This window comes from Streptomyces sp. NPDC088733, assembly GCF_044751185.1.
Classification (GTDB): domain Bacteria; phylum Actinomycetota; class Actinomycetes; order Streptomycetales; family Streptomycetaceae; genus Actinacidiphila.
In genome coordinates, this window is sequence record NZ_JBIVLH010000002.1 from 339,979 (window position 1) to 397,649 (window position 57,671).

Here is a 57,671-nt window from a genome sequence, read left to right on the forward strand (position 1 = left end):
CCCGGTCGGGGCGCCGCACCGCCGATGCCTCACGGGCACCTGCTGTCACCATCTCCCCGCCTGTCCTGTCTTGGGTTCGTGTCCCCACTCCCCTTCTTCCGGAAGGGGGCACGTCCCCGCTCAACTGCCAGGAAGGGCAACCATGTTCCGTATGAGCGACGACGCCCCCCGCGTCCGCGTGGCCGTCATGTCCCTGACCGCGGAAGCCGAGTTCCTCGAAGTGCGCGTCCGCCATCTGCGCGAGGAGATCTCCGCCATCGACACGCGGCTCGACGCGATCAGTGCCGCGCTTCGCGGCCTGCCGGCCCCGGCCCGCCCGTACGCCGGCCCCGGCACCGGTTCCCGGACCACGCATCGCCGCTGAGCCCCGGTGGTGAGGTCATGACACACCTTGGGGAACGTGTGAAATCTCTCCCCCGGAAACCGCTGTGCGCTGTCACGGACGGGCGTGCCGCCCGGTCTACCCAATAGAACGACAAACCAGACAATCCAGGCGCGTTCGGAGGGGAGTTCACCACCCCGGCGCGGCCGCCGGAATCGAGATCGAGAAGGGAGCTGAGCGGCCATGCTGCTCGAGATGACCGGACGCGATTCCCGGGAGTCCGCCACGGACAGCCCCGGCACCGGGACAGGCCCTCACGCCCCGCGCCACGCCCCCGACCACCAACGCCGCTCCCCCGCGCCACGCCCCCGACCACCAACGCCGCTCCCCCGCGGACCGCACCACGACCCACGCACCCGCCCCCGGTCAGGACAAGTGGCTCGTGGGCCTGGAGGCCCGGACCGCGAGCGGCCGCAGACTCTGGCTGTTCTACGTCGTCAACCAGGCATGCGATGCCGGCCACGCCGTGCACCAGGCGCTGGTCCGCGCCAACAGCGCGCCGGAGCTCGCCGCCCGGGACGGGGCGCTCATCAAGAGCGGCCGCGCGGAAGTGCACCAGATACACCGGGACCGACTGGGGCGGCTCTCCCTGGTGCGGCACATCTGACCCCGCCCGCCGACACCCGTCCACAGCCCCCGGCACCCAGCGGCCCCCGCGCCGCCGAGTGCCGGGGGCTGCCGTACTCCCGGCCCCACCGCACGCCATCACCGACAACTACATCCTCCTTGACAATTATTTTTGTCGGTCGCATCCTGGAACAGCCCCCGGGCCCCGCCCCGCACCCGTCCACGACACGGAGGAAGACCTCACATGCGCACCCTCATCAGCTCCGCCTTCATCTCGCTCGACGGCGTCGTCGAGGCCCCGGGCGGCGAACCCGGCTACCGGAACTCCGGATGGGTCTTCAAGGGCGTCGAGTTCTCCCTCGAGGCGGTCGAGCTCAAGGGCAGGGAGCAGGAGGAGGCCACCGCCGTCCTGCTGGGCCGGGTCAGCTACGAGGCGTTCAGCCCCGTGTGGCCGGGCATGGCGGAGTTCGCGCGCTACAACGCGCTGCCGAAGTACGTCGTCTCCACGACCCTGGCCGAGGACAGGCTCGCCACCGACTGGGGCGAGACCACGATCCTGCGCTCCCTGGACGAGGTCGCCGCGCTCAAGGAGACCGACGGCGGCCCGATCATCGTCCACGGCAGCGCCTCGCTGAACCACGGCCTCTCGGACGCGGGCCTGATCGACCGCTACCACCTGCTCGTCTTCCCGCTGCTCCTCGGCGCCGGCAAGCGCCTGTTCAGCACCGCGGACATGGACACGCGCAAGCTGAAGCCGGTCGAGCACGAGGTCTACGGCAACGGCGTGCAGAAGCAGGTCTTCGACGTCGTCCGCTGACGGCGGCCCCGGTCCCCGCGGTGTGGTGGCCGTCACGGGACAGTCCGTCCCTGGTTGCCGCTCACGCGCCCCTGTTCCCTGGGGCATATGAACGACTCGACCCCACCCCCCTTCCCCGCCCCCGCCCACTGGATCGACGGACGTGCCGTGCCCGCGGACGGCCCGTACCTCGACGTGGTCAACCCCGCCACCGGCACCGTCGTCGCGAAGGTCCCGCAGGGCACCCCCGAGGACGTCGACCGCGCGGTGGAGGCGGCCGCGGCGGCCTTCCCCGGCTGGGCGGCCACGGCGCCCGCGGAACGCGCCGCCGTGCTCAAGCGCGTGGCGGAGGGCATGCAGGCGCGCACGGAGGAGATCGCCACGACGATCACGGCCGAGATCGGCGTGCCGATCTCGTTCTCGCGCATGGCGCAGGCCGCGTTCCCGGTCCTCTCGACCACCGCGAGCATCTCCGTGGCAGAGGACTTCGCGTGGACGGAGGAGGTCGCCAACTCCCTGATCGTGCGCGAGCCGATCGGTGTCGTGGGCGCCATCACCCCCTGGAACTTCCCGCTCCAGCAACTGGTCACCAAGGTGGTCCCCGCGCTGCTGGCGGGCAACAGCGTGGTGCTCAAACCCTCCGAGATCGCGCCGCTGACGGCCATGGTCTTCGCGGAGATCGCCGCCGGGTCCGGCCTTCCGCCGGGTGTGCTGAACGTCGTGCACGGCACGGGACCGGTCGTCGGTGAGGCCATCGCCGCGCACAGCGATGTCGACATGGTGTCCTTCACCGGCTCGACGGCCGCCGGCAAGCGCGTGTCGGCCGTCGCCTCCGGAACCGTCAAGCGCGTCGCCCTGGAACTCGGCGGCAAGTCCGCCCACATCATCCTCCGGGACGCCGACGTCGAGGCCGCCGTCCTGCGCGGCCTCGGCTACGCCTGGAGCAACGCCGGGCAGGCGTGCGGCGCCTGGACGCGCATGCTGGTACCGGCCGAACGGCACGACGAGGTGGCCGGCATGCTGCGCGAGGCCGCCGCCGCGTACACCGTGGGCGACCCCGCCGACGAGGCGACCCGGATCGGCCCGCTGGCCTCCGAACGCCAGCGGCAGCGCGTGGACGCCTACATCAAGCGGGGCATCGCCGACGGCGCCACGCTGGTGTACGGCGGCCCGGGGCGCCCGGAGGGCCTGACGACCGGTGCGTACGTCCGGCCGACCGTCTTCGGGAACGTCGACCCGGACTCGGTCGTCGCGCAGGAGGAGATCTTCGGCCCGGTCCTCGTCCTCATCCCGTACACCGACGACGACCACGCCGTGGCGATCGCGAACGGCACCGTCTACGGCCTCAACGCCTCGGTCGCGGGCGAGCCCGGGCACGCCCTGGCCGTCGCCCGCCGGCTCCGCGCGGGCCAGGTCGACGTCAACGGGGCCCAGCACAACTTCCTGGCGCCCTTCGGCGGTTACAAGCAGTCGGGCAACGGCCGGGAGATGGGCCGGGCCGGACTGGAGGAGTTCCTGGAGACCAAGGCCATCACCCGCTGACCGCCGAGCGGTTCCCGCCCCGCACCGCGCTGCCGCACATCGCGGTGCGGGGCCGTCCTCGTTCGGTACGCGGGGGTGATGGGCCCGGCAGGGAACTTAGGCTAGCCTTCCCTCATGGCGAAGATCCCGCGGCTCCCACCGAAGAACCCCCGGCTGTTCCGCGCCGCGGTGGTCCGCACCGAGCGGGTCTCCCCCTCCATCCACCGCGTGACCGCCACCGGTCCGGACCTCGCCGAGTTCCCGTGGCTGGGCTACGACCACTGGTTCCGCCTCTTCATCACACTGCCCCACCAATCCGCCCTGCGGCTGCCGGAGTTCACCGGCGCCCGGTGGTGGTTCCCCTACCTGGCCATCCCCGAGGCCGAACGGCCGCACTGCGCCAACTACACCGTGGCCGGCCACCGCCCCGAGGCCGCCGAGATGGACATCGACTTCGTCGTCCACCGCCTCCCGACCGGCGAGATCGAGGGCCGTGCCGCGATATGGGCCTGCGCGGCCCGTCCCGGCGACGAACTGGCCGTGCTGGACCAGGGGATCACGTTCGACTGCCCGCCCGACGCCTCTGAAGTCATCGTGGTGGCCGACGAGAGCGGCCTGCCCGCCGTCACCGGGATCCTGCGCTCGCTCCCCCGTGACACCGTCGGCCGGCTCATCCAGGAAATCCCCACCGAAGCCGACCGCCGCGACCTCGACGCCCCCGCCGCCATGACCCTCACCTGGGTCGTCCGCGACGCAGGCGCCGTCCCCGGTCAGGCCGCGCTCGGCGAACTCCGCCGGCACACCACCGTCGACACCCACGCCTACGCCTTCGTCGTCGGCGAATCCGGCCTCTCCACCAAGGGCCGCAGGCACCTCCACCGCGCCGGCCTCCCCAAGGACCGCATCACCTTCACCGGCTTCTGGAAGCACGAGGCGCCCCGCCCCGCCTGACGGCCCGCCGAACGTCACGTCGCCGCACGCCAGTTGGCCCATCGTTCACAAGGCACACGTCTGCCGGTCCCCACCCGTTCGGTCCCCGTCGGAAGTCTCACTCCGCCCTGTCAGAACGACCCCAGGACGGACTTCGTGATCGCATCACGTACGCCCCGGCGACGCCGCGACCTGCGCCGCCTCCTCGTTGCCCTCGCCGGCCCGGCGATGGTGGCCGGGACACTGGTCGCCTCCCCGGCCCACGCGGCCGCGGCCGACGACATCCGGATCAACGAAGTCGTGACCACCGGAGACGTGAACGACTCGATCGAGCTGTACAACAAGGGCACCGGCACCGTCGACATCTCGGGCTGGATCCTCAAGGACGACAACAAGAGCTCGAAGTACAAGATCGCGTCCGGGACCATGCTGGCCCCCGGCGGGTTCCGGGCCTTCGACGTGCACGACGCGTTCGGCCTGGGCTCCGACGACCAGGCGCGCCTCTACCTCGCCGACGGCAGCACCCTGGTCGACAGCTTCAGCTGGGACGACCACTCCGATCCGTCCTGGTCGCGCTGCCCCGACGGCACCGGCGCCTTCGGCGAGGCCGAACTGACCCTCGGCGCCGCGAACGACTGCGGCACCGGCGGGGGCGGCGGCACCTCCCCGGTGGCCTGGCCCGGCAGCGGCACGGTCGCGACCGCCGACGCCTCGAACGTCTTCGGTTCGGACCTCAGCGGCCTCTACCAGGAGGGGGGCGTGATGTGGGGAGCCCAGAACTCCGGGAAGCTGTGGCGGCTGCTCCCGAACGGCTCCGGCGGCTGGAAGCCCGACACCGCGAACGGCTGGACCTCCGGCAAGACGCTCCGCTTCCCGGGCGGCTCCGGCAGCCCCGACAGCGAGGGTGTCACGGTCACCGGCGCGGGCTCCGCGGGCGGCGTGTTCGTCGCGAGCGAGCGCAACGGCGACTCCTCCGGCACGAGCCGGCTGTCCGTCCTCCGGTACGACGTCAGCGGCACCGCCACCACGCTGACCGCCACCAAGGAGTGGAACCTCACCTCCGGTCTGCCCTCCGTCGGCTCCAACCTCGGCTTCGAGGCGGTCACCTGGGTCCCGGACGCGACGTTGACCGCGGCCGGCTTCAAGGACGAGTCGACCGGCGCGGCCTACGACCCGAACCACTACGCCGCGCACTCGGGCGGCGTGTTCTTCGTCGGCGTCGAGGGCACCGGCATGATCTACGGCTACGTCCTCCAGGACGCGGGCACCTTCACCCGCGTGGCGTCCGTCAGCAGCGGGATGGCCGGCGTCATGGACCTGCAGTGGGAGCCGCAGGCCTCCCGCCTGTGGGTCGTCTGCGACGACACCTGCTCCGGCCAGCACCGGACCATGCGCGTGAACACGTCCGGGGTCCTCGCCACCACGGCGGTCTACAACCGGCCCAGCGGCATGGCCGACATCAACAACGAGGGCTTCTCGGTGGCCCCGGCCGGTGAGTGCGTCTCCGGTTCCAAGCCCGTCTACTGGGCCGACGACAGCAACACCAGCGGTCACGCCCTCCGCAGGGGCACCATCACCTGCTGACGGCCGCTCAACACAGCGCAGGATCGCGGGCCCTGTCCACCCCGGACGGGGCCCGCCCGCCCCGCGTCGCGCGCGGGTACGTCACGGGCAGCCGCGGGCCCGGAGATCGGCCGAGCGGGTTCACCTGCCCAGTGAGGCCACATACGCGGCCAGTTTGGCCGGGGTCACCACCCACAGGACGCGTTCGATGCCCTGCACGGACACATCGGCGGTCACCAGGGCCACCACAGCTCCATCCGTCGAGACAAGGGCGGCCGGCCGGCCGTTCGCCTCGACCCAGCGGATGTCGGTACCGGGCCAGAACCGCGGGGCATACGCGACAAAGGTCTTGGCAACGTGCTGACGTCCGACGATCGGAATCCTGGATGCGCCCCGCGCCCCGCTGCCGTCGGCGTAGCTGACCACATCGGCCGCGAGAACCTCCTCGAGCGCGGCCATGTCGCCACTCCGCGCGGCCGTGATGAACGCCTTGAGCAGTCGCTGGTGAGCACCGGAACTGACCGGTTCCCTGCGTTCCGCCGTCAGATACTTCCTGGAGCGGCTGACCAGTTGGCGTGCATTGCTTTCGCTCGTCTCCAGGATGCCTGCGATCTCCTTGTAGGGATAATCGAAGGCTTCCCTCAGGACGTAGGCAGCCCTTTCCACGGGGTTCAGCTTCTCCAGGAGGAAGAGAACCGCCAGATCGAGCACCTCGGCCCGTTCGGCACCCAACTGCGGATCCGAACTGGTGTCAACAGGCTCGGGAAGCCAAGGCCCCACGTATGACTCACGCCGCATCCTCGCGGACTGGGCCGCGTTGATCGCCAGGCGCGTGGTGACCGTGGTGAGGAACGCCGCCGGATTCTGGATATCGGCGTGATCGACGGTCTGCCAGCGCAGCCAGGAGTCCTGGACAATGTCTTCAGCCTCCACGCAACTGCCGAGCACGCGGTACGCGATTCCGAACAGCTGGGGACGCAACGCCTCGAATTCCTTGGTCGCCCGTTCAGTCGCCTGTTCAAGGGGGTTTGCGTCACTACCGGCACACATCGGTGGCCTCCACCTTCGAATCACCCTGCTCCTGACCGTCACCGCCGTACGCGCGCCCGTGATGTGCGGAGCGCCCGCCCCCCACCTTTCAAGCATCTCCGTCCGGGCCTTTTCGTCGACCGCGCAGCCCGCCGATTTGTGACATCGGGAGCAGACGAGAACTCTCAGCGAGCGTGGAGCGACACAGCGCGCCTGGACGTGTCATGTGGGTGGCAGGATGCTTGCGACAGAGGTCATTCGCGTCGCGGAGCGGGCGGGTGCCGCTCCGGGACGGGAACCGTCGCAGGAGGCCCGATGAGCCGCAGGAACCACCACGTCGCCGTGCTCGTGCTCGACGGGGCGAAGCCACTGGACGTCGGCATCCCCGCGCAGGTGTTCTCCAACCGGCCGAGCATGCCGTACGAGGTGCGGGTGTGCGGCGCGGCGCCGGGGCCGGTGACCGGCGGGGACGGGCTGTCGTACCACGTGGCCGAGGGCCTCGACGCGTTGCGGCACGCCGACACCGTCTTCATCCCGGGCTACCGGGAGCCCGCGACCACCCGGCCGCCGGCGGCGGTCGTCGAAGCGCTCACGGCCGCCCACGAACGGGGAACGCGGCTCGCGGCCATCTCGACGGGGGCCTTCGCCCTGGCGGCCACGGGCCTGCTCGACGGCAAGCGGGCCACGACGCACTGGCACTACACGAAGGCCCTCGCGCAACGGCATCCGCGGGTGCTGGTCGACGAGAACGTGCTGTTCGTGGACGAGGGCGACGTGCTCACGTCGGCGGGCGCTGCGTCCGGCATCGACCTGTGCCTGCACCTGGTGCGGCGCGACCACGGTGTCGCCCTGTCCAACCATGTGGCCCGGCGGCTGGTGGCGGCGCCCTACCGGAGCGGTGGGCAGGCGCAGTACGTTCCCCGGAGTGTGCCCGAGCCGCTGGGCGACCTCTTCGCTGGCACGCGGGAGTGGGCCCTCGGGCATCTCGCGGAACCACTGACCATCGAGACGCTCGCCCGCAACGCGCGGGTGTCGGCGCGCACCTTCTCGCGCCGGTTCGTGGAGGACACCGGCTACACGCCGATGCAGTGGGTGCTCCGGGCGCGCGTCGACCTGGCACGCGAACTGCTGGAACGCACCGATCTGGGCGTGGAGCAGATCGCCGGCCGGGTGGGGCTGGGCACCGGGGCGAACCTGCGGCTGCACTTCCAGCGCATTCTGGGCACCTCCCCGACGGAGTACCGGCACACCTTCTCGGCCTGACCCTCCCCGGGTCGCGCACGCCTCTCGGGCATGTGGCGAGATCCTTGCGCACGGTGTCATTCGGGCCACTGTCGGCGCGGCATCCGGTTGCCGAGGATGGACGCGACAGGACGACACGAAAGGCACCTTCATGACCCGCATCGCCGTCAACGGCTTCGGCCGCATCGGACGCAACACCCTCCGCGCGCTGCTGGAGCGCGGGACCGACCTCGAGGTCGTCGCCATCAACGACCTCACCGCCCCCGACACACTCGCGCACCTGCTCGCGTTCGACAGCTCGCTCGGCCGCTTCGGCCGCTCGGTCGAGGTCGACGGGACCGACCTCGTGGTCGACGGCCGCCGCATCAAGGTGCTCGCCGAGCGCGAGCCCGTCAAGCTGCCGTGGGCCGAACTCGGCGTGGACATCGTGCTCGAGGCCACGGGCCGCTTCACCGCGGCGGACGCCGCCCGCGCCCACATCGACGCGGGGGCGAAGCGCGTGCTGGTGAGCGCCCCCTCCGACGGCGCCGACGTCACGCTCGCGTACGGCGTGAACACCGATGTCTACGACCCCGCCGCCCACGTGATCGTCTCGAACGCCTCATGCACGACCAACGCGCTGGCTCCGCTGGCCTCCGTGCTGGACGACCTGGCCGGCATCGAGCACGGCTTCATGACCACGGTGCACGCCTACACCCAGGAGCAGAACCTCCAGGACGGCCCCCACCGCGACCTGCGCCGCTCCCGCGCCGCCGGCGTGAACATCGTGCCCACCACCACCGGGGCCGCGAAGGCCATCGGCCTGGTGCTGCCGAACCTCGCGGGCAAGCTGTCGGGCGACTCGATCCGCGTGCCGGTCCCGGTCGGGTCGATCGTGGAGCTGAACACCACGGTCTCGCGCGAGGTCAGCCGCGACGAGGTGCTCGCGGCCTACCGCGAGGCCGCCGACGGCAGGCTCAAGGGCATCCTCGACTACACCGACAAGCCGCTGGTCTCCAGCGACATCACCGGCCAGCCGGCGTCGGCGATCTTCGACTCCGCCCTCACGCGCGTGGACGGCAGGCACGTCAAGGTGGTGGCCTGGTACGACAACGAGTGGGGATTCTCCAACCGTGTCGTCGACACGCTCGAACTGCTCGCCCGCGGCTGAGCACACCCTAACGGGCTGTCAGGGGCTGTTCGTCCCCTGGCAGCCCGCCGTCCGGCGTCCTACTGCTGCGGCGGCGCCGACACGGCGGGGGCCAGGGAGCCCGAGCCCTGCGGGTTGACGATGAGCGTGGGCTCGCCCGGGGCGGGCGAGGGGGCCACAGTGTCCGCCGGATTGATGGTCGGGCTGGCGGTCGTCTGGTCCACGACCTGCGGGAAGTTCACCAGTCCGGTCTTCTCCATCACCGTGATGTGGTCGAGCACCGTGTTGTTGGCCTGGTCGGCCAGTTGACGGACCAGGCTGTTCATGGTGGTCGAGCGGACCTTGGCGATCGTGTTGAAGATCTGGCCGTGGGTCAGGCGCAGCAGATTGGCGAACGTCGAGTCGAACGCGGTCCCGTTGGCGCCCGAGAGCGTGGCGAGGAATCCCTGCTGCTGCGGGGTGGGCTGGTTCGGGAGCACGATGCCGAGTTGGGTGGCGACGGTACGGTCGGCGCTGTCCAGTGCGGTGTGGCCGTCTATCAGGTGCTGACCTGCCGTCTTGACCGCCTGCGTCGTGCCCTTCTGGAGCGCTATCTGACCGGCCGGGAACTCCCAGAGGCCCGCCAGGCGCACCTTGACGACGAACTCCCGGTCGAGCGCGGTCATGGGCCCGTAGGGAGTGGAAACCGCACCCGCGTACGGCGAGGACGCCGCCGCGTTCACCCCGGACATCGCCGGGTAGACGAGCGCGGCAGCGGTGCAGACCAGCGCTCCGGCGACCAGAGCGGTGCCGGCCGTGAACCGGTTGGGGAACATGACGCCTCCTGTGCGGAATCTCGTACGCGCATCCGGACGTTAACGCTCCTTGCCGTGGGAACCGCGGGATTGGAGGGGCCCGAGCGATTCCCGGGACACCGCACCATCAGTGTTGGTAGCGTGCAAAATTTCCTCTGTGCAAAGATCGCGCGGCCTCGGCGGCTCTCCGGAAAGGTCGGCGCCGACCGCGACCTGGGGAACGGTCGGCGCCACAACAGTGCCGGGCGGTACAAATGACCCATGGCCGCCCGCATCCCCGCCGACGACTCCGACGCCGAAGCGATGGTCGGCGCCCTGCTGACCGCGTCGCGCCTCCTCGTGGCCGTCTCCGCCCGCTCGCTCGCCGCGGTCGAGGAGGCCCTGACCCTGCCCCAGTTCCGGATGCTGGTCGTCCTCGACACCCGCGGACCGCTGAGCCTGTCCCGACTCGCCGCGGAACTGGGCGTGCAGCCGTCGACCGCCATGCGGATGCTGGACCGGCTGGAGTCCGCCGGCACGGTGACCCGGGCCCCGTCCTCCACCGACCGGCGCGTCAGTGTCGTCTCGCTCACCGCGCCGGGGCGACGGACGGTGCGTGACGTCACCGAGCGCCGCAGGGCCGAGATCACGGGCATCGTCGCGTCCATGACGCCCGGTCACCGCCGCGGTCTCGTCCAGGCCCTGCAGGCCTTCACCGAGGCCGGGGGCGAGCCCGCCGTCGGCGAGGAGACGCCGCTGCACATGGGCTGGTGAGGGCCGTCCCCGAGCACGTCATGCCCGCGGCGGATACGCCGCATGAGTGCGGTCTTGTGCTGTGTTCGCGGGACACGAGGCGATCCGCGGTGGTGGTGAGCCCCGCGACCGGCCGCCGTGATCTATGTGTGGGGCAGCGTGATCGAGGCCGCCCTTTCCTGCCAGGGCGCGGCCCGGAGGCGGAGGAGACGGTCGGATGAGCGGTGACGGACGGGCCCCGGCCCCCGGTCCGGCCAAGGGGACGCGGCCTTCCAAGCGCCGCGTACGGCGCGCGTGGCGGCGCCTTCGGCGGGTCGTCGCCGAGGTGGGCGCCGGTGCCCGGGCGACGGCACGGCGGGTGCGGGAGTCACCCCCGCCCCCGGGGCCGTTCCGGCCGGGCTTCTGGCGCAGCCCGATCCGCGGGCCGTGGCTGACGTCGGTGTTCGGCCTGGTGCTGCTGTTCGGCATCCCCGTGCTGTTCGTCACCGGCGCCCTGTCCTACGCCGCGTACAACCCGGACCTGGGCCCGCTCAACGACCAGACCCCCGACAAGGGCCTGCTCGGCTTCTACCTGTTCGACTGGCCCACTCGGCCCTACTGGCTCTACCGGCTGACCCAGGGCGTCCACGTCACCCTCGGGGTGGTCCTGCTGCCCGTCCTGCTGGCCAAACTGTGGTCGGTCATCCCCAGGCTTTTCTCGTGGCCGCCCTTGCGGTCCCCCGCGCAAGGGCTCGAACGGCTGTCGCTGCTCCTTCTGGTGGGCGGGGCCGTCTTCGAGTTCGTCACCGGGATCTTCAACGTCCAGCTCTTCTACATCTTTCCCGGCTCCTTCTACACCCTGCACTTCTACGGCGCGTGGGTGTTCATCGCCGCGTTCGCCGTCCATGTGTGCCTGAAGCTCGGCCGCATGAGACGTGCGCTGCGCTCCCGCGGACTGCTCGCGGAACTGCGCACCGACCGGGCCCGCACCCGTCCCGAGCCGCCCGACGCCGACGGCCTGGTGCCGGTCGCCCCGGCGGCCCCCACCATGTCACGGCGCGGGGCCGTGGGGATGGTGGGCGCCGGGTCGCTGGCCCTGCTCGTGGTCACCGCCGGCCAGAGCATCGGCGGCGCGCTGCGCAACACCGCCCTGCTGGCGCCGCACAACCGCAATCCCGGAAGCGGTCCGAACGGCTTCCAGATCAACAAGACGGCCGCCTCCGTCGGTGTCACCCCCGCCCTGACCGGCCCCGCCTGGCGGCTGGAGGTCCACGGCAGGGGACCGGCCCTGGCCCTCACCCGTGGACAGCTCCTCGCCATGGACCAACGCACGGCCGCCCTGCCGATCGCCTGCGTCGAGGGCTGGTCCACCGAGGACCAGTACTGGAGCGGCCTGCGGCTCGCCGAGCTGGCCGCCATGGCGGGCCTTCCCCACGCGGGGAGCGTGCTGGTGGAGTCCGTGCAACCGCCGGGCCCCTACAGCTCGGTCATGTTGCGCGGCAACCAGATCCACGACCCGCGTGCCCTGCTCGCCCTGCGCGTCAACGGAGCCGACCTCTCGCTCGACCACGGCTACCCGGCGCGCATCATCGTCCCGGCCAACCCCGGTGTGAACAACACCAAGTGGGTGCACCGGCTCACCTTCAGGACATGACCATGGCACGCGCCCCGCGCTGGTACGGCGCCAATCCCCTGCACCTGCTGGTGCTGCTCTGCTCCTTCGCGCTCAGCGCGTACGCCTGCCTGCGGCTGTTCGCGGTGCGGCCGGTCGAAGTGGCGGTCTGGTTCATGGGAGCGGCGGTCCTGCACGACCTGATCCTGCTGCCCCTGTACTCCCTCGCCGACCTGTCGGCCCTCGCGGTCCTGCGGCACCGCGAGCACGTGGTTCCGAAGGCGCCGTGGATCAACCACCTGCGCGTACCGGCCTTCCTGTCAGGTCTGCTGCTCCTGGTGTGGTTCCCCCTGATCCTCGGCATCTCGCGCCCCTACCCGGCAGCCACCGCGCTCAGCATCCACGTCTACCTTCCCCGCTGGCTGTTCGTCACCGCCGTCCTGTTCGGCGTCTCGGCACTGGCCTACGCGCTCAGGCTGCGTCGCATCCGCAAGGCCGAACGCGCCGAAAAGCGGGTCGCCGGTTCGGGGAGGTGATCGCTACCGTGTGGGCCGAACAGGTGCGCACACGCACATGACGGCTCGAACGGAGGCGCCGTGCCCCCGCACATGAGGCTGACGGCGGTCACACTCGACTGCGCGGATCCCCAGGCCCTGGCCGCGTTCTACCAGCGGGCCACCGGGCTCGCGCTCCACCCGGATTCCGACGGCGACTTCGCCGGACTCACCCGCGAGGACGGCTTCTTCCTCGGGTTCCAGCGGGTCGACGGCTACCGGGCGCCGGACTGGCCCGGCCAAGCCGTCCCCCAGCAGGCCCACTTCGACTTCGCGGTCGACGACCTGGACGAAGCCGAGGCCCTGCTCGTGGAGTCGGGCGCGACCAAGCCGCGAGAGCAGCCGGGCGGGGACAAGTGGCGGGTCCTTCTCGACCCGGCCGGGCATCCCTTCTGCCTGGCCAGGAGCTGACGGGCCGAGGACGGCCGCAGCCGCGCCCGCGCGGGGACGGACGGGTCCCCGCGCAGGCGGACGGCATCAGGCGTCGGCGATCGGGCCGGTGCCCAGGCGGACGTTGTCGATCGCCCAGAACCAGTTGTTGCCGGCGTTGAAGATCCGGAAGTTCACCTTGACCGACGTCGCCCCCGACGGGACGGCGACGGGCAGGTCGACCAGGCGGTTCTGCTGGTCCTGGCCGCGGTTGGTGTTCCCGGAGGTGGCGCTGGAGTAGTACAGCACGCGGGACTTCTCGCCGGTGTCGAACTCGACGGTGACCTCGGCCTCCTGCGGGCTCTCCTGGCGGTAGTGCGAGTCGAAGCCGAGGTGCAGCGTCGACGTGCCCGCCGGGACGGCGACCGCGGGGGTCGTCAGCGTCGAGTCGAAGCGCCCCCGGGAGGACGGACTGCCAGTGTCGTCCCAGTCGTCCGGGTCGGCGACAGCGACGATTCCCAGGCCGCGGGTGAAGTTCGTGCGGTCCTGCGCGGCGGGGAACCAGAACTGCTTGGACAGGAACGACCAGCCCTGGAGCTCCCGCGTGCCCTGGGGCATGCCCGTCGCATTGGTGATCGTCCAGCCCGCCGGCGTGGTCCGCGTCCAGCCCACCAGGCCGGGCCGGCTGAGGTCGGCGGCCGGAGCCAGGGCGGGGGCGACGGACTCGAAGTCCTCGGCCAGCAGCAGACCGGTCATGACGGGACCGACCTTGGCGGGCAGCGACGCGGTCTGCTCCTTGGTGCGGCCGGCCAGGACGGCCGTGACGGTCGCCTGAAGGGTGGCGGAGGACCGCGCCGCCGCGGCCGGGGCCACGACGTCCCAGGTGAGGGCGACCGACGAGCGGGCCGGCACCGAGGCCGGCGTGCCCGCCGCCGCGGTGGCCTTCCAGCCGGCGGGCAGCGCGAGCGAGGCCGCCAGGGCGGTCAGCGGGGCGCTGCCGGCGTTGGTGACGGTCGCGGTGACGGTCAGCGGCCTGTCCGGGGACAGCACGGTGCCGTCGGTCTTCGGCGACGTGGCGGGAGCGGTCAGGGCCACGCTCATCGCGGGCGCGACCTTGGTCCGCACCCGCGCGTCGGCGACCTTCAGCAGCCCCTTGCCGTCGGCATGCGCGGCGACGGCGAGGCTGCCCGCCGTGGCGTCCGCGGCCGGGGTGACGGTGAAGCGGACCTCGGCGGACGCTCCCGGAGCGAGCGACTTCGGCGCGGAGCCGGCCTGTTCGAGCGTCCAGTCGGTGGGCGCGAGCAGGGACGCCGCCAGGGCGACCAGCGTGTCCGTGCCCTGGTTCGTCACGGTGACGACGACCTCGGCCGGGCTGCCCTGCGCGAGCGGGGCGTCCAGGGAGGGCAGCGGTGCGGGGAGGGTGATCGCCGCGCTCAGTGCCGGGACCGTTCCGGTGGCCGGGTCGGTGACACCTTCCTTGCCGTCTGCCTGACGGCCGGTCATGCGGCGCAGGAAGCGCGGGTCGTCCAGGTCGACGACCACGATGTCGTACCAGCCGTGGTGCGAGGGGTGGATGGAGACCGTCCGCGTCTGGCCGGGCGCGAGGGTGACGGTGCTGATCTCGTCGTTGGCGTTGCGCGGGTAGACCGACTCGCCCACGAGCAGTGTGCGCGTCGTGGAGGAGGGGTTGCTGCACTGGATGCGGACCGGGCCGGTGCCGCTCTCGTCGACGAGGAAGGCCTCGGCGCCCGCACCCGCGCCGCGCAGCTCCCACAGGGCCCAGCCGGGGCCGCGCACCTGGAGGTCGTAGCCGTCGGTGCCGTAGGCGACCGTGCCGGTGGCCGTCGCGCCGCTGCCCACGGTCCAGGTCTGCGGGGCCGTTCCGTCACCGGAGTACGCGGTGATCGTGGCGGCCCTGCTGCCGGTGTTCCCCAGGGTCAGCCGGACGCCGTCCGCCGGGGACCCGGCGACCTCGGCGCGCAGCGACAGGCGGTACGGCGACGGACGGGTGGGCCGGGTGCCCTCCTCCTGCTCCGGGAGCGCCTGCTCCTTCGGCGGGACGGGGTTCCAGCGGCCGATCGGCGCCGGCACCGGGCCGGGCTGCTCCACGTCGGGCTGGTTGCGTCCGTGGCTGAAGTCGAAGGCGGAGGTGAGGTCGCCGAAGACGCTGCGGCGCCAGGCGCTGATGTTGGGCTCCTGCACCCCCGTCCAGCGCTCCAGGAAGCGGATCACGGAGGTGTGGTCGAACGCCTCGGAGCAGACGAAGCCGCCCGTCGTCCACGGCGAGACGACGGTCATCGGCACGCGCGGGCCGGGGCCGACCGGTCGGCCGCCGAACCAGTCGTCGCTGTTGCCGGACTCCGGCTTCGGCGCGACCGGCGCGGGCACGTGGTCGAAGTAGCCGTCGTTCTCGTCGAAGTTGATGAACACCGCCGTCTTCGACCAGGTCTCGCGGTCGCTGGCGATGGCGTCGAGCAGGTCGTATACGAGGTTGGCGCTGCCGACCGGGGTGGAGGAGCCGGGGTGCTCGGAGAGCGCCGCCGTGGGCACGATCCAGCTCACCTTGGGCAGCGTGCCGTTGCGGATGTCCTGCTTCATCCGGGTGATCAGGGTGTCCGGCTCGGAGCGGTAGGCGCCGCGCAGGAAGAGCCCGCGCTCGGCCTCGTCCAGCGCGTCGACGCCCTGCTGGAACTGGGCGAGCGCCGCCCGGCGGTCCGCTTCGGTCCGGTCCCAGAGGCTGTCGTAGAACTGCTCGGTGGTGGCGAACTGACCGCTCACCTTGGAGAGGATCTTGCGGCCGATCTCCTTCCAGGGGCGGAAGTACTCGACAGCGTTGTCAGTGAAGTTGTCCCACTCCTGGTAGATCTGCCAGGAGATCCCGGCCGCCTCCAGGCGCTCGGGGTAGGTCGTCCAGTTGTAGCCGCCGTGGTTGTAGTCGTAGGCGGCGTTGGTGACGGCCCTGTTGACTCCGTCCGGCTCGTAGCCCGTGGTGCCGGTCCACAGGTAGTTGCGGTTGGGGTTGGTCGAGCCGTACACGGAGCAGAAGTAGGAGTCGCAGATGGTGAACCGGTCGGCCAGCTCGTACTGGAGGGGGATGTCCCGCCGGTCGTAGTGGGCCATGGTGCTCTGGCCCTTGGCGGCCACCCAGTCGTTCCACCAGCCGTTCGCCCGGGCCTGGTTGGCGTCGGAGAAGCCGTGCGGGAGCGAGCCCAGGTACTGGATGTCGCTCTCGGGGCGGCCGGCGTCGCGCGCGGCCTGCCGGGCGGAGAAGGGCAGCACGGCGCCGCCGGCGGCCCGCGGCTGCTCGAAGACCGTCGCGCCGTCGGGCAGCCGCAGCGGCGTACGGTCGCCGAAGCCGCGAACACCCTTGAGGGCGCCGTAGTAATTGTCGAAGGAACGGTTCTCCTGCATCAGCACGATCACGTGCTCGATCGCGTCCATGCCACCGGGCGCCATCGGCGCGGCCATGGCCTGGAGGAGCGACGGGGGAAGGAAGGAGAGCGCGGTACCACCGGCGAGAGCGCCGAGAAGCTTGCGGCGGGAGATGTCGGACATAGTGGGGAGGCTAAGTTGCGGGCCGAGCAGTGGGTAACCCTCCGCGACAGAGCTTCGTCCGCCGTTCACGAGGGAGCGCCGGGCGTTCAACTGTTGGCGTCACACGGGGGCGTGGCACACGGTGTTGTCCGACGTGACGTCAATTCCCGCAACGGCGATGGCCCGGTTCACCGCAACTCCCCTGCCATTGCCCGGAGTCGGGAGGCCCGGGCCTCCCCTTCTCAGGCGGAGACCGTCGCGGGCGTCTCGCTGTCGGCCGACTCGTCGGCGGTCTTCGTCCGCGGGCCGCGCCCCACGAAGGCGTAGGCCGCGCCCACGAGCAGACCACCGCCGACGAGATTGCCCAGGCCCACCAGTAGGAGGTTGCGTCCGAAGGCGGCCGCGTTCGCGCCGGGTATGTGCTCGAACATGCCCAGCGTGTAGTAGGTCATGTTCGCCACGACGTGCTCGAACCCCGAGCCGACGAACGCCAGCAGGCACCAGAAGATCACGGTCAGCTTGGCACCCTCGGACCGGGTCCGCGCCGCCATCCACACCGCCAGGCAGACCAGGAAGTTGCAGAGCACCCCGCGGAAGAACAGCGCGGCCCCCGACTCGGCCGCCTTCGCCTTCACCAGGCTCGCCAGCAGGGCGAGCGCCGGCGCGGTGTGCCCCGGAGCCCCACCGGAGGTGATCACACCGCTGCCGTGCACGAGCCAGGCGAAGGCGACCGACCCGACGAGGTTTCCGAGGAACGATCCGACGATCAGCGCCCCCGCGTCGGCCGCGGTGATGCGCCGGAGGATCGCCCCTTGCACCGCGGTCATCATGTTTCCGGTGGACAGTTCGGCGCCGGCGAACACGGCCAGCGTGAGCCCGACGCCGAAGACCAGGCCCTCGACGAGTTTCGTGTACGGCGACGAGGCGACCAGCAGCGGCCCCGCGACCGCGAGCAGCAGGACCGCCGCAACCCCGATGAACGCCCCGGCCAGCATGGAACCGACCAGGAACCGGCCCGGCCTGCGGAGGCCTGCGGCCTTGTCGGCGGCCACCTGCCCCTGGTCTTCGAGGGCCTGCGAAACGGGGATGGGCATGCTGTCACCTCATAGGTCGCACGACGGACATACAGGGAATACAGGTAATGCAGGGAATAACCCCGCACTTTTCTCGATGCTAGGCCGAAAAGGACGGCCCGAAGGAAAAGGAGTCCTACGTCACACCGCCGGAGAGAGGGATGCGACATGAACGCCAATACCGGAACAAATCGCGGTCATGACTCATTCCGGTATCGGTAAAATCGCGGTATATGCCCCGCCGCGGGTCAGTCGCCGGTGAAGAACGTGCGCCCCGCCCCGACCCCCAGCCCCGATGCCGCCGCCAGCTCCCGGCCCGTCCCGGCCAGCGTGACCAGACGGTCGAGGCGCAGCACCTCCCAGTGCTCCAGGGCGACGGCCGGCAGCGGCTGCGCCGGGGTCCACCCGAGCAGGGCCGTCGCAAGGCCCGCGGCGTCGCCGAAAGCCTTGGACGCCGCCACCGAGGTGTGGGGGCGGACCGTGCCCGCCGCGTCGCCGATGAGCGCCGCGTGGTCGGCCACCATGCGCCACGGGGGCACGTCCAGCACCGGCTGCGCGAAGGGGTCCGACAGCCGCACCAGCTCGGCGAGGGCCGGCGGAAGCGACGCCTCTGCCTCGCGCACCACCCGCTCGGCGGTCTCCGGCGGCACGTCGCCGGGCGGCAGGAAGGACGCGGAACGCCGCGCGGAGCGGCCCGGCAGGAGCGCCGGCAGATCCCGCTCGGCCACATTGACGTACCAGACCCAGTTGACGCGCCGCGCACCCTTCTCCAGCTCGCCGCCGGGTCCCGGGACCAAGGAGCAGAGCATCTGCATGCCGTCGGAGGTGAAGTGCGTGAGACGACCGGAGAGAAGCTCCCGCAGGTCACCGGGAAGCCGGGATTCGGGTTCCAGTCCGCGCCATCCGACGTACCCCGCGTACGCGGGGCGGAAGGACGGGTCGAGGAGTCTGCGCGTCGCCGAACCGATGCCGTCCGCGCCCACGAGGAAATTGCCGTGCGCCGTGTACCCGTCCGAGAACTCGGCGGTGACCTCGTGGCCCTCCACCCGCACGCGCCGCAGCGCGCCGTCCAGGCGGTGGCACACATCGGCGAGGGGTTCCCGCAGCACCCGGTGGAGGACGTCCCAGGCCGTCATCCACTGCGGCGCCTCCTCGCGCACGGCCCTGCCGTCCACGTCGAGTCGCCGGCTCTCGTACAGCTCGACGGCCACCGCCTCGACCGGCACGCCCAGGCGGTGCAGCAGCGCCTCGATGTCCGGCCGCACGACGATGCCGGCGCCGTGTGCCGGCGTCCGCGGCGCCGACCGCTCGTGGACGGCGACATCGGCCCCGGCAGCCCGTAGTTCGTGCGCGGCCGCCAGACCGCCGAGCGATCCGCCGACCACCATCGCCGCGAAGCCGTTCGTCTCCGGAATGGCGCACCTCCACTGCCGCGCGGTCGCTCCCGCACGTCATCCGTTCGGCGAGGGAGCCTAAACACACCCTCCGGACCCCCGCAACACCCGCGTGTGCGCCGGGATTCACCGTGTCAGCCGTTCGCGGCAGCCAGGTTGCGGGGCCATTCCCGGCCAATTAGCGTGACGTGCGGTCGCACCGTTCAGGCGATGAATACCGAGCGCTTTTCCGCCGGTTGCGGGCCCGTCCGGTCAGGCGTTCCCAGGGCCGCCGCAGGAATCGCAGGGAATCACCCCCAAGGAGATCCGCCGTGCCCGAGTTCCCTCATTGGCATTCCCGCCGGAAGGTGCTCCTCACCTCGGCCGCCGCCATGACCGCGGCCACCACGGGGGCCTTCGGCCTGCTCTCCCGGAAACCGGTCGCGGCGAAGGCGGGCACGGCCGTCCGCCCCTTCCGTATCGACATTCCGCAGGGGGATCTCGACGAGCTGCACCGGCGCATCGTGGCAACGCGGTGGCCCGACCGGGAAACGGTGCCCGACCAGTCCCAGGGCGTGCAGCTGGCGACGATGCGGGAACTCTCGCTCTACTGGGCGACGTCCTACAACTGGCGGAGGATCGAGGCGAAGCTCAATTCCCTGCCCCAGTTCATGACCGAGATCGACGGGCTCGACATCCACTTCCTGCACATCCGCTCCCGCCACGCGAACGCGCTGCCGATGATCCTGACCCACGGCTGGCCGGGATCCATCCTGGAATTCCTCAAGGTGATCGACCCGCTCACCAACCCGACGGCGCACGGGGGAAGCGCGGACGACGCCTTCCATCTCGTCATCCCCTCCATGCCCGGATACGGCTTCTCGGAGAAGCCGACCACCACGGGATGGGGGCCCGACCGCATCGGCCGGGCCTGGGCCGTGCTGATGGAGCGCCTGGGATACGAGCACTACGTGTCCCAGGGCGGCGACTGGGGAGCGGTGATCTCGGACCGGATGGCGATGCAGCGTGTCCCGGGACTGCTCGGCATCCATGTGAACTTCCCGGCCACGGTGCCGCCGGACATCGCGAAGAAACTCGCCTGCGGTGACCCGGCCCCGGCCGGCCTGTCCGTGGACGAGCGGGCCGCGTACGACAAACTCGCCGACTTCTACGCAAGGGGCTCCGGCTACTCCGCCATGATGGTCACCCGCCCGCAGACCGTGGGATACGGGCTGACGGACTCCCCCGCGGGACTGGCCGCCTGGATGTACGACAAGTTCGCGGCGTGGACGGACAGCGGCGGCCACCCCGATCGCGTGCTGACCAAGGACGAGATGCTCAACGACATCACGCTCTACTGGGTCACCAACACGGCGGTCTCCTCCGCCCGCCTGTACTGGGAGAACAACGCCAACAACTTCAACGCGGTGTCGGTCTCCCTCCCCGCGGCCATCACGGTGTTCCCGGGCGAGATCTACCAGGCGCCGCTGAGCTGGGCCAAGCAGGCCTACCACGACCTCATTTACTACAACAAGGCCCGCAAGGGCGGTCACTTCGCGGCGTGGGAAGTGCCGGACATCTTCACCAGGGAACTGCGCGCCGCGTTCGCGTCACTGCGTCATCCCGGAGCCGCCGGCAAGTGAGCCCGGACGACCCGGTCTCCCCGGGTCGCACGTGACGCGTGCCGATCGCCGCCGCGGGCAACATCCGTGCCGATCCCCCGAGTTCGCCTGCACCCGACCCCTTCCACGGGCGCCATGGTTTGTGAACTCGCCTATAGGCAGGCCTTGTTGACGAAAACGGCGGAATGGATTCCGCTACCGTCCCGCGCAGGTGTGCACAACTCGCGGTCACCGCGCGATATCGGAACGCGGCGCGTGGTCACCGGCGCGCCACCCGCAGCCCAATACGGACAAAGACCGCCTTCTTTTCCGATGTATTGCAGAACGCCCCCGAAGGGCCGGCGCCGCAATTTCCTGGACGGGAAACCCACATCCCTATGCAACCTTGTTCGGGTGTGGTTTTCTCATCCCTCGTGACCAAGGACTCGGTCGGAACTTCCAACTGAGTGGGCGGGGCGTCCGACGTCCCTTCCACGAGGCTGCTCCGACCGCGTTCCCGGGTGCCCGGAGACCGCCGGGTGCCCCACCGTCCGCCGCCCGTGTTACAGGTCTCCCGGGCGGCCAAGGGTAGTCGTAGATGCGAATACAAGCCCGATGGGCCCTGATCCCCGCCCTGGCAGGCCTCCTGGCGGGCGCCGTACCCGGCGCCGCGCTGGCATCCCAGAGCCCCGTCGCGGGGGCGTCCCCCGTGGGCACCGCTCCGGCCGGGTCCGCGTCGGTCCGGACCGTCACGTTGATCACCGGTGACAAGGTGACGGTCGTCCAGGGCACCAGCGGTGTACCCGCGGTGAGCGTGCGGCGCGGCCCCGGCCGCGCCGGCATCGCCTTCGAGGTGTCGCACCAGTGGCACGGCTCCGACCACCACATCTCGGTGGTGCCGTCGGACGCGCAGGCGCTGCTGACCTCCGGACGGCTCGACGCCCGCCTGTTCGACGTCACCGAGCAGCTCGACGCGGGCTACGACGACGCCTCGACCACCACGCTCCCCCTGATCTACTCGAGCCGCAGCGGCAAGTCCGCCACGGCCCGCGCCGCGATCCAGCAGCACGGCGCGCGGATCTCCCGCACCCTGGACGTGCTGGACGGCGGCAGCTTCGCCCCGGCCAAGCGCGACGCCGCCTCGTTCTGGACGTTCGTCACCGGGACACAGGGGCTGCGCGGCCCGCTGCGCGAACTGTGGCTCAACGGCCGCAGCCGGGTCGCCCTGGCCGAGAGCACCGGCATCATCGGCGCCCCCAAGGTGTGGGACAGCGTCGACGCCAACGGCGTGCACATCACCGGCAAGGGCGTGGTCGTGGCCGACCTCGACACCGGCTACGACCCCACCCACCCGGACCTCAAGGACAAGGCCGCCGCCGGCCGGACCATGGACTTCACGGGGTCCGGCACCGTGGTGGACGGGCACGGCCACGGCACCCACACCGCGTCCATCATCGCGGGCACCGGCGCCGCCTCCGCGGGCAAGTACAAGGGCGTCGCCCCCGACGCCGAACTGCTCGTCGGCAAGGTCTGCGACAACGACGGCTTCTGCCCCGACGACGCGGTCATCAACGGCATGACCTGGGCGTCGGAGGCCGGCGCGAAGGCCGTCAACCTCAGCCTGGGCTCGCCCCCGTACGCGCAGACGGACCCGCTCACCGAGACGGTCGAGAAGCTGACCGCCGAGCACGGCACGCTGTTCGTGATCGCGGCGGGCAACGAGGGCGCCCCCTCCGCCGACTACTTCGGCGGCACCGTGGGCAGCCCGGGCATCGCCGACTCCGCGCTCACCGTGGGCAGCACCACCAAGCAGGACACCCTCAGCGACTTCTCCAGCCGCGGCCCGCGCATCGGCGACTTCGCCGTGAAGCCCGACATCGTCGCGCCCGGTTCGGACATCACCGCGGCCCGCGCCGCCGGCACCACGATGGGCGACCCGGTCGGCGCCTCGTACGTCACCGCGTCCGGCACCTCGATGGCCACCCCGCACGTCACGGGCGCCGTCGCGCTGCTCGCCCAGGAGCACCCGGACTGGAAGGCGGCCGACTTCAAGTCCGCCCTCACCAGCGCCGCCAAGGGCCTGCCCGGACTCACCGCCTACGACCAGGGCACCGGACGGCTGGACGTGGCCCGCGCCGCGGTGCAGACCGTGCGCGCCACCTCCGGCAGCATCAGTTTCGGCAAGGCCGACTTCCCGCACGAGAACGTCACCCGGACCGGCACCGTCACGTACACCAACGACGGCGCCGCCGACGTCACACTGCACCTGTCCGTCGACGCCCACGGGCCCCGCGGCACAAAGGCACCCGCCGGTGCCTTCACCCTGTCCGCGGACACCGTGACCGTCCCGGCCGGCGGCACCGCCTCGGCCGGCCTCACCGCCACGGTCGACGCCACGATGACCGGCGCCTACGGCGGTTCGATCGTCGCCACCACGGACGACGGCGCCACCACGGTCCGCGACGCCTTCGGCGTCTACGCCGAACCGCTCACCCACGCGCTGTCGTTCACGGTCCTCGGCCTCGACGGCAAGCCGGTGGGCGAGGGCACGTACGTCAACGCCTTCGACGTCAGCACCGGCCTGCAGTACAGCGTCACCACCGACGCCGACGGCAAGGCGTCGATGCAGCTGCCCGAGAGCGAGTACGACATCTCGGCGAACAAGTTCGACCCCGTCGGGCACACCTCGGTCCTGTTCTCCACGCCGGGCGTCCACCTCACCGGCGACACCTCGCTCAGCCTCGACGGCCGCACGGCCAAGGAGGTCAACCTGACGGTCGACAAGAGCCAGGCGACGAACGAGGGCATCTTCGCCAGCGTGACGTCCATCAGCACCGACGGGCACTACGGCACGCAGAAGTTCGTGATGGGCTTCCCCGGCGACCGCATCTACGCCACCCCGACGGCTCAGGTCACCAGCCACCCGTTCTGGTTCCTCACCGCCCAGCGGTGGACCGGCACCAAGCCCGTGACCGCCACCAGCCCGGCGTCGAGCTACGCCTACAACCTGGCCGTCAACGCCAAGGGCGGCATCCCGTCCACCCTCACCCGCAGGCTCCCCGACCGCTCGCTCGCCCGGGTCGAGGAGACCTACGCCGGCCAGGGCGGCAAGCCGCTCGGTGTCCGGATCGACACCCCGGTCCCGACGTACGGCGCGGTCGCCTTCGTGGACGGCAGCCAGATCCCGGTCCCGGGCAGGCAGACCCGCTACTACACCGACGACGCGGCGATCGTCTGGGACCGCACGCTCGGCATGCGCGCCCAGAACACCGCGGGCTTCGACGAGATCCAGTTCGCCGACACCACGCGGTTCCGGCCGGACACGGCCTCCACCCGGCTGTGGAACCAGGCCCCGCTGCGCGCCCGTTCACTGGACGCACTGCGTCTCGAGGACCAGCTCTACCTCACCCCGGGCCTGTTCTCCACGGCCGCCGCGAACACGGCCTCCTACTCGGGCCAGGCCCGGGGCACCACGGGCTCCTCGACCCTGTACCGCAACGGGGTGAAGATCGCGTCGCTGGACTCCCTGGGCCAGTTGCAGACCCCCGTCCCGTACGAGAAGGCCACGTACACCCTGAAGTCCTCCGGCACCCGCTCCGTGGGCTGGACGACGCTGGGCAGCAAGGCCTCCGCCACCTGGACCTTCACCTCCCAGCGGCCGAGCACCACGACGATGACCCAGCAGCAGCTGATGAACGTCCGGCTCGGCGGCCCGCTGGACTCCGCGAGCGCCCTTCCCGGCGGCCGTACGTACACCTTCGTCGTCAACGCCGAACGCGGCGGCAAGGCGGCCACCACGTCGCTGGGCATGCGGCTCTCCTTCGACGACGGCAGGACCTGGAAGACCCTGCGGGTCATCCGCTGGGGCGACCTCGGCCTGGTCACCGTGACCACCCCCAAGGCTGGTGGCTACGCCTCCGTCCGGCTCACGGCCAAGGACGCGGCGGGCAACGCGGTCGACCAGACCGTCATCCGCTCCTTCCGGGTGACCCCGAAGAAGTAGGGCAGCCCCGCACCACGCGGCACAGCGGCCCCCGGCGACGGCTCACCGGCCGCCGGCGGGGGCCGCTTCCCGTGGTGCCCGTCCGGGCGTTCAGGGCAGGGCCGGGGCCGTGCTCCGGATGAGACCGCGCAGGTCGGCCGCGTCCTGGCTGGGCGGTACGCCGAACTGGCGGCGGTACTCGCGGCTGAACTGCGACGGGCTGTCGTAGCCGACGCGATGGCCCACCCCCGTGATGTCGTGGGGGTGGGCGGCCAGCAGGAGGCGGGCCTCCTGGAGTCTGATCCGCTTCTGGAACTGGATGGGGCTCATCGCCGCCACCGCCTGGAAGTTGCGGTAGAACGCCGACGTGCTCATCCCCGTCCGCCGGGCGAGGTCCTCGACACGGAACGGCTCCGCGTAGTGCTCGCGGATCCACCGCACGGCGCGCGCGATGTGGCTGAGGCTGCTGTCCGCCAGGCCGAGCTGGCGCACCACGGCCCCCTGGTCGCCGGTGATCAGCCGCCACAGGATCTCGCGGACGACGAGCGGGGCCAGCACGCCGCGGTCCCGCGGCCGGTCGAGCAGCCGTACCAATCGGACCAGGGCGTCGAGCAGTTCGGGCGACATGTCCCCGACGGCGATGCCGGGCGGGGCGCCCGGGGCGGGGCGCGGGAGGTCGCCCGGTCCGGCGCGCAGGAGGAGTTCAGCGATGGCGGACGGTTCCAGGACGAGGGCGAGCCCCAGGGCCGGCCGGTCCGGGCCGATCTCCGTGAAGTGGCCGGTGACGGGCAGGTCGACAGAGGCGACGAAGTACGTACCGGGGCGGTACTCGTACAGCCGCTCCCCCAGCGCCAGGCGTTTCGCCCCCTGCGCCAGGACCGCGAGCACGGTGCCGGACATCGACGTCGACGGCGGGCCCGGGCGGTCGACCCGCGCGATGTGCAGACCGCCGATGTCCGTGGTGGCGTCGTCGCGCACATGCCGGGCCAGCAGGGCGCGGAGCTCGTCGAATCCCATGGCTCCATTGCAGCACGGCGGCCCGGTGGGAATTCCCGTTCGGGACGCCAGGTCGGGACGATCGTGCAAGCACCGGCGAGCTTCGTTCTACCGTTGCCGCACGTCAGCGCGGTGAAATGGGATCCGTGACACCCCGGCGGCAGCGGACACCACCTGCCACCCGGGGAGGAACGGACATTCCCGGATCCCCGGATCCCCGTCGACAGAGGAGCACCGCCATGACCGCCGGCTACGGATTCAGCGCCACACTCACCGCCAGGCCCGCGATGGGCGACCGGCTGGCCGACCTGCTGCTGACCGCCCTGGAGGAGGGCAACCCCGCCGCGAGCGAACACTGCCTGGTCTACCTCGTCTCCCGTTCGGCCGCCGACCGCGACGTCGTGCACGTCGCCGAGGGCTGGACGAGCGAGGAGGACCACCACCGGGTCTTCGCCGGCGCCGCCGCGCAGGCGATCGTGGCGCGGGTCCAGGAACTGGTGGCGGCGAGTTCGCCGTACACCGACCACGTCCCGGTGGGCGGCAAGGCCGTCCTCTGACCCCCCCATCACCCCGCCCACGGAAAGGATCGGCCATGTCCTCCGCACGCCCCGGCCTCGACCCCGAACTCCGCACCCTCCTCGCTCCGATGCCGCTCACCACGCGGCTGACACCGGAACTCCTCGCGCAGCTGCGCCGCATGCCGTCGGCTCCGGTCGAACCCCTCCTGCACGACCACGCGGCCACCCGGCGCGACGTCCTCGTCCCCGGCCCGGACGGCGCGCGGATCCCGCTGTCCGTCCTCACCCCGGCCGCGGCCGGCCGCGCCACGCCCGCACCGTGCGTGTACTGGATGCACGGCGGCGGAATGATCATGGGCGACCGGTTCTCGCAGATCGACATCCCGCTGGAATGGCTCGGCCTGTTCGGGGCCGTCGTGGTCACCGTCGACTACCGGCTTGCGCCGGAGGCCACCGGCACCACCGCGGTCGAGGACTGCTACCGCGGACTGCTGTGGGTGGCCGAACACGCCGCCGAACTGGGCATCGACCCCGACCGCATCGTCATCGCGGGCGCCAGCGCCGGCGGCGGGCTCACCGCCGGCCTCGCCCTCGTGGCACGCGACCGCGGCACCCCCGCCGTCGCCGCCCAGATCCTGATCTGCCCCATGCTCGACCACCGCAACAGCACCGTCTCGAGCCGCCAGTACTCCGGCGGACCCGGCGTGTGGACGCGTGAGACCAACGCGTTCGCCTGGCAGTCCGTCCTCGGCGACCTCGCCGGGGAGGACGAGGTCCCCGCCTGCGTATCCCCCGCGCTGGCCGACGACCTGTCCTCGTTGCCGACCACCTACATCGACGCCGGCTCGGCCGAGGTCTTCCGCGACGAGGCCGTCGGCCACGCCTCCCGCATCTGGGCGGCCGGCGGCCAGGCGGAACTGCACATCTGGGCCGGCGGCTTCCACGGATTCGACGCGCTCTTCCCCGAGGCGCACCTCTCGGCCACCGCGCGCCGCACCCGCACCGACTGGCTGCGCCGCGTCCTGACCCCGGCGCCCGTGACCTCGTAGCCTCCGGCGGGCGGGGGCGTCACATGCCGTCGACGTCCATGACCGCCCGCGCGAAGGCCGCGGGGGCCTCCTGCGGGAGGTTGTGTCCGATGCCGTCCAGCGTCCGGTGCGCGTAGGGCCCGGTGAACTTCGCGCGGTAGGAGGCGCCGTTGCCCGGGGGCGTGAAGGGGTCCTCCGCACCGTCCAGCGTGACGGTGGGGACGGTGATCACGGGTCCGCGCGCCGGACGCGCTTCGAGCGCGTCGTACCGGGGATCGCCTTCGACCAGGCCGAGCCGCCAGCGGTAGTTGCCGATCACGATGGCGACGTAGTCCGGGTTGTCGAAGGCCTCGGCCGTGCGCTCGAAGGTGGCGTCGTCGAAGGCCCAGGTCGGTGAGTTGAACTTCCACACCAGCCGGGCGAGGTCGCTCCGGTAGCGTTCCAGTCCCAGCCGGCCGCGGTCCGTGGCGAAGTAGTACTGGTACCACCAAGCCCATTCGCTTTTCGGCGGCAGTGGCTGCTGGTTCGCCTTCCGATTGGTGATCAGGTAGCCGGTCACCGACACCAGGCCCTTGACGCGTTCCGGCCACAGCGCCGCGATGATGTCGGCGGTCCGCGAGCCCCAGTCGAAGCCGGCGAGGATCGCCTTCTTGATCCCCAGGGCGTCCATGAGCGCGACGATGTCGAGGGCGAAGGCCGACTGCTGCGGAGCCCGCGGAGTGGAACGCTGGAGGAACCGCGTCGTTCCGTGCCCCCGCAGGTACGGCACGACGACGCGGTAGCCCTTGGCGGCCAGCAGGGGCGCGACTCCTTCGAAGCTGTGGATGTCGTACGGCCAGCCGTGCAGGAGGACCACGGCGGGGCCGTCGGCCGGGCCGGCCTCCACGTAGCCGACGTTCAGGACACCCGCCGTGATCTGCCGCACCGGGCCGAAGGAGGCCGCGGCGTCCGGGCTCTCCTTGCCGCCTGCCGGGGCGGCCGGCGCGGGCCCGCTCACGGCGGACGGCGCCGTCGAGCATGCCGTGGAGAGGCCGGCCAGGACGGCCCCGGCCGCTCCCGAGCCGACGATCCTGCCGAAACTGCGCCTGTCGATCATCCTCGGCCTTCCCCGGGGTGCGGGCGGTGGAACCACGCCGGGTTCTTGCCCGGTACAGCAGCGCCCGCGGCGCGGAGTGCCGGATTGTCAGCCCGTCGGCGCAACGCCGCGGGCGGCGCGGCGTTCAGGGGATGACGGCGTCGACGCAGCCGCCGTCCACCCGCAGGGCACCGCCCGTGGTGGCGGATGCCTGGTCGGAGGCGAGGTAGACCACCATGTTGGCGATCTCCGCGGGGGCGATCAGACGTCGCAGCAGGGACTGCGGGCGGTGGTCGCGCATGAAGATCCGCTCCGCTTCCTCCCATGGCAGGTCGCGGCCGACCAGGTCGCGGACGAACTCCTCCACGCCGGCGGTGCGCGTCGGGCCGGCCAGGACCGAGTTGACCGTGACGCCGGTGCCGGCCGCCTTCTTCGCGAAACCGCGCCCGAGGGCCAGCATGGCGGTCTTCGTCGTGCCGTAGTGGATCATCTCGGCGGGGATGGCCACCGCGGATTCACTGGCGATGTACTGGACGCGGCCCCAGTCGCGTTCGAGCATCCGCGGGAGGTAGCCGCGGGTCAGCCGGACGGCGGCCAGCACGTTGACCTCGAAGTACCGGCGCCAGTCCGCGTCGGTGATGTCGAGCGGGTCCTGCGAACGGTAGACGCCCAGATTGTTGACCAGGACATCGACGTCGGGCATCGCCGCCAGAACGCTCGCCGCCCCCTCCTCGGACACGACATCGGCGACGACGGCGACGAAGTCGCCGTCCGGCACCTCCGCCCGCAGCCGCCGTACCGCTTCGTCGACCCTCCCGGCGTCACGTCCGTTGACGCCCACCCGTGCGCCCGCCGCCGCGAGGCCGGCCGCGATGGCGGCCCCGATGCCCTGCGTCGACGCTGTCACCAGCGCGGTCCGTCCGGTGAGATCGATACGCATGTGCGACTCCCTGTCGAGGCCTGCGGCCACGCGGCCGAGTTCGCGGATGTACCGGCAGAATCGTCACGGATGGCGACAACAGCCTCATACGCCGCATCGGCATCCTAAAGGGGACATCGAGCGGCAGCACCTTGCGCGAGGGACCCGGCCGGCAGGCCGCCGGCCGGGTCCCTCGCGGAGCGTGAGGGGCGGGCCGGGCGTCAGCCGACGCGATGCGCCCTGACGCCGGTGGGTTCGAAGTCGTAGACGTACCGGTTGATCCGGAGGCCGTCGACAGCGCCGATCCACATGTGGTCCCGGCCCTTGCCCACCGCGATGCTGAGGATGGTGGGCTGCCGCACGGCACCGGCGAACGATGCCTTCAGCTCTGCGAACGTGCACTGCCGGGGGCTGCGGTTCTGGGTGCAGGAGGTCTCGCCGCCGGTGAGGTACCACGTACCGGACTCGGTGGCGTCGATGTACTTGCTCCAGCTGTTCACCGCCAGGGAGGCGGGCGGGTTCCACACCAGGGTCGAGTAGTCGTCGGGCACGGTCATGTTCGGATCGATCTCGATCCGGATGTTCGGCATGTTGAGGGCGCCACCGTAGGAGACGTTCTCACTGGTCTGGAAGACATGGAATCCGATCTTGTCCAGGCCCAGCAGCCGGTCACCCAGGAAGTCGACCTCGTTGCCGAAGTCGACCTTCTCGTCGGGTGTCACCTGGATGCCCAGGCTGCCGGTTCCGTAGGGAGGCCTGGAGGTGGAAGTCGACCCCCCCTGCGTGGTGACCGGGACGAAGGGACCGTTCCGCAGCTGGGCCACGGCGGAACCGATCGTGTTGCGCGTGATCAGCCCCCAATGATCCGACGCACCCGGCCCGTTGCCGCTTCCGTTTCCGTTTCCGTCCGCGACGGCCGACACCGATCCCGACAGCATCGAGACGAGAACGGCGGCCACCGATATGACCGCGCGTGCCCTTCCCCGGCTTCCGCCCAAACGAGCCTTCACGTCCGCTCCTTCCAGTCGGTGGGAGAGCCGGACGCACGCGGGCCGTCGGGCGGCGTGGGGCACGCCGCCGCGGGGAGGCGGCTGTTCGGGCATGGCTCTCCGCGACGTCCCCAGATCTTGGGTCAGTCCTTGTCGTTCACCGGGACGCGTCCCAGTACGCCCTCGGGATCGGACTCCCGGCAGGGCCACGGTGCATTCCCCTGGCATGTGCCGGTCGGGAAATTCACCTGATCACCGTGGCATGCGGTGCCGGGCGTCGCATTCCGGACGTGCCGTTCGTGGCCGGAGCACCGCGCACGGGCGACCTGCCGGCCGCCTACTCGGCCCAGGGCCGGAAACCGGTGTCCAGGACGGCTTCGAGGGACGCGCGCAACCGGGCGGCCTCCTCGGCGCCGAACGACTCCTCGAACCGTTCCTGGACCGCCCGCCACAGGGGCAGCGCCGCCTTCAGGCGGGCCCGGCCGTCCGCCGTGATCGTGACGACACGGGCGCGGCGGTCGGTCTCCGAGGTCCCGACGGTCACCAGCCCCTCCCGGGCGAGCGGCTTGAGGTTGGAGGCCATCGTCGTGCGGTCCATGGCGATCATTTCGGCGAGGAGGGTGATCGTCGTCTGCCCTTGCGCGCCGAGCTTCTGCAGGACGGTGAGCTGCGTGGCGCGCAGACCGACCGGCGCCAGGGCCCTGTCGTACGTCGCGCCGAGATACCGGGACGCCTTGCGCAGTGCCAGGTTGTTGCACGGGTCGTCGAGGTTCTTCAATGCGCGGGTCACGGCACCTCCCCTTCCGCATCCCACGATACGCGCACGTGCTCGCATATGTCCGCACCGGGTGGTGGCACGGAGAAGCCGATGAGACGTGCGTCACTTTCGCGCCGCTGTCACATTCCGCTCGACTGCGCGGTCAGAGCTGCGTAACCGTTCCTACGGCACAGGAGAGCACGATGAACGCGCGTCTCAACTTCTTCGGTAACCCGACCGCGGGCAAGTTCCTCAAGCACATCAACTCTGCGGGCATGGTCGCGGCCGAGTCGACCCTGCCGCACGCGACGCAGGAACTGGTGAAGATCCGCGCCAGCCAGATCAACGGCTGCGGCTTCTGCACCGACATGCACACCAAGGAGGCCACCCGCGCGGGTGAGACCCCGGTGCGCCTCAACCTCGTCGCCGCCTGGCGCGAGGCCACGGTCTTCACCGACGCCGAGCGCGCGGCCCTGGAAGTGACCGAGCAGGCCACCCGCATCGCCGACGCGGCCGGCGGCGTCTCCGACGAGGCGTGGGCCGCCGCCGCCAAGCACTACGACGAGGACCAGCTGATCGCCCTGATCTCCCTCATCGCGGTCATCAACGCCTACAACCGCATCAACGTGATCAACCAGCAGCCCGCCGGCGACTACCAGCCCGGCATGTTCGGCTGATCGACGAGCCTCCCGCCCCACGGGACGGGTTGTCCGTCTCCGGGCCATGTCCCCGACCATGGCCCGGAGACGGGCGGACACCCGCGCCCCCGGTCCCGCCCGTGTTCACTCCGGGCGGCGCGGCGCCGGGAGTTCGCCGGACCCGCGGGCGACCAGTCGGGTCTCGACCATGATCGTGCGGGCGCGTGAGCGGTCGCCCTCCAGGCGTTCGACGGCGGTGGCGCCCGCCACCTCCCCCATCGCCGCGGGGTTCTGCGCGACCACGGTGAGCGCGGGTTCGAGGATCGCGGCCATCGGCACGTCGTCGAAGGCGACGACGGCCACGTCCTTCCGGCGGCTGCGCGAGAGTTCGGCCATGACCCCGATCGTCATGACGTTGTTGCCGGAGAGCAGCGCGGTGGGCGGATCGGGCAGCGCGAGCAGCCGCGCGGTCGCCTCGGCCGCACCGGACGGGTCGTGGGCGTCGGCGACCAGGGCGCGGTCGTACGGCAGGCCGGCCTCGGCGATCGCCGCGCGGTAGCCGGCGAGGCGTTCGCGGCGGGTGTACAACCGGGCCGGCAGGTCGCCGATGAAGCCGATCCTGCGGTGGCCGCGGGTGATCAGATGGGTCACGCCCTCGTGGGTGCCCGAGCGGTTGGAGCTGACGACCGTGTCGGCGGTGAGGCCGTTGCCGGGCCGGTCGAGGAAGACGACGGGCATGCCGCCGGACCGCTGCGCCTTGAGGTACGTGTGGTCGGCCCCGACGGCGGGCGCCACCATGAGCACGCTCACCCTGCGGGCCAGGAAGGTCCGGATCAGGGCGAGTTCACGTTCCGGGTCGTCGTCGGAGGAACCCATGAGCAGGGTCAGCCCGCGGGTGTGCACGGCGTCCTCGATGCCGCCGGCCACCGCGCCGAAGAACGGGTTGCCGAGGTCCGGCACCACCAGGCCCACGGTGGTGTCCGGTCCGCCGACCCGGATGCTCCGGGCCATCAGGTTGGGCTGGAAGCCGAGTTTGGCGACGGCCTCCAGTACCCGCTTCCTGGTCTCCGGGGAACTGGGGCCGTCCTCGTTGAGGACCCGGGAGACCGTCTTGGCGCTCACGCCCACCTCGCGGGCCACATCGGCGAGGGTCGGTCTGCGGGTCGCTGCCATAAACCACCTTCTTCGTGGACGTCGGTCCCGTGGATGCCGGAACCGCGGTCAGCTCCCCCGCACCCCGGCTGCCGAGGCCGCGTCGCTGTCCGTCACGACCGTACCCCCGTCGGCCCGCACACTCAGCGCGCCGGTCATGATGGCCACCACTTCCGCCATGGAGTAGTCCGACGGCCTGATCACCGCCTCGCGCCTGCCGAGCCGGTGCACGTGGACGCGGTCGGCGATCTCGAAGACGTGCGGCATGTTGTGGCTGATGAGGATCACCGGGATGCCCTTGTCCCGGACCCGGCGGATGAGGTCGAGGACCTGCCCCGACTCCTTGACGCCCAGCGCGGCGGTCGGCTCGTCCATCACCACGACGCTGCGCGCCCAGGCGGCCGCGCGGGCCACCGCGACGGCCTGCCGCTGACCGCCGGAGAGGGTCTCCACCGGCTGCGCGAGCGAGCCGACACCGACCTTGAGCGCGGCCATGTGGGCGGCTGCCTCCCGGCGCATGGCCTTCTTGTCGAGCATGCGGAACACCGAGCCGAGCACACCGGGGCGGCGGATCTCGCGGCCGAGGAACATGTTGGAGGCGATGTCCATGGACGCCGCGACGGCGAGGTCCTGGTAGACCGTCTCGATCCCGTGGGCCCGCGCGTCCTGCGGCCCGCCGAACCGGATGGGCACTCCGTGCAGCCGGATCTCGCCGGCGTCCGGCACGAGGGCACCGGTGAGTGCCTTGATCAGGCTGGTCTTCCCGGCGCCGTTGTCGCCGATGACGGCCAGCACCTCGCCGGGCATCAGGTCGAAGTCGGCCTCGTCGATCGCCGTGACGTGCCCGTAGCGCTTGACCAGGCCGCGCGCGCTGAGGACGGGTTCGGGGGCGCCGCCCGGCGCGGGCTTCGCCGTCGGGGAGGCGGCGCTGCCGGGTCCGCCCGGCGCCGGGTCGTGGGAGGAGGCCGGGCCGGTCATCGGGTCCCCTTTCGCGAGAGCTGGTCGACGGTCACCGCGAGGATGACGAGGACGCCGGTGACCAGCGTCTGGTAGACGGACGAGACACCCATCAACTGGAGGCCGTTGCGGAAGACACCGACGATGAGGACGCCGACGAAGGTGCCGAGCACCGTGCCGCGCCCGCCGAACAGGCTGGTGCCGCCGAGCACGACCGCGGTGATGCTGTCGAGGTTGTCGGTCTGGCCCGCCTGCGGGTCGCCGACGCCGGTCCGCGACACCAGGAGCAGGGCCGCGACACCGTAGACCAGGCCGGCCACCGCGTAGACGCCGACGGTGAGGCGGGACACGCGGATGCCGCTGAGGCGGGCGCTCTCGGCACTGTTGCCGAGAGCGTAGACGTGGCGGCCCCACGCGGTGCTGCTGAGCGCGTAGGCGAATCCCAGGAACAGCGCGACGGTGACCAGCGACCCGTAGGTGACATCGGTCCGGCCGAGGGGGAAGGTCCTGCCGAGCACGGTCAGCGGTCCGGGCAGGCCCGTGACCGTCTGCTCGGCGGAGTAGATGTGGGTCAGGGCGAAGGCGACGTTGAGCATGCCGAGCGTCACGATGAACGGCGGCAGCGGCACCGCCCGCACCAGCAGGCCGTTGACGAGCCCGAAGACGCCGCAGGCCAGGATGCCGATCACGATGGCGAGCACCGGCGGCAGCGGCCCCTGGACCGCGAGCTTGGCGATCAGGATGCCGCCAAAGGCCATCACCGCGCCGCAGGACAGGTCGATGCCCGCGGTGAGGATGATGAGCGTCTGGCCGATGGCGAGCGTGCCCACCACCATGACCTGCTGGAGGATCAGCGAGAAGTTCCCGCCGGACAGGAACTGGTCGGTCGACACCGAGAAGAACACGGACGCGATGACGAGGGCCGCGAAGGGGCCCGCCGCGGGCGCCGTGAGCAGCCTGCGCAGTGCGGTCGGCTCGCCGGCGCCCACGGGGAGCGTGGTGGAAGTGGTCAACGTGCTCAGCCCCAGCAGTTCTCGAGGCCGAAGGCGGTGTCCTTGGCGTCGGCACCGGCCTGGGGCTTGTCGGTGATGAGGGTGACCCCGGTGTCGGTGTAACCGCTGCTCTTCTTGCCGTCCTTGGCGAACGCGGCGACCGCCTTGACGCCGTCGGCGGCCATCTTCAGCGGGTACTGCTGCGACGTGGCGGCGATCTTGCCGTCCTTGACGGCCTGGACGCCGGTGCAGCCGCCGTCGATCGCGACGATCATCACGTCCTTCTCGCGGCCCTTGGCCTTGATGGCCGTGTACGCGCCGAGCGCGGCGGGCTCGTTGATCGCGTAGACGAGGTTGATGTCCGGCGCCTTCTGCAGGCAGGTCTCCATGGCGGTCTGGCCCTTGGCCTGGTCGCCGCCGGTGTCCTGGGAGCAGACGATCGAGGGGTCGGAGGCGTCGATGCCGAAGCCCTTCACGAACCCGTCGTGGCGCTGCACACCGACGGACACACCGGGGGCGAGGTCCAGGGTGGCGATCTTCACCGGCTTGCCGGACATCGCGGCCTTGGCGTACGCGCCGATCAGCTCGCCCGCCTTCACGTTGTCGGTGGCGAACAGCGCGTCGGCGGCGTCCTGCGGCTCGGGCGGGGTGTCGAGCGCGATGACCAGCACGCCCTTGGCGCGCGCCTTCGCGATCGCGGGGACGATGGCCTTGGAGTCGTTGGGGGTGATGAGCACGCCCTTGACCCCGGCGGCGACCATGTTCTCCAGCGCGGTGACCTGGCTCGCGTTGTCGCCGTCGAACTTGCCCGCCGCGGTGGTCAGTTCGATGTTCTCGCTCTTGGCGGCCTCCTCGGCGCCCTGCTTCATCTTCACGAAGTACGGGTTGGTGTCGGTCTTGGTGATGAGGCCGACCTTCACCTTGCCCCCGGACGGGGAGCTGCCGCCGGAACCGGACCCGCACGCCGCGAGGGACAGGGCGAGGCCGGCGGCGCCGATGACGAGGACCGGGCGGGCTCTACGGGACATGTGCGACTCCTGGGGGAAGCAGTGAGCGGGGGACGTCCGAGCGGTGCCGGGCGTCGGGGAACGCGACGCCGGAGGCAATGCCATCGTTGACATATGTCATCGTTGACACTGCCTGCGGAGGATGATGGACTCCCGCTCCGGCAACGTCAATGCCCTCTGCAGAACACGAGTTGGCAACGGCCGGAGCGCCGCGAGCGGGTCGACGCCCGGCACTCGGGGCCGCTCCGGCCGCAGGTTCCGCACCCCACCTGGAGGAATTCCGCATGCAGTCGCGTCAGGTCACCGTGCTGGGAGAGTGCGTCGCCGATGTCTTCGCGGACGCCCGGTCCGGCCCACCGCACCCCGGCGGTCAGGACCGGGCGGGCGCTGTCGCCGGGGACCCCGCCCAAGGGCTGCGTCTGCACGCCCTGCCCGGCGGCGGGCCGGCCAACACCGCTGCCGGGCTGGCCCGGCTCGGCACACCCACCCGGTTGCTGGCGCGGCTGTCGGGCGATGTCTTCGGCCGGTTGTTCCGCGCCCATCTCCTGCATTCGGGCGTCGATCTGACGGATGCCCCGGTCGCGGCGGAGCCCAGCACCCTGGCGGTCGCCGACATCGACGCCACAGGTCAGGCCACGTACAGCTTCCACGCCGAGGGCACCGCGGACTGGCAGTGGACGAGGGCCGAACTGGACCGGGCCGGCCTGGGCGACGCGGTCTGTGTGCACTCCGGTTCACTCGCGCTGGCCCGCGAACCGGGAGGCCCGCTGCTGGAGGAGTTCCTGGCCGCGGCGAGACCGCGGGCGACGGTGAGCATCGATCCCAACGTCCGCCCCGCGCTGGTCGATCCGGCGGTCTACCGGCGCCGGCTGCCGGGCTGGTGCGCGGTGGCGGACATCCTGCGGCTGAGCGAGGACGACCTGCGGGTCCTGGCCCCTGGCACCGGGGTGGAGGAGGCGTGCGCGAGCCTGCACGCGGCGGGGGCGCGGCTGGTGGTGATCACGCGCGGTGCGCACGGAGCCTTCGCCTCGCTCGACGGGCGGACCGTCTCCGTACCCGGGGTGCCCACACACGTCGTCGACACAGTCGGGGCGGGGGACTCGTTCACCGCGGGGCTGCTGCACTTCCTCGGCGAGCGGGAGCTGCTGGGCGGCCGACTGGAGGACCTGCGGCTGTCCGACGTCACGGCGGCCTGCGCGTTCGCGGTGCACGTGGCGGCGCTGACCTGCGCCGTGGCCGGCCCCAACCCGCCGTGGGCCCGTCAAGTGGCGTCGATCCACGGGGGGATGAGCACCCCAGCCGACAGCCCCGGGCAGCGGAACCCATCCGGTCCGAGGCGTTGACGGGCCCCCAGCCGGGGCCCATCATCGGTCATCGATCGGATGTCAGCGATGACATGTGTCAACGATGACACTCACAGCGACGTCAAGAGAGCTGGTTCACATGCGTCGAAGAGTCGGGGCCCTGCTGGCCGCCCTGATCGCGGGCCTGGCCGCGCTCCTCCTGCCGAACACGCCCGCGGTCGCCGGGACCGTCTCGGACTACCCCGAGTTCCCCTATCCGGCGACCACGTACAGCGAGCCGTTCCGCGGCCAGTTCCACTTCAGCTCGCAGTCGGGCTGGATGAACGACCCCAACGGCCTGGTCTACGCGAACGGCCTCTACCACTTCTTCTACCAGCACAATCCGCACGGCCTGGCCTGGGACACCATGCACTGGGGCCACGCCACCAGCCCCGACCTGGTGCACTGGACGCAGAAGCCGATCGCCCTGGAACCGGGTGTGCACCCCGGGACGCTCTTCTCCGGGGGCGGCGTCGTCGACAAGGACAACACCTCGGGCCTGAAGACCGGATCACTCGACCCGATCGTGGTGTTCTCCAACACCGACGGCGTGAGCATCTTCTACAGCAACGACAACGGCCGGACCTTCCAGGCGTACGACAAGGGCCGCAAGCAGATCGAGATCCCCGACGAGAGCCGCGACCCGAAGGTGATCTGGGACGCGGCACGCCACCGCTGGACCATGGTCGTCTGGTCCAACCAGGGCGGGAACGGCGTGAACCTCTACACCTCGCCGAACCTCCTGGACTGGACCCTCGCCAGCCGCTACCAGGCGCCCTGGCTCTTCGAGTGCCCCGACTTCTACCCGCTGCCCCTGGACGGCAAGAGCAACCAGCAGAAGTGGGTGCTGACCTCCGCCTCCAGCCAGTACGTCGTCGGCAGCTTCGACGGCACGACCTTCCGCACCGACTGGACCCAGCCCCAGCAGATGGACCTGGGCACCACGTACGCGGGCGGCAGCTTCTACGCCGCCGAGACGTTCACCAACACCCCCGACGGCCGCACGGTGCAGATGGCCTGGCAGGGCGGCAACCGCGGCAGCACCTGGACCGGCAACGCGACCTTCCCGGTGACCCTGGCCCTGGTCAGCACCCCGGACGGACCGCGGATCACCCGCACTCCGGTGGCCGAGCTCTCCTCGCTCGCCTCGGAGACCGAGACCTGGAAGAACGACACCGTCAAGGCACCCAAGGAGCCCAAGCCGGGCAAGGAGCCCAAGGCGGCCGACAACCCCTTCGAGGGCATCAAGGCCGACACCTACGAGATCACCGCCCAGTTCGACGTGAAGAACTCGACCGCGACCCGGTTCGGCTTCGACCTGCACAGCCGCAGTGACGGGACCGCCGACCGCAGCGTGGTGTACGACACCGCCGCACAGACGCTGCAGGGCAAGCCCCTCAAGCCCAGGGACGGCAAGGTCACCATGCGACTGCTGGTGGACCGCGGCCAGTTGGAGATCTTCGCCGACGGCGGGCTGTACTCGCTGTCCGACAACGTCGACTTCGACTCCGCGGCCGACAGCCAGGGCATCCGGCTCTTCGCCACCGGCGGCAAGGTGAAGCTCGACAACGCGACCTTCACCCGCCTCAACACCAGCTGGGGGACGGCCCAGTCCACCCTGGAGAGCAACCTGAAGGGCCCCTGGCACGCCGCCGGCGGCGCCTGGACCGACGTCAGCGGCGGCAAGCGCGCCTCCACCAGCGGCGACGGCTTCTACCTGAGCGCGAGCAGCGGCGGCGACGCCGTCTACCAGGGCGACATCACCCTGGACACCGCGCGCGCCGGCGGTCTGACCTTCCGCGCGACCGCCGCGGGCGCCGGCTACACGGCGACGCTCGACACGAGTGGTGTGCTCAAACTGTGGCGCCCCGGCAAGGACATCGCCGTCAAGGCCCTGCCGGTCAGCACCGGCCGCACCTACCACCTGACGGTCCGGACCGACGGCCCCCGCATCCGGGTCTGGGTCGACAACGGCGCGGACCCGGCCATCGACGCCACCGACGCCACGTACACCACCGGCCTGTTCGGGGTGAACGTCTACAACGGCAACGCGACCGTGCAGAACCTGAACACCGGACCGGGCGGCTTCACCGCCTTCCCCGCCGGCCGGTGGACCCCGCGCGGCGGCACCTGGACGGTCACCCCGGCCGGCCTGAACGGCAGCGCGCCGCAGAACGGCTTCTACCTCAGCGACCGCACGGGCGGCGACTTCACCTACGAGGGCGACCTGTCCGTCACCAACGGCACGGCGACCGGCCTGACCTTCCGGGCCGGGAGCGACGGTACCGGGTACACGGCGAACATCGACACCAGTGCCGGTGTGGTCAAACTGTGGCGCCCGGGCCGGGACATTGCGACGTACGCCACGGCGATCACCGAGGGCCGCACCTACCACCTGAAGGTGCGCACCGACGGCAGCCGCATCCGCGTGTGGTTCGGCAACAAGGCCGATCCCGTCATCGACGCCACGGACGACGCCTACACCAGCGGCCTGTTCGGGGTGAACACCTTCGCGGCGAACAGCGTCGCGCAGAACCTCGCCGTCAGCTGACAGCAGGTCAGAAACACGCGGAACCCGGGGCCGGCCGGCGGGCCGGCCCCGGGTTTCCCATGCCCGGCCGCAGGCGCGACTTTCCCACGTTGGAAAACGCCGCGGGAAAACCGGCACCCGACGCGAGGGACGATGCCGGTACACCCATCCGATCTGCGGATTCGCCATCGTGCAGGGCGAGTTGACGGTCCCAGAGACCTCATGAGCCTCTCCGGCACCACCTCGACGCGAGGTCTGGACACGGCGGCACGGCACTGCTTTCATTCTCACCGCGTCCAGATTTCCAACGTTGTACAAGCGCGTTTCCGGCGTACACCCTTCTTCGCACCAGGCGCCACACCCCCTTGACCAGCACTTCCCTCCAGGCGTGGACGACGCCCCTCACGGAAGGTGCAAGCGTGAGTCCTGGCAGACGACGTACCACTTGGCTCGGGCGCTTTGCCGCCCTGCTCCCGCTCCTCCTCGGCGCGGCGCTGATGGCGCCGCCCCCCGCCGCGGCCCGGCCCACCGTCACGGACGCCCCGCCCGCCGCGGCCGACACCGGCCTGCGCGGCGACTACTACCGCATGACCAGCGGCACCGCGCTGGACTTCGCGCAGTACACGGGCACGCGGATCGACAGTTCGCTCCACGTCGACGACCTGCTGCCCACCCTGCGCACGTACGCGGGCACCACCGACAACGTCGCGGTCCGCTGGACGGGCCGGCTGGACGTACCCGCCGACGGCACGTACACCTTCTACATCAAGGGCGACAACGGCTTCCGCCTGTCCCTCGACGGTGCGAGCGTGATCGACCACTGGACGACCGACTGGGACGTGCAGACCACCTCGCAGCCGATCACCCTCACCGCCGGCCTCCACGACCTCGCGATGGACTACAACCAGGGCAACGGCGGTGCCTACCTGCACACCGAGTGGTCCGGCCCCGGCTTCGACCGCCGGCCCGTGCCCGACACGGCCCTGCACCTGCCCACCGGCTTCGCCCCGGCCGACGCCGAGGCGTCCGTCGACAAAACCGGCCGCGTCGCCACCGTCGACCTCGGCTCCCGCGTGACCGCCATGCCCGCCGACGCCGCCTCCCACCTGGCGCTGCTGTCCGGCGGCACCCGATGGTCGGCCACGGTGACCAAGGACCCCGAGCACCCCTCGCGGCTGCTGCTGCGTCCCGGGAAGTCCGACTCCCCGGTCGCCCTGAAGGCCGACGTGCGGATCAGCTACGACGGCAAGGGCGGCATCACCACCGCGGACGGCGCCACCGGCCCCTTCTCCGTCGTCGCGCGGAACGACTCCACCTGGTACTTCGCCACGAAGTGGGCCAAGGACGTGTCCCGGTCCCACCCGCTGCCGGACTACCCGCGGCCCCAGCTGACCCGCAAGCAGTGGAAGAACCTCAACGGGACCTGGGAGTTCCAGCCGACCGAGCAGGACGCGGCGCTCCCCCGGGGCCCGCTCAGCGACTCCATCGTGGTCCCCTACCCGATGGAGTCGGGCCTGTCCGGCGTGGCCCGGCACCACGACTGGTCGCTGTACCAGCGCACCTTCACCGTGCCCGACGGCTGGAGGATCCGCTCCGGCAACCGGTTGAACCTCAACTTCGGTGCGGTGGACTACGAGGCCTGGGTGTACGTCAACGGCCGGCAGGTCGCCCACCACACCGGCGGCTACCAGGCGTTCACCGCCGACGTCACCGACGCCCTGGCCGGGCACGGCGCGCAGGAGCTGACGGTCAAGGTCCGCGACACCACCGACGACCGCTACGCGCTGGGCAAGCAGTCCCGCAACCCCAGCGGCATCTGGTACACGCCGAGTTCGGGCATCTGGCAGACGGTGTGGATGGAGCCCGTCCCCGAGGCGGCCGTCGACTCGCTGGTGCTGACCCCGAACCTCGCGGACTCCTCGCTCGCGGTCACGGTACGCTCCGGCGCAGGCACCTCGCCCGGGGCCCAGGTCACCGCCACCGCCTATACCCGCGACGGCCGCAAGGCCGGCTCGGTGACGGGCACGGCGGGCGCGGCGCTGCGGCTGCCGATCGCGCACGCCCGGCTGTGGAGCCCGGACGACCCGTACCTGTACGACCTCGACGTCACCCTCACCGACGGCCGCAGCAAGGACCGCGTCGGCTCCTACTTCGGGATGCGGTCGATCGAGGTGGCCCCGGCCGGCGGCACGAACCGGATCAAGCTCAACGGCAAGCCCGTCTTCGTACTCGCCACCCTCGACCAGGGGTTCTGGCCGGACGGCCTCTACACCGCGCCGACCGACGACGCCCTCAAGTCCGACCTCGTGCAGCACAAGAAGCTCGGCTTCAACGCGGTCCGCAAGCACATCAAGGTCGAGCCCGCCCGCTGGTACTACTGGGCGGACCGGCTGGGCCTGATGGTCTGGCAGGACATGCCCAGCCGGGGCACGGCCGCCGCGGGTACCCCGGAGACCGAGGCCTTCGTCGACCAGGTCCACCAGATCGTCGACCAGCACATCAGCGCCCCGTCCGTGGTGATGTGGACGCTGATGAACGAGGGCTGGGGCGAGTGGAGCAAGGAGGCGACCGGCCAACTCGCCGACTCGGTGAAGCAGCAGGACCCCTCGCGTCTGGTCGACGCCCACTCCGGCGTCAACTGCTGTGCCTCCAAGGGTGATTCGGGTCGCGGTGACCTGATCGACTTCCACGACTACCACGGCCCGGCCACCCCCGCGCCCGACGCCGGCCGCGCCGCGGTCGACGGGGAGCACGGCGGCTACTCGTACCTGGTGCCCGGGCACGTCCTGGGTGTCGCGGGCGGCCAGGACTACGGCGACGCCGCACACAGCAAGGAGGAACTGACCGCGGCCTACGTGGAGAACACCCGCAGACTGCTCCGCCCGGCCGCGTGCGGCCTGTCCGGATCGGTCTACACGGAGATCACGGACGTGGAGGGCGAACTCAACGGCCTGGTCACCTACGACCGTGCGGTGGTGAAGGTGGACCCGGCGCAGGTGCGGGACATCAACCGCCAGGTCATCGCGGCGGGCGCCGCCGCCGGCGGGACCCAGGTCCCACCGGGCACACCCGGGCAGCGGGGTGTCTCCTGGTGGCCGCTGCACGAGGGGTCCGGCACGGTGGCGAAGGACGTCGCCGGCTCCCACGACGGGACCCTGAACGGCGGCACGAGCTGGACGACCGGCCCCCACGGCGGCGCCCTGCAACTGGACGGGCGGACCGGCTTCGTCGACACCGGCGCCCCGGTGCTGGACACCGACGGGGCCGACTACTCCGTCGCCGCCTGGGTCCGGCTGGACGACAAGGGGCACTTCAGCACCGCGGTGTCCCTGGACGGCACCTCCAACAGCGCCTTCTACCTGCAGTACTCGCAGGCCGACCGGCGGTTCGCGTTCAGCTTCGCAGGCAGCCGGGCGCTGGCGAACACCATCGGCGAGCCGGTGGCCGGCCGCTGGTACCACCTGGTGGGCAGCTACAGCCACGGTGACGGCCAGCTGCGGGTCTACGTCGACGGCAGCCAGGCCGGTTCGGCGCGGGCCTGCAACGCCGAGGGGCCCTCGGGCCACCTGGTGATCGGCCGCGGCAAGTACGGCGGCAACCTCGTCGACTACTGGGGCGGAGCGATCGCCGACGTCCACGCCTACGACCGCGCCCTGAGCGCGGCCGAGGTCGCGACGCTGGCGGCCGGCGAACCCGCGGCGCCGGCGACGAGCCGCTGAGCACCGGCGGCCCGCCCCGCTCACGGGGGCGGGGCGGACCGCCTCCCCCGGGCTCCTCGTGGGCCCCGCACTCCCCTGATCAGGTCGCACACCGCTCTACGAGGAGTTGAACGTACATGAGCACCTCCCGTACCACCCGCATGATGGCCGTCGTGTGCCTCACCGCCGCGGCCGCCCTGACCGCCACGTCCTGCGCCAAGCAGGAGGACTCCGGCGCCGCCTCCCCCAGCTCCTCCGAGGGCGCCCAGGTCGTCCAGTCCCCGACCGCCACCGCGGCCGCCGGTGACGGCTGCACGCTCCAGGCCTACGGCGCGACCGAGCTCGACCTGAAGAACACGGTCGTCGGCTTCTCGCAGTCCGAGAAGGAGGCGAACCCCTTCCGCATCGCGGAGACGCAGTCCATCAAGGACGAGGCGGCCAAGCTCGGCGTGAAGAAGCTCCTCACCACCAACGCCCAGTCCCAACTGCCCAAGCAGATCAGCGACATCCAGGACATGCTCGCCCAGGGCGCGCAGCTGCTGATCGTCGCCCCGCTCAACTCGGACGGACTGGAGCCCGCGCTGCAGGCCGCGGCCGCCAAGCACGTCCCGGTGATCACCATCGACCGCAAGATCAACGCCACCGCGTGCAAGGACTACGTGGCCTTCCTCGGCTCGGACTTCGTGGAGCAGGGCAAGCGCGCGGCCGACCAGATGATCGACGTCACCGGCGGCAAGGGCAAGGTGGCGATCCTGCTCGGCGCCTCCGGCAACAACGTCACCACGGACCGCACCAAGGGCTTCGTCGACCAACTCGCCGCCAAGGCGCCCGGTCTGAAGATCGTGGCCCAGCAGACCGGCGAGTTCGCCCGCGACAAGGGCCAGCAGGTGATGGAGCAGCTGATCCAGTCCAACCCCGACATCACCGCGGTCTACGCGGAGAACGACGAGATGGGCCTCGGCGCGGTCACCGCGCTCAAGGCGGCCGGGAAGAAGCCCGGCAAGGACGTCAAGATCGTGTCCATCGACGGCACGCGCAACGCAGTGCAGGCACTGGCCAACGGGCAGTACAACGGCGTCATCGAGTCCAACCCGCGCTTCGGGCCGCTCGCCTTCGCCACGGCGCAGAAGTTCTTCGGCGGCGAGGCCATCCCGGAGGACGTGATCATCTCGGACCGGTCCTACGACGCCTCCAACGCGAAGGACTCGCTGGCCGGGGCGTACTGAGTCCGCCGTCGGGCCGCCCGGCCGGACCGGCAGGGCGGCCGTGCCCCTCACCACTCCCCCCGAGGCCCGACCCACCGCATCGCGAATCCCTGGAAGGCCCCCTATGGCACCCCCCGAAGCGGCAGCCGCCGCACCGCCCCCGGAGCCGGGCAGTCCCAGCGCCCCTGCGGTGCTGGAGGCGCTCGGTGTCGGCAAGCGCTTCCCCGGCGTGGTGGCGCTCGACGACGTGACCCTCACCCTGCGGCGCGGCGAGATCCACGCGCTGGTCGGCGAGAACGGCGCCGGCAAGTCCACTCTGATCAAGGTACTCACCGGCGTGCACCGCCCCGACAGCGGCGAACTGCGGCTCGACGGAAGTCCCGTCGCGTTCGCCCGGCCCGTCGACGCCCAGCAGGCCGGCGTCACGACGATCTACCAGGAGGTCAACCTCGTCCCGCTGATGAGCGTGGCCCGCAACATCTTCCTGGGCCGTGAGCCGAAGAACCGCTTCGGCCTGATCGACTTCCCCCGCATGCACCGCGAGGCGGCCGCGCTCATGGCGGGCTTCGGTGTCACCGCCGACGTCCGCAGGCCGCTCGACAGCCTCGGTGTCGGCACCCAGCAGATGGTGGCGCTGGCGCGCGCGGTGTCGGTGCGGGCGAAGGTCGTGGTGATGGACGAGCCGACCTCCGCGCTGGAACCGCGCGAGGTAGAGACGCTCTTCCGGGTCGTCGAGGAACTGCACAGCCGCGACATCGCCATCCTCTACGTCAGCCACCGGATCGAGGAGCTGTACCGGATCTGCGACCGGGTCACCGTCCTGCGGGACGGGCGCCTGGTGCACACCGGCGACCTCGCCGGGCTGGAACGGATGCAGCTGGTCGCCATGATGCTCGGCCGCGAGGTCGCCGAGGTGCGCCGGCACGGCAGGACCGGCTTCGGCGAGTCCCACCGGCCCGACCGCAAGCCGGTGCTGACGGCCGAGGCACTGAGCCGCCGTCATGTACTGGACGACGTGTCGCTGGAACTGCACCCCGGAGAGGTGCTGGGCCTGGGCGGCCTGCTCGGCTCCGGGCGCAGCGAGACCGCCAAGGCACTGGCCGGGGCACTGCCGCTGGACTCCGGCTCCGTCACGGTGGCCGGCCGGCGGCTCGGCCGTCCCTCCCCCGCCGCCGCGATCCGGGCGGGTGTCGGTCTGCTGCCGGAGGACCGCAAGGCAGAAGGCGTGATCCCCGGCCTGTCGGTGCGGGAGAACATCGTGCTGGCCGCCATGCCGCGGCTGTCGCGGGCCGGGGTGGTGTCCCGGGCCCGGCAGGACCGCGTCGTCGACGTCTTCATGAAACGGCTGCGCATCAAGGCGTCGAGCCCCGAGCAGAAGGTCGGCGAACTCTCCGGCGGCAACCAGCAGAAGGTGCTGCTGGCCCGCTGGCTGTGCCTGGAGCCGAAGGTGCTGCTGCTGGACGAACCCACCCGGGGCATCGACGTCGGCGCCAAGGCCGAGGTGCAGGCGCTGGTGGACGAACTCGCGCAGGAGGGGCTCGCGGTGCTGCTGATCTCCTCCGACATCGAGGAGCTGGTGGAGGGCGCCGACCGTCTGGTGGTGCTGCGCAGCGGCGCGGTGGCCGGGGAACTGACCGGCGAGCAGGTCGGCGAGGGAGAACTGCTGGAGGTGCTCGCGGCCCACGGAACGGCCGCGAAGGAGACCTCCGGGACCGGCGAGGAGGAGGAGCGCGATGACTGAGCTCTCCCCGGCCGTGCGGCGGGGCGCGCTCCGGCTCCCCGCCCCGGCCTGGTTCCAGACGTACGGGGTGTACGCGGCGGTGGCGGTGCTCGTGCTGTTCAACGCCGTTTTCACCGACCACTTCCTGACGGCGGGCAACCTGCGCACCCAACTGGTGCAGGTGGCACCGGTGGTGATCGTCGCGCTGGGCATGGCCCTGGTGATCGGGACCGAGGGCGTCGACCTGTCGGTGGGCTCGGTGATGGCTCTCGCCACGGCCCTGCTGCCGCTGTACCTGGGGTACGGACTGCTGCCGGCGCTGCTGGTGGCGCTGGCCGCCGGTGCCGCGGTGGGCGCGGTCAACGGCACGCTGGTGGCGGTGGTGGGACTCCAGCCCATCGTGGCCACCCTGGCGCTGTTCGTGGGCGGCCGCGGGCTCGCCCTTGTCCTCGCCGACGGGCAGTTGAAGCAGATCGCCAATCCCGCCCTGCTGGGCCTGGGCACCGACGACGTGCTCGGCGTCCCCGTGGTCGTGCTGATCGCCGGCGTGCTGGCCGTGGTCGTCGCCGGTCTCGTCCACCGGACCACCTTCGGGCGCCAGTTGGTCGCTGTGGGCGGCAACCGGGCCGCCGCGGGTCTGGCCGGGCTGCCGGTCAAGCGCGTCCTGATCGGCGTCTACGTCCTCTGCGGCATCCTGGCGGCCCTGGCCGGGGTGCTCGCCACCGCGCGGCTGACGGCCAGTGACCCGTCCACCCTGGGTACCTTGATGGAGCTGTCCGCGATCACCGCGGTGGTGGTGGGCGGCACGCCGCTGACCGGCGGTTCCGTGCGGGTCCTGGGCACCGTCTTCGGCGCGCTGCTGATGCAGCTGCTCCGGGCCACGCTCGTCAAGCACGATCTTCCCGACTCCACCGCGCAGATGGCCCAGGCCGTCATCATCCTCGTCGCCGTCTACATCGCCCGGGAGCGCCGATCCCGATGAAGTCACTCGCCACGCCCCGCTCCGCCGGGGTGCTCCCCGAAGCACCCGGGCCGGCGGCGGCCCGCTCCGCCGACCGGCGGCGGCTCGCCGTACTCGTCCAACGGCAGGGCGTCCTGGCCGTCCTGCTGGCCGTCGTGGTCGTCTCCTCCTTCGTCTTCCCGTCGTTCGGCACGCTCGCCAACGCGCGGAACATCACCGTGCAGGCGTCGTTCCTCGCGGTGGTGGCGCTCGGCATGACGCTGGTCATCATCACCGGGGGCATCGACCTGTCGGTCGGGTCGGTGTTCGCGCTCGGCGGCGTCCTGGCCGCCTGGGCGTCGCAGTACGGGCTGCTTCCGGCGCTGCTGGTGCCGCTGGCCGTGTGCGGGCTGCTCGGCACGGTGCACGGCCTGCTGATCGCCAGGGCCGGCATGGCGCCGTTCATCGTGACGCTGGCCGGGCTGCTGGCCGCGCGCGGGCTGCTGCTGGCCCTGACCGACGAGGGCGCCACCACCTATCTCGTGCCGCGCGACTCGGTCTTCGCCGAACTCGGGCAGGGCACCGTGGGGGGCTTCGGTTATCCGGTGCTCATCGCGCTGGTGCTCTTCGCCGCCGGCGGACTGGTCCTCCAGCGCACGTCGTTCGGCCAGTCGCTGTTCGCCGTGGGCGGCAGCCCGGACGCGGCGACGCTGATGGGACTGCCGGTGGCCAGGACACGGGTGCTGGTCTACGCCGTCAGCGGGCTGCTGGCGGGCTTCGCCGGGGCGCTGAACGCCGCCCGCCTGTCCTCGGGGGTGACCATCATCGGCGTCGGCATGGAACTGGACGCGATCGCCGCGGTGGTCATCGGCGGCACCCTGCTGATCGGCGGCTCCGGTTCGGTCAGCGGCACCCTGTGGGGTGTGCTCATGCTGGCGGTGATCCAGAATCTGATCAACCAGATCGGCTCCCTCAACTCTTCCTACCAATCGGTGGTCAGCGGCGGGTTCCTGATCGTGGTCGTCGTGGCCCAGCGCTACCTCGCGCGGGGACCGCGCACCACATGACCGCGCCGGTGCCGCGGGGCCGGACGCGGCCCGGCGGCACCGGCCCCAACCGGAGGGAACGCCGTGGGCGTCAGCCTCAAGGACGTCGCGCAGCGCGCCGGCGTGTCCATCAAGACCGTGTCCAACGTCGTGAACGGCTATGCCCATGTCACCCCCGCGATGCGGGCGCGGGTCCAGCAGGCGATCGACGAACTCGGATACCGGCCCAACCTGACCGCCCGGCATCTCCGCAAGGGCCGCACGGGCATCATCGCCCTGGCCCTTCCGGAGCTCGGCAACCCGTACTTCGCGGAGCTGGCCGGCGCCGTGATCGACGCCGCCGCCCGCCACGACTACACCGTGCTGCTGGACCACACCTCCGGCGAGCGCAGGAAGGAGATCCTGGTCAGCCAGGGGTTCCGCGCCCATGTCATCGACGGCCTGATCCTCTCGCCGATCGAACTGGAGGCAGCGGACCTGCTGGCCCGCAGCGACACCGCGCCCCTGGTGCTGCTCGGCGAGCGGGAGTACGACGCCCCGCACGACCACATCGTCATCGACAACGTGGCCGCCGCCCGCAGCGCGGTACGCCATCTGACCGGCATGGGCCGGCAGCGGATCGCCTTCCTCGGCGCCCGCCGTGAGAGCGCGCGGCAACCCGCCCACCTGCGGCAGCGCGGCTGGCGCGAGGAACTGGCCGACTCCGGGCTCCCGCACGGGGACGACCTGGTGGCCACCGCCTCAGGCTACGGACGGGAGGACGGCGCGCAGGCGATGGCCGACCTGCTGGACCGCGGTTCGCGTCCGGACGCGGTCTTCGCGTACAACGACCTCCAGGCCATCGGCGCCCTGCGGGTCCTGACCACACGGGGGTTGCGGGTGCCGGAGGACATCGCCCTGGTCGGCTTCGACGACATCGAGGAGGGCCGCTACAGCGGCGTCACCCTGACCACGATCTCCCCCGACAAGAAGGCCATCGCGCGCCAGGCCGTCGAATGCCTCGTCGAGCGCCTCACCGGAACTCCGGACACGCCGCCCCGCCGCGTCCGGCCCGGCTTCGACCTGGTCGTCCGCGAGTCCACCCTCGGCCGCCGCTGAGGCCCGGTCACCGTCCGGCGGGGAAGTCCGCGCCGCGGGAGGCGGCTTCACGGGCGCGGAGCTCGCCGAGCGTGCCCTCCAAGTGGGAGGTCACGGCCTCGTAGCCGTCGGCTCCCAGGACCAGGCGACGCGGAGAGTCGTCCTCGTCGAGCGCGGCGACGACGGCGCGCACTCCCCGGTGGGGGTCGCCGGCCTGCCGGCCGTCCTGGTCGATCATGAACGTGCGCACCGACTCGATGAGGGGGACATAGGCGTCGACCGTCTCGTCGACGGGCTCGCCGGCGAATCCGGTGTAGGCGCGGGTGCGGAACGCGCCGGGTTCGACCGCGAGCACCTTGATGCCGAACGGAGCCACTTCCTGGCGCAGCACTTCGGTGAGTCCCTCGAGGGCGAACTTGACGGCGCTGTAGTAGCCGAATCCGGCCACGCCGCGCAGGCCCGCGATCGAGGACATGTTGACGACCGCTCCGCTGCGGCGCTCGCGCATCCCGGGCAGGACGGCGCGCAGGACCTCGGCGACGGCGAAGAAGTTCAGCTCGAAGGTCTTCCTGACGTCCGCGTCGGGCATTCCCTCCACCGATCCGTACCAGCCCCTGCCGGCGTTGTTGACCAGGACGTCGATTCCCCCGAAGCGTTCCTCGGCGGCCGCGACGGCGTCGTGGATCTGCCGCGCGTCGGTGACGTCGAGCGGCAGGACGAGCACCTTGTCGCCGTGCTCGCGGGCCCACTCCTCCAGCAGCTCGGGGCGGCGGGCGGTGAGGACGACGTTGTCGCCGTCCTCCAGGGCGACCTCCGCGTAGGCCATCCCGAAACCGCCGGGGGTACCGCCGGTGATGAACCAGGTCCTCAAGGTCGTTCCTCTCGCACGGGGCGGCGGCGGGCATCGTTCCGCGCAGGGCACAGCCCGCCCCCAGTCACTGCTAAAATGGAAGCACGTAACTTTGACTTTAGCAGTGACTCGGGAGAGTGTGGCGCCATGGCGAGCCGGATCCGGCTGGAGGACCGCGAGTGTCCGCTGTCGACGACCGTGCAGCACGTCGGGGAGTGGTGGACGCTGCTGATCCTCCACGACGCCTTCGACGGCTACACGCGCTTCGACCAGTTCCAGAAGAGCATGAACATCTCCACCAGCATGCTCACCACGCGGCTGAAGACCCTCGTCGCCGACGGACTGCTGGAGCGGCGCCCCTACCAGACCAATCCCGTGCGCCACGAGTACGTGCTGACCGAACGCGGCCGAACCCTGCGCCCCGTGGTCGTCGCCCTGGCCGCCTGGGGCAACCAGCACCTCGCGCCGGAGGAGCGCAGCATGATCCTGGTCGACGCCGAGACGGGCGAGGAGGCCGACCCGGTGGTCGTCGATGCCCGGACCGGCCGCAGGCTCGACGACAGCGCGGCCTTCGTGTTCACCGCGGGCCCGGCCGCGGGCGACCAGATGCGCGCCCGGTACACCGAACTGGAGCGTCGGCGCGGCGCGGACGACTGAGCGCGCCGCCTCCGCGCCACGGGGCGGCGGGGCCGGGGCGCACCTCGCGTCGCACCGGACCGCGCGGACGGCGCACGACCGCCCCTCAGACCGCACGCCAGCCCGTCCAGCGGTGCACCGAGATCGCGACGACAGGCCCGGCGGGCGGGTGGTCGGTGTACTGCCCGTACCGGGCGGTCAGCAGGGCGACCCGCCGGGCCGCCTCGGGCGAGTCCGCGGACGGCGGGAGGACGCGGGCCTCGCCGTCCGCGCGGGCCCACCACAGCAGATCCCAGTTCTCGTCGTAGTGGTCGACGAGCAGGCAGACCGCCGGGTTGGCGGCGATGTTGGCCAGGCGCTTCAGCCGCGCCGTCCGCTTGGGCTTGTGGTCCACCGCCAGGCTCACCGAGTCGCCGTCGAGGGCGAAGACCACCGGCACCAGATGCGGGCGGCCCGCCGCGTCGGCCGTCGCCAGACGGGCCACGCGTGCCGCGGTGAACCGCTCCCGCACCTGCGCGGCCGTCAGTTCGGGCACAGGGCACTCACCGGTACCGGCCGGCGAGGTCGGCCAGCCGGTCCAGGTGCGCGAGCGAGTCCCGCTCGGGCAGCGTCGGCAGGTTGAACAGCACCCGTTCCACGCCGAGAGCGAGGTAGCCCTCGACCTGCGCGGCGTCGCCGGGCACCCCGTAGACCGTCACCGGCACCTGCCGCCCCGCGACGGAGCGCAGCTTCTCCAGGGACGCGGACAGCCTCTCCGGAGTCGTGTCGTTCGCCAGCCAGGCGTCGCCGAACCGGGCGACCCGGTGGAAGCCGCCCTCGCCGCCGCCCACGTAGATCGGCGGATGCGGGCGCTGTACCGGCTTGGGCCAGGCGAAGGCGGGGTCGAAGTCCACGAACTCGCCGTGGAACTCCGCCTTCTCCGCGGTCCACAACTGCAGGATGGCGCCGAGCCTCTCGTCGGTGAGCGGGCCCCGCGTCCGGGGATCGGTGCCGTGGTCCCGCATCTCCTCGCGGTTCCACCCGATGCCGACGCCGAGGACCGCCCTGCCGCCGGACACCAGGTCCAGCGTGGCGACCTCCTTCGCCGTGTGGAACGGGTCGCGCTGCGGGATCAGTGCGATGCCGGTGCCCAGCAGCAGGCGCTCGGTGACGGTCGCGATCACGGCGAGGGCGACGAAGGGGTCGAGCGTCCGGTAGTACATCTCGGGCAGTTCACCGCCGCCCGGGTACGGGGACTCGCGCTTCACGGGGATGTGACTGTGCTCCGCGATGAACAGCGAGTCGAACGCGCGCTCCTCCAGCGCGGCCCCGAGCGGGGCGGGGCGGATGCCCTGGTCGGTGATGAACGTCGACACTCCGAATTTCACGACGGCTCCGTCGGGTGGAAGGGAACGGGTGACGGCTGCCACCGAACGTGCTGACTACCCGCGCAGGCGGCCCACGAGCGCCGCACCACCCGTCAGGAGCATCGGCCACCACCCGTCAGGACGGCGAGCAGCGCGCGGAGGCCGGGGCCGTCATCCGTCGGAGGTGACGGCGAGCAGCGCCATGTCGTCGTTGCGCGGTCCGCCCACGTGCCGGTAGACATCGGTGACCAGCGCCCCCAGCAGTTCCGCCGGCTCGCCGAAGCCGACCCCGGTGAGGCGGGTCACCGGGTCGTAGAAGCTGCCGCGGGTGTCGCGCGCCTCGGTGACGCCGTCCGTGCACAGCAGCAGCGTCGAGCCCGCCGGGAACGGCACCCTGTCGACCACCACGGACCCCTTGTCGAGCCCCACACCGAGCGGCATGGCGTACCGCGAGGGATCGGCGGACCGCACCCCGCCCTCCGTGAGCAGCAGCGGCGCGGGATGGCCGAGGTTGACCAGCAGCACCTCCCGCGAGCCCCGGGGGAACTCCGCCAGCACCACCGTGGCGAACCACTCCAGCGCGTCCAGCCGTCCGCGCCGCACGATCTCCCGGCACAGGACACGGTGCATCTGGACGGCCACCGCGGCGAGTGTCGTCTCCTCCCCGGCGGCCATCCGGAAGATGCCGAGCACCAGCGTCGCGGCCTCGACGGCCTCCATGCCCTTGCCCCGGACATCCCCCACAACACACCGCAGCCCTCGGGGGGTGTCCTGCACCGCGTACAGGTCCCCGCCGATCCCGGCCTCCTCGTCGGCCGCCTCGTAGCGCGCGGCGATCCGCAACGGGCCCGCGCGCGTGGGTGGTTCGGGCAGCACCGCCCGCTGCACGGTCGCGGAGACGGACCGGGCCGAACGCAGGCGCACCTCCCGGGCGTGGAGCACCCGGTTGATCCACACGGCCACCACCGCGACCACCGCGACGGACAGCAGCTCGCTCATGCCGGCGAGCGTGGGCAGGTACCGGTAGCGGGCGATGATCGCCAGGTCGGCGGCGATCGCCCCCAGGCCCACCAGCATGGTCCCGTTCATCGACAGCACCAGGGCGGCGAGCATCGGGGCGACGGAGTAGAACGCCGTACCGGTGTACTGGGCGGGGGTGAGGTAGTCCACCGCGGCGCCGCAGGCCAGGAGCGTCATCGGGAGCGCCCGGACGTACCGGGCCACGTCCTTGTGGCCGTCCGGGCTCCATGTGTCCGCCCTCCCCACGCGTCCTCCCGGGGTCCGTCCCACGACTGTCACCCCAGACTCCCCAAACGCGGCCCCGCCGGCCACCCCGCGCACTCTCCGGGGTGAATCGACACCCCGGAGAGTGCTCAGCGCAGGCGGAGGTACTCCAGCCCCTTCTCGCGCAGGGCGCGGTGCAGCCCGTCGTAGGCGGGCACACCGTCCAGGACGGACTTGGCGAGCTTGGCGACCACGGTGTAGTTGGTGTCCACCACGTTGCCGATCGGCGCCAGTCCTGCCTGGCTGACCAGCTGGTACGCGTCGAGCTGGTGCAGTCCGGTGAGGGACGCCGTCCAGCCGATCAGATCGTGCTGGCTGATCCGGTAGGCGTCCTCCAGCGGGCGCACCGACCCGGTCGACATGAGGAAGCGGTCGTCCTCCAGGCGCGGCCAGGCCGGCGCGCCGCCCTTGATCAGGTCGATCACGACCACGGTGTGCATCGCGGCCTCCACGGCAGTGCCGCAGACCTCGCCCTCACCCTGCCGGGCGTGGCCGTCGCCGATCGACAGCAGGGCCCCGGGCACATTGACGCCCAGGTAGAGGGTGGTGCCCGCGCGCATCTCGGGGGTGTCCATGTTCCCGCCGTGCGCACCGGGGGTGATGCTCATGATGACCTCGCCGGCCGCCGGCGCGACACCGACGGTGCCGTGCATCGGGTCCAGCGGCAGGTCGACGGTGTGGTCGGAGAACCGGGCCTGGAAGCGGCAGCTGTTGCGGTCGCGGTCGATGCCGTACCGCCAGACCACCTCCTGCAGCGGGTCGTGGAGCATCGCCGTGGAGTGGGTCGTGGTCAGCGCGCCGAAGTGCGGGAAGGTGGTGGACACCGCCCAGTCCCGCGCGGGCGCGATGTCGACGAAGTGCACGGCGAGGGTGTCGCCCGGCTCCGCGCCCTCGACGTGGATCGGGCCCGTGACGGGGTTGAGGTAGGGGAACTCGCACACCCTGCTCGGGAGGTCGTCCGCCCCCCGGACCCGGCCGCCGAAGCAGTCCTCGGTGAAGAGCTCCACGACCGTTCCGGGGCGCACCCGCAGCAGCGGCTCGCGGCCGCCGAAGGTGTAGGCGTACTGCTCGGGGTCGGGGTGGAGCGTCACGACGTCGATGTCACTCATGCGTGTCCGGCCTCCTCGGCCGCGGAGTTCTCGTTGGGCAGTTCGGGACGGCGGCCCGCGAGCAGCAGGCCGACCAGCAGGATCACACCGATCGCCAGCCAGAGGAAGCCGAGGCGCTGGGCGGCGACCTTGGCGTTGATCACGACGTAGGTGAGGATCGCGAAGCCTATCGCCGGCGCGACCAGGTGGCGCCACCAGTCCCGGCTGCCGCGGCGGACGACGTAGTGGACGACGACGGAGACATGGAGCACCAGGAAGGCCGTCATCGCACCGAAGTTGACCAGGGAACCGAGCAGAGTGATGCCGTCCGGCCGGGAGTTCATGTACAGGCCCAGCCCCAGCGAGACCACGGCGACGAGGAAGGTCGCGTTGACCGGGACCCGGCGGCGGACGTCGATCCTGGCGAGGAAGCCGGGCAGTTGGCGGTCGCGGGCCATCGCGAAGAGCAGCCGGGAGGTGGCCGCCTGGGCGACCAGGGAGTTGGCGAAGCCCCAGGCGATCGCGGTGGCCAGGGCGCTCAGCGTCCCCAGCCAGGCGCCCCCGGCCACGCGGGCGGCGTCGTAGAAGGCGGTGCCGTCCGGGTCGCCGTCGCTGATGAGCGTCTGCGGATGGGGCACGAGCATCGCCGCGACCCAGGTCTGCACGATGAACAGCACGCCGGCGAGCAGCAGCGCGGCGACCATCGACCGGCCGATCGCCTTGGCGGAGTCGCGGTTCTCCTCGGCCAGGGTCGAGATCCCGTCGAAGCCGAGGAAGCTGAGGACCGCGATCGACACCGCCCCGAAGACCAGGGACCACGAGAAGGTGTGGGCGTCGTAGAAGGCGTGGAAGCTGAAGCCGTTGCCCTTGCCCTGGGCGACCGCGACGACACCCACCACCAGGAAGATCGCGAGCACGACCAGTTCGGCGGCGAGCATGATCTTGTTGATCCTGGCGGTCATCTCGATGCCGAACCAGTTCACGACGGTGTTCAGCACCACGAAGCCGATCAGCCAGAGCCACACCGGCACCGAGGCGACCAGCGAGTTCATGGCGACGGCGGCGACCAGGTAGAGCAGCGCGGGCACCAGGATGTAGTCGAGCAGGATCATCCAGCCGGACAGGAAACCGAAGGGCGCGCCGATGCCCCGCCCCGCGTACGAGTACACCGACCCGGCCATCGGGAAGGCCCGCGACATCTGCGCGTACGAGTGCGCGGTGAACATCATCGCCAGCATGCCGACGGCGTACGCGAGGGCGACCATGCCGCCCGCGCCCTGGAAGACCCCGCCGAAGATGCCGAACGGCGCGATCGGCACCATGAAGACCAGGCCGTAGACCACCAGGTCCCAGAAGCCGAGCGACCTCGCCAACTGCTGTGTGTAGCCGTACGTCTCGAGTTCTTCCCCACCCCGTGCGCTGTTGCTCACGTCGCCTCCCCGGCGGCCGCGGTCCCGTGACTGGCGGGGTGATCTTAGGGGGCGTGCCGGGGACAGGGGAACGCCTGTGACAGAAGGAATCAGGCGGCCGTGCCGGTGCCGGCAGGACGAGCGGCGTCGGGGGCGGTGTCAGTGCCCCGCCCTAGAGTCCTGGGTATCGAGAGGGCCGTGCCCGCCTGACGGGCGCTCAGGTCCTCGGGTCCGATGCCTCCTTGCGCTCCGCACGAAGAAGGGTCAGCCATGCCCGCGACCACCGGGTCCACCACCTACCTCGAACTCTCCGAGGAGGGCGGCGGCGCCCACAAGTACTACGAGGTGCGGCACTCGGGCACCGAGGTGACCATCGCCTTCGGGCGGATCGGCGAACAGGGCCAGACGCGTTCGGCCGGCTACCCGACCGTGGAGAAGGCGTCGGCCGCCGCGGCGCGCAAGGTGGGCGAGAAGGTCCGCAAGGGGTACGCCCCGGCGGTGCGGGGCCTGCGTGAGCGGCGTGCGGTCACCCGGCGCGAGATCACCAGCAGCCGTTCGACAGCGCGTCAGGCCCCCGTCCTGTGGCGCTTCTCCTCCGGCGCCCCGGCCTTCGGCATCTTCGTCGGCGAGGACCACGTCTGGATCGGCAATCAGCGCGGCGACGTCTTCACCCTTGCCCACGACGGCCGGGTGACCGGCCGCTTCGGCCTGCCCGACGGTGTGAAGTGCATCGTGGCCGACGACTTCTGGATCTACGCGGGCTGCGACGACGGCCGCGTCTACGACCTGAGCGGCAAGGTGCCGCACGTCGCCTACGAGATCGCCGAGGACGTCGACATCTACTGGCTCGACATCCACGACGGGCTCCTCGGGGTGTCCGACGCCCAGGGCGGTGTCACCACCGTCGACCACGAGGACGAGTTCCAGTGGCGGCGTTCGGGCCCGGGTGACAGCGCCTGGATGGTCCGCTGCGACGACCGGGGCGTCTTCCACGGCGACTCGCGCGGCGTGGCCATGTACGGAGCCCGCGACGGCGCGCCGCTCTGGTCGGTCGCCACCCAGGGCCCGGTGCTGTTCGGATGGCAGGAGGCGGACGAGGTGTTCGCCGGCACCGCCCGCGGCCGGGTCCACCGGCTCGCCAAGGCCGACGGTGCCGAGCGCGCCCGGTACCGCTGCGACTCCGCCGTCTTCTCCTGCGCCACCTCGCCCGACGGCCGCTACGTCTTCGCCGGCGACAACACCTCGTCCATCTACTGCTTCGCCGCCGACGGCACGCGGCTGTGGAAGCTCGGTACCGGCTGCGGCTCGGCCTACTCCATGCAGTACCGCGACGAGCGTCTCTACATCGTCACCACGGACGGCTCGCTGGCCTGCATCGACGCGAGCGAGAGCGCGGTGCGCGAGGCGGAGGGCGGCCGGCTGCCGCGGACCGCGGACGTCAAGGCCACCGGGTGGGAGCGGGTCACACCCGCGCGGGAGCTCGCCACGGTCCACGTCGCGCCGGCCGCCCCCGCGCAGGGCATCGTGGTCGAGTGTCTGGGGGAGGGCTCCCGCACCCGTGTACGCGTGGTCTCCCCGGGCTACGACCCGTCCTGGCACGTGCAGTTCCCCAAGGACATCCGCGTCGTGGGCGCCCGCTACGTGGTCTACGAGGTCCTGGCCTCCACGCGCGGCGGCTTCTACCGGGCCCGCGGGGACATCAAGCGCCT

At 71.5% G+C, this 57,671-nt stretch carries 47 protein-coding genes (1 of these 47 running past the window's edge); 27 read left to right on the forward strand and 20 right to left on the reverse strand.

Annotated features, from left to right (window positions below; translation table 11 throughout):
- The first annotated feature begins 151 nt into the window (after positions 1–151).
- From ACIP64_RS04905 to ACIP64_RS04930, 6 genes are all read left to right on the forward strand, one after another.
- The gene (locus ACIP64_RS04905; protein ID WP_401581902.1) at positions 152–364 is read left to right on the forward strand and encodes a hypothetical protein; all 213 of its coding nucleotides are present in this window, start codon (positions 152–154) and stop codon (positions 362–364) included.
- A gap of 400 nt (positions 365–764) precedes the next feature.
- Positions 765–989: a hypothetical protein gene (locus ACIP64_RS04910; RefSeq protein WP_401581904.1), complete on the forward strand. Its 225-nt coding sequence runs from the start codon at positions 765–767 to the stop codon at positions 987–989.
- A 204-nt stretch (positions 990–1,193) separates the two neighbouring features.
- The gene (locus ACIP64_RS04915; protein WP_401581907.1) at positions 1,194–1,766 is read left to right on the forward strand and encodes a dihydrofolate reductase family protein; all 573 of its coding nucleotides are present in this window, start codon (positions 1,194–1,196) and stop codon (positions 1,764–1,766) included.
- An 87-nt stretch (positions 1,767–1,853) separates the two neighbouring features.
- Positions 1,854–3,287, forward strand: a complete 1,434-nt coding sequence (locus ACIP64_RS04920) for an aldehyde dehydrogenase family protein (protein ID WP_401581910.1) — start codon at positions 1,854–1,856, stop codon at positions 3,285–3,287.
- Positions 3,288–3,401: 114 nt separating this feature from the next.
- The gene (locus ACIP64_RS04925; RefSeq protein ID WP_401581913.1) at positions 3,402–4,217 is read left to right on the forward strand and encodes a siderophore-interacting protein; all 816 of its coding nucleotides are present in this window, start codon (positions 3,402–3,404) and stop codon (positions 4,215–4,217) included.
- A gap of 207 nt (positions 4,218–4,424) precedes the next feature.
- Complete coding sequence (locus ACIP64_RS04930) at positions 4,425–5,780, forward strand: lamin tail domain-containing protein (protein WP_401582392.1); 1,356 nt, start codon at positions 4,425–4,427, stop codon at positions 5,778–5,780.
- Between the two features lie 120 nt (positions 5,781–5,900).
- Here ACIP64_RS04930 and ACIP64_RS04935 read toward each other — a convergent pair whose 3' ends face one another.
- A complete protein-coding gene (locus ACIP64_RS04935) occupies positions 5,901–6,809 on the reverse strand; it encodes an RNA polymerase sigma-70 factor (RefSeq protein ID WP_401581916.1) in 909 nt (302 codons plus the stop codon).
- A gap of 294 nt (positions 6,810–7,103) precedes the next feature.
- Between ACIP64_RS04935 and ACIP64_RS04940 the strand changes: the two genes are divergently transcribed.
- A complete protein-coding gene (locus ACIP64_RS04940) occupies positions 7,104–8,051 on the forward strand; it encodes a GlxA family transcriptional regulator (RefSeq protein ID WP_401581919.1) in 948 nt (315 codons plus the stop codon).
- Between the two features lie 130 nt (positions 8,052–8,181).
- Positions 8,182–9,180: a type I glyceraldehyde-3-phosphate dehydrogenase gene (gene gap / locus ACIP64_RS04945; RefSeq protein WP_401581922.1), complete on the forward strand. Its 999-nt coding sequence runs from the start codon at positions 8,182–8,184 to the stop codon at positions 9,178–9,180.
- Positions 9,181–9,239: 59 nt separating this feature from the next.
- Here gap and ACIP64_RS04950 read toward each other — a convergent pair whose 3' ends face one another.
- Positions 9,240–9,974: a DUF4142 domain-containing protein gene (locus tag ACIP64_RS04950; RefSeq protein ID WP_401581925.1), complete on the reverse strand. Its 735-nt coding sequence runs from the start codon at positions 9,972–9,974 to the stop codon at positions 9,240–9,242.
- Positions 9,975–10,214: 240 nt separating this feature from the next.
- Here ACIP64_RS04950 and ACIP64_RS04955 point away from each other — a divergent pair, with 240 nt between their 5' ends.
- The 4 genes from ACIP64_RS04955 (at position 10,215) to ACIP64_RS04970 (ending at position 13,241) form a co-directional block, all read left to right on the forward strand.
- Positions 10,215–10,706, forward strand: coding sequence for a MarR family winged helix-turn-helix transcriptional regulator (locus ACIP64_RS04955; RefSeq protein ID WP_401581928.1), 492 nt, complete (start codon positions 10,215–10,217; stop codon positions 10,704–10,706).
- A gap of 196 nt (positions 10,707–10,902) precedes the next feature.
- The gene (locus ACIP64_RS04960) at positions 10,903–12,318 is read left to right on the forward strand and encodes a molybdopterin-dependent oxidoreductase (RefSeq protein WP_401581931.1); all 1,416 of its coding nucleotides are present in this window, start codon (positions 10,903–10,905) and stop codon (positions 12,316–12,318) included.
- Positions 12,315–12,812 (forward strand): hypothetical protein, encoded by a 498-nt coding sequence (locus ACIP64_RS04965; RefSeq protein ID WP_401581932.1) that lies wholly within the window; start codon positions 12,315–12,317, stop codon positions 12,810–12,812. Before ACIP64_RS04960 ends, ACIP64_RS04965 begins: the two co-directional genes overlap by 4 nt.
- 60 nt (positions 12,813–12,872) lie before the next feature.
- Positions 12,873–13,241, forward strand: a complete 369-nt coding sequence (locus ACIP64_RS04970) for a VOC family protein (RefSeq protein ID WP_401581934.1) — start codon at positions 12,873–12,875, stop codon at positions 13,239–13,241.
- Between the two features lie 66 nt (positions 13,242–13,307).
- On the opposite strand, the gene ACIP64_RS04975 is transcribed toward ACIP64_RS04970, so the two are convergent.
- From ACIP64_RS04975 to ACIP64_RS04985, 3 genes are all read right to left on the reverse strand, one after another.
- Positions 13,308–16,754: a phosphocholine-specific phospholipase C gene (locus ACIP64_RS04975; RefSeq protein ID WP_401581935.1), complete on the reverse strand. Its 3,447-nt coding sequence runs from the start codon at positions 16,752–16,754 to the stop codon at positions 13,308–13,310.
- A 221-nt stretch (positions 16,755–16,975) separates the two neighbouring features.
- Complete coding sequence (locus ACIP64_RS04980) at positions 16,976–17,827, reverse strand: formate/nitrite transporter family protein (RefSeq protein ID WP_401581937.1); 852 nt, start codon at positions 17,825–17,827, stop codon at positions 16,976–16,978.
- Between the two features lie 227 nt (positions 17,828–18,054).
- Positions 18,055–19,194, reverse strand: coding sequence for an FAD-dependent monooxygenase (locus ACIP64_RS04985; protein ID WP_401581940.1), 1,140 nt, complete (start codon positions 19,192–19,194; stop codon positions 18,055–18,057).
- A gap of 317 nt (positions 19,195–19,511) precedes the next feature.
- Between ACIP64_RS04985 and ACIP64_RS04990 the strand changes: the two genes are divergently transcribed.
- Together ACIP64_RS04990 and ACIP64_RS04995 are read left to right on the forward strand one after the other, a co-directional pair.
- On the forward strand, positions 19,512–20,822 hold the full coding sequence (locus tag ACIP64_RS04990; protein WP_401581943.1) for an epoxide hydrolase family protein: 1,311 nt from the start codon (positions 19,512–19,514) through the stop codon (positions 20,820–20,822).
- A 556-nt stretch (positions 20,823–21,378) separates the two neighbouring features.
- Entirely contained in the window at positions 21,379–24,783 is a 3,405-nt protein-coding gene (locus ACIP64_RS04995; RefSeq protein WP_401581946.1) for a S8 family serine peptidase, read from the forward strand.
- Between the two features lie 90 nt (positions 24,784–24,873).
- Here the strand turns inward: ACIP64_RS04995 and ACIP64_RS05000 are convergent, their stop codons facing one another.
- Positions 24,874–25,779, reverse strand: a complete 906-nt coding sequence (locus tag ACIP64_RS05000; protein WP_401581948.1) for an AraC family transcriptional regulator N-terminal domain-containing protein — start codon at positions 25,777–25,779, stop codon at positions 24,874–24,876.
- Between the two features lie 218 nt (positions 25,780–25,997).
- Here ACIP64_RS05000 and ACIP64_RS05005 point away from each other — a divergent pair, with 218 nt between their 5' ends.
- A complete protein-coding gene (locus tag ACIP64_RS05005; protein WP_401581950.1) occupies positions 25,998–26,315 on the forward strand; it encodes a putative quinol monooxygenase in 318 nt (105 codons plus the stop codon).
- 35 nt (positions 26,316–26,350) lie between these two features.
- Positions 26,351–27,325, forward strand: a complete 975-nt coding sequence (locus ACIP64_RS05010) for an alpha/beta hydrolase (protein ID WP_401581953.1) — start codon at positions 26,351–26,353, stop codon at positions 27,323–27,325.
- A 19-nt stretch (positions 27,326–27,344) separates the two neighbouring features.
- Here ACIP64_RS05010 and ACIP64_RS05015 read toward each other — a convergent pair whose 3' ends face one another.
- From ACIP64_RS05015 to ACIP64_RS05030, 4 genes are all read right to left on the reverse strand, one after another.
- A complete protein-coding gene (locus tag ACIP64_RS05015; protein WP_401581955.1) occupies positions 27,345–28,400 on the reverse strand; it encodes an alpha/beta fold hydrolase in 1,056 nt (351 codons plus the stop codon).
- A gap of 124 nt (positions 28,401–28,524) precedes the next feature.
- A complete protein-coding gene (locus ACIP64_RS05020) occupies positions 28,525–29,319 on the reverse strand; it encodes an SDR family NAD(P)-dependent oxidoreductase (RefSeq protein WP_401581958.1) in 795 nt (264 codons plus the stop codon).
- Between the two features lie 200 nt (positions 29,320–29,519).
- Entirely contained in the window at positions 29,520–30,308 is a 789-nt protein-coding gene (locus ACIP64_RS05025; RefSeq protein ID WP_401581961.1) for a hypothetical protein, read from the reverse strand.
- A 316-nt stretch (positions 30,309–30,624) separates the two neighbouring features.
- Positions 30,625–31,077, reverse strand: coding sequence for a MarR family winged helix-turn-helix transcriptional regulator (locus ACIP64_RS05030; protein ID WP_401581963.1), 453 nt, complete (start codon positions 31,075–31,077; stop codon positions 30,625–30,627).
- A 170-nt stretch (positions 31,078–31,247) separates the two neighbouring features.
- Here ACIP64_RS05030 and ACIP64_RS05035 point away from each other — a divergent pair, with 170 nt between their 5' ends.
- Positions 31,248–31,721, forward strand: coding sequence for a carboxymuconolactone decarboxylase family protein (locus ACIP64_RS05035; protein ID WP_360907547.1), 474 nt, complete (start codon positions 31,248–31,250; stop codon positions 31,719–31,721).
- Positions 31,722–31,826: 105 nt separating this feature from the next.
- Here ACIP64_RS05035 and ACIP64_RS05040 read toward each other — a convergent pair whose 3' ends face one another.
- From ACIP64_RS05040 to ACIP64_RS05055, 4 genes are read right to left on the reverse strand one after another with little or no spacing between them, the layout of a single operon-like run.
- Positions 31,827–32,855 (reverse strand): LacI family DNA-binding transcriptional regulator, encoded by a 1,029-nt coding sequence (locus ACIP64_RS05040; RefSeq protein WP_401581967.1) that lies wholly within the window; start codon positions 32,853–32,855, stop codon positions 31,827–31,829.
- Positions 32,856–32,903: 48 nt separating this feature from the next.
- Positions 32,904–33,812 carry an ATP-binding cassette domain-containing protein gene (locus ACIP64_RS05045; RefSeq protein ID WP_401581968.1) on the reverse strand — a complete coding sequence of 303 codons (909 nt, stop codon included), beginning with the start codon at positions 33,810–33,812 and terminating at the stop codon, positions 32,904–32,906.
- Positions 33,809–34,804, reverse strand: a complete 996-nt coding sequence (locus tag ACIP64_RS05050) for an ABC transporter permease (RefSeq protein ID WP_401581970.1) — start codon at positions 34,802–34,804, stop codon at positions 33,809–33,811. Before ACIP64_RS05050 ends, ACIP64_RS05045 begins: the two co-directional genes overlap by 4 nt.
- Positions 34,805–34,809: 5 nt before the next feature.
- Complete coding sequence (locus ACIP64_RS05055) at positions 34,810–35,811, reverse strand: sugar ABC transporter substrate-binding protein (protein ID WP_401581973.1); 1,002 nt, start codon at positions 35,809–35,811, stop codon at positions 34,810–34,812.
- Between the two features lie 263 nt (positions 35,812–36,074).
- Between ACIP64_RS05055 and ACIP64_RS05060 the strand changes: the two genes are divergently transcribed.
- The 8 genes from ACIP64_RS05060 to ACIP64_RS05095 all read left to right on the forward strand — a co-directional run bounded on the left by ACIP64_RS05060 (position 36,075) and on the right by ACIP64_RS05095 (position 49,370).
- Entirely contained in the window at positions 36,075–37,133 is a 1,059-nt protein-coding gene (locus ACIP64_RS05060; protein ID WP_401581975.1) for a carbohydrate kinase, read from the forward strand.
- A gap of 100 nt (positions 37,134–37,233) precedes the next feature.
- Positions 37,234–39,684 carry a glycoside hydrolase family 32 protein gene (locus tag ACIP64_RS05065; protein WP_401581978.1) on the forward strand — a complete coding sequence of 817 codons (2,451 nt, stop codon included), beginning with the start codon at positions 37,234–37,236 and terminating at the stop codon, positions 39,682–39,684.
- 398 nt (positions 39,685–40,082) lie between these two features.
- Positions 40,083–43,382, forward strand: coding sequence for a LamG-like jellyroll fold domain-containing protein (locus ACIP64_RS05070; protein WP_401581980.1), 3,300 nt, complete (start codon positions 40,083–40,085; stop codon positions 43,380–43,382).
- 116 nt (positions 43,383–43,498) lie between these two features.
- Complete coding sequence (locus ACIP64_RS05075) at positions 43,499–44,587, forward strand: ABC transporter substrate-binding protein (protein ID WP_401581983.1); 1,089 nt, start codon at positions 43,499–43,501, stop codon at positions 44,585–44,587.
- Between the two features lie 103 nt (positions 44,588–44,690).
- Complete coding sequence (locus ACIP64_RS05080; protein WP_401581984.1) at positions 44,691–46,307, forward strand: sugar ABC transporter ATP-binding protein; 1,617 nt, start codon at positions 44,691–44,693, stop codon at positions 46,305–46,307.
- The gene (locus tag ACIP64_RS05085) at positions 46,300–47,268 is read left to right on the forward strand and encodes an ABC transporter permease (RefSeq protein ID WP_401581987.1); all 969 of its coding nucleotides are present in this window, start codon (positions 46,300–46,302) and stop codon (positions 47,266–47,268) included. The genes ACIP64_RS05080 and ACIP64_RS05085 overlap by 8 nt, the downstream gene beginning before the upstream one ends.
- A complete protein-coding gene (locus ACIP64_RS05090) occupies positions 47,265–48,293 on the forward strand; it encodes an ABC transporter permease (protein ID WP_401581990.1) in 1,029 nt (342 codons plus the stop codon). Before ACIP64_RS05085 ends, ACIP64_RS05090 begins: the two co-directional genes overlap by 4 nt.
- 63 nt (positions 48,294–48,356) lie before the next feature.
- Complete coding sequence (locus tag ACIP64_RS05095; protein ID WP_401581992.1) at positions 48,357–49,370, forward strand: LacI family DNA-binding transcriptional regulator; 1,014 nt, start codon at positions 48,357–48,359, stop codon at positions 49,368–49,370.
- Positions 49,371–49,377: 7 nt separating this feature from the next.
- Here ACIP64_RS05095 and ACIP64_RS05100 read toward each other — a convergent pair whose 3' ends face one another.
- Positions 49,378–50,220 carry an SDR family NAD(P)-dependent oxidoreductase gene (locus tag ACIP64_RS05100; protein WP_401581995.1) on the reverse strand — a complete coding sequence of 281 codons (843 nt, stop codon included), beginning with the start codon at positions 50,218–50,220 and terminating at the stop codon, positions 49,378–49,380.
- Positions 50,221–50,346: 126 nt separating this feature from the next.
- Between ACIP64_RS05100 and ACIP64_RS05105 the strand changes: the two genes are divergently transcribed.
- Positions 50,347–50,856, forward strand: coding sequence for a winged helix-turn-helix transcriptional regulator (locus tag ACIP64_RS05105; RefSeq protein WP_401581997.1), 510 nt, complete (start codon positions 50,347–50,349; stop codon positions 50,854–50,856).
- Positions 50,857–50,941: 85 nt separating this feature from the next.
- On the opposite strand, the gene ACIP64_RS05110 is transcribed toward ACIP64_RS05105, so the two are convergent.
- From ACIP64_RS05110 to ACIP64_RS05130, 5 genes are all read right to left on the reverse strand, one after another.
- Positions 50,942–51,370, reverse strand: a complete 429-nt coding sequence (locus ACIP64_RS05110; protein WP_401582000.1) for a TIGR03668 family PPOX class F420-dependent oxidoreductase — start codon at positions 51,368–51,370, stop codon at positions 50,942–50,944.
- Positions 51,371–51,377: 7 nt separating this feature from the next.
- Positions 51,378–52,202: an LLM class F420-dependent oxidoreductase gene (locus ACIP64_RS05115; protein WP_401582003.1), complete on the reverse strand. Its 825-nt coding sequence runs from the start codon at positions 52,200–52,202 to the stop codon at positions 51,378–51,380.
- Positions 52,203–52,352: 150 nt separating this feature from the next.
- Positions 52,353–53,447, reverse strand: a complete 1,095-nt coding sequence (locus ACIP64_RS05120; protein ID WP_401582005.1) for a PP2C family protein-serine/threonine phosphatase — start codon at positions 53,445–53,447, stop codon at positions 52,353–52,355.
- 107 nt (positions 53,448–53,554) lie between these two features.
- Positions 53,555–54,574 carry an acetamidase/formamidase family protein gene (locus tag ACIP64_RS05125; protein ID WP_401582007.1) on the reverse strand — a complete coding sequence of 340 codons (1,020 nt, stop codon included), beginning with the start codon at positions 54,572–54,574 and terminating at the stop codon, positions 53,555–53,557.
- Entirely contained in the window at positions 54,571–55,983 is a 1,413-nt protein-coding gene (locus ACIP64_RS05130; protein WP_401582010.1) for an APC family permease, read from the reverse strand. The genes ACIP64_RS05125 and ACIP64_RS05130 overlap by 4 nt, the downstream gene beginning before the upstream one ends.
- Positions 55,984–56,232: 249 nt before the next feature.
- Between ACIP64_RS05130 and ACIP64_RS05135 the strand changes: the two genes are divergently transcribed.
- Positions 56,233–57,671: the 5' portion of a WGR domain-containing protein gene (locus ACIP64_RS05135; RefSeq protein ID WP_401582011.1), read on the forward strand. 7 nt of this gene lie beyond the right edge of the window; only the first 1,439 of its 1,446 coding nucleotides appear in the window; its start codon is at positions 56,233–56,235; its stop codon lies beyond the right edge, outside the window.

Coding starts and splice junctions, on each gene's coding strand:
- ACIP64_RS04905 (WP_401581902.1), top strand. CDS start 152: ATGAGCGACGACGCCCCCCGCGTCCGCGTGGCCGTCATGTCCCTGACC.
- ACIP64_RS04915 (WP_401581907.1), top strand. CDS start 1,194: ATGCGCACCCTCATCAGCTCCGCCTTCATCTCGCTCGACGGCGTCGTC.
- ACIP64_RS04920 (WP_401581910.1), top strand. CDS start 1,854: ATGAACGACTCGACCCCACCCCCCTTCCCCGCCCCCGCCCACTGGATC.
- ACIP64_RS04925 (WP_401581913.1), top strand. CDS start 3,402: ATGGCGAAGATCCCGCGGCTCCCACCGAAGAACCCCCGGCTGTTCCGC.
- ACIP64_RS04930 (WP_401582392.1), top strand. CDS start 4,425: ATGGTGGCCGGGACACTGGTCGCCTCCCCGGCCCACGCGGCCGCGGCC.
- ACIP64_RS04935 (WP_401581916.1), bottom strand. CDS start 6,809: ATGTGTGCCGGTAGTGACGCAAACCCCCTTGAACAGGCGACTGAACGG.
- ACIP64_RS04940 (WP_401581919.1), top strand. CDS start 7,104: ATGAGCCGCAGGAACCACCACGTCGCCGTGCTCGTGCTCGACGGGGCG.
- gap (WP_401581922.1), top strand. CDS start 8,182: ATGACCCGCATCGCCGTCAACGGCTTCGGCCGCATCGGACGCAACACC.
- ACIP64_RS04950 (WP_401581925.1), bottom strand. CDS start 9,974: ATGTTCCCCAACCGGTTCACGGCCGGCACCGCTCTGGTCGCCGGAGCG.
- ACIP64_RS04955 (WP_401581928.1), top strand. CDS start 10,215: ATGGCCGCCCGCATCCCCGCCGACGACTCCGACGCCGAAGCGATGGTC.
- ACIP64_RS04960 (WP_401581931.1), top strand. CDS start 10,903: ATGAGCGGTGACGGACGGGCCCCGGCCCCCGGTCCGGCCAAGGGGACG.
- ACIP64_RS04965 (WP_401581932.1), top strand. CDS start 12,315: ATGACCATGGCACGCGCCCCGCGCTGGTACGGCGCCAATCCCCTGCAC.
- ACIP64_RS04975 (WP_401581935.1), bottom strand. CDS start 16,754: ATGTCCGACATCTCCCGCCGCAAGCTTCTCGGCGCTCTCGCCGGTGGT.
- ACIP64_RS04980 (WP_401581937.1), bottom strand. CDS start 17,827: ATGCCCATCCCCGTTTCGCAGGCCCTCGAAGACCAGGGGCAGGTGGCC.
- ACIP64_RS04985 (WP_401581940.1), bottom strand. CDS start 19,194: ATGGTGGTCGGCGGATCGCTCGGCGGTCTGGCGGCCGCGCACGAACTA.
- ACIP64_RS04995 (WP_401581946.1), top strand. CDS start 21,379: ATGCGAATACAAGCCCGATGGGCCCTGATCCCCGCCCTGGCAGGCCTC.
- ACIP64_RS05000 (WP_401581948.1), bottom strand. CDS start 25,779: ATGGGATTCGACGAGCTCCGCGCCCTGCTGGCCCGGCATGTGCGCGAC.
- ACIP64_RS05005 (WP_401581950.1), top strand. CDS start 25,998: ATGACCGCCGGCTACGGATTCAGCGCCACACTCACCGCCAGGCCCGCG.
- ACIP64_RS05010 (WP_401581953.1), top strand. CDS start 26,351: ATGTCCTCCGCACGCCCCGGCCTCGACCCCGAACTCCGCACCCTCCTC.
- ACIP64_RS05015 (WP_401581955.1), bottom strand. CDS start 28,400: ATGATCGACAGGCGCAGTTTCGGCAGGATCGTCGGCTCGGGAGCGGCC.
- ACIP64_RS05020 (WP_401581958.1), bottom strand. CDS start 29,319: ATGCGTATCGATCTCACCGGACGGACCGCGCTGGTGACAGCGTCGACG.
- ACIP64_RS05035 (WP_360907547.1), top strand. CDS start 31,248: ATGAACGCGCGTCTCAACTTCTTCGGTAACCCGACCGCGGGCAAGTTC.
- ACIP64_RS05040 (WP_401581967.1), bottom strand. CDS start 32,855: ATGGCAGCGACCCGCAGACCGACCCTCGCCGATGTGGCCCGCGAGGTG.
- ACIP64_RS05045 (WP_401581968.1), bottom strand. CDS start 33,812: ATGACCGGCCCGGCCTCCTCCCACGACCCGGCGCCGGGCGGACCCGGC.
- ACIP64_RS05055 (WP_401581973.1), bottom strand. CDS start 35,811: ATGTCCCGTAGAGCCCGCCCGGTCCTCGTCATCGGCGCCGCCGGCCTC.
- ACIP64_RS05060 (WP_401581975.1), top strand. CDS start 36,075: ATGCAGTCGCGTCAGGTCACCGTGCTGGGAGAGTGCGTCGCCGATGTC.
- ACIP64_RS05065 (WP_401581978.1), top strand. CDS start 37,234: ATGCGTCGAAGAGTCGGGGCCCTGCTGGCCGCCCTGATCGCGGGCCTG.
- ACIP64_RS05075 (WP_401581983.1), top strand. CDS start 43,499: ATGAGCACCTCCCGTACCACCCGCATGATGGCCGTCGTGTGCCTCACC.
- ACIP64_RS05080 (WP_401581984.1), top strand. CDS start 44,691: ATGGCACCCCCCGAAGCGGCAGCCGCCGCACCGCCCCCGGAGCCGGGC.
- ACIP64_RS05085 (WP_401581987.1), top strand. CDS start 46,300: ATGACTGAGCTCTCCCCGGCCGTGCGGCGGGGCGCGCTCCGGCTCCCC.
- ACIP64_RS05090 (WP_401581990.1), top strand. CDS start 47,265: ATGAAGTCACTCGCCACGCCCCGCTCCGCCGGGGTGCTCCCCGAAGCA.
- ACIP64_RS05105 (WP_401581997.1), top strand. CDS start 50,347: ATGGCGAGCCGGATCCGGCTGGAGGACCGCGAGTGTCCGCTGTCGACG.
- ACIP64_RS05125 (WP_401582007.1), bottom strand. CDS start 54,574: ATGAGTGACATCGACGTCGTGACGCTCCACCCCGACCCCGAGCAGTAC.